We start from the raw sequence: 57671 nt of genomic DNA, 5'->3' as shown, positions 1-57671 counted from the left end.
ACGTTCATAAACCTACGGAACGGTTATCGTGACAACTTACTCGGCAGCCACCGCACGACGGCGGGACACATCGTACAGAGTAATGCCCACAGCCATCGCCGCATTCAGCGACTCCATCGCCGAATCAATCGGAATCGACACAATCTGATCGCAGTTCTCGGTCACCAGGCGGGACAGGCCCTTACCCTCAGAACCGACCACCACGCACAGCGGCTCATTCGCAAGCTCCAGAGCCGGTAGATCAATATCGCCACCGCCATCCAGACCAATCACAAAAATGCCCTGCTCCTTAGCCTGCTGAATCACACGAGTCAAGTTCGTAGCCATCGCAACGGGAATACGAGCAACCGCACCGGCACTCGTCTTCCACGCACCGGCGGTCACGGCAGCCGAACGACGCTCCGGAATAATCACGCCGTCACCGCTAAACGCCGACACGCTACGAATAATCGCACCCAGGTTACGGGGGTCGGTAATACCATCCAGCGCCACAAACAGCGGCGGAGTCGACAGCTTACCCGAGTGCCAACGCTCCATCGTATCCAGCACCAGATCGGTAGCATCCGGGTACTTGTACGGCGGAATCTGCATCGCAACGCCCTGATGCACCGCACCATCGGTCAGACGATCCAGCTCGCTACGCGGAATCTCCAGCATCGGAATATTGCGCTTATTCGCAATCGTCATGATCTCGCGGACGCGGTCATCCACCTCAATGCGGCTCATAATGTACAGATGCTTCGAAGGAATCTCGGTACGCAAAGCCTCCAACACCGCATTACGACCAGTCACCAGCTCATCGCTGGCACGCTTACCGCCCAAACGAGTCTGGAACTTACGGTTCGTACCGGTCGCCGCGCGACGCTCAGCCGCACGCTTCATCTTATACGCCTTGTGGTAAACGCGATCCTCAGCCTTCGGAGTCGGACCCCTACCCTCAAGGGCCTTACGGCCGTGACCGCCGGTGCCCTTAGTAGCACCCTTCTTCTTGCTGGTAGCGCCCGGGCGCGAACCTGCCTTAGCCATTCTTCTCTTCCTTCGTCAAAGTAATGAATACGAGTCTACGCGAGAAGACCCGCAACGCCTAAGCCCCCAACGCAGAACGCGGGGCACATCACTGCGGAAACTATGCGATGCTCCAGCTCGAACCCTCAGCGCCGTCACGCACCTTCACACCCGCAGAGAACAGCAGGTCGCGCATCGCATCGGCCTTAGCCCAATCCTTCTGGGCACGTGCATCCGCACGCTCCGTCAGAACCGCCTGAATCAGAGAATCCAGAGCCTCGTGCTCAGCATCCGAGGCGCCCTCAGCGTTAAAGCTCATCAGCTGCGCCAGCCCCAGAACCTCAGCCATAGCCATCACGGCGTTAGCCGCCTCCGAAGCATCCTCACCGGCGGCGAGCGCCGCATTACCCGCGCGAGTCTGCTCGTGCAAAACCGCCAGGGCGCGCGGAATGTTCATATCGTCATCCATCGCCTCGGCGAAAGCCTCCGGAACCTCGCGGCCGGGCTTCAGCAACTCCTGAGTTGCGGCCAGGAACGACTCAACGCGCTCAATAGCCGTTGCGGCCTCCTGCAGAGAGGACGGGCGGTAATCCAGCACCGAGCGGTAGTGGGCGCTACCCAGGTAGTAGCGAACCACCAGCGGACGAGCCATTTCCAGCATCTGCGCCGGCGAAATCGTATTACCGATAGACTTCGACATCTTCTCACCCTCATAGGTGACCATGCCGTTGTGCATCCAGAAGTTCGCGAAATCATCGCCGGCCGCGGTCGACTGAGCCAGCTCATTCTCGTGGTGCGGGAAGCGCAGGTCCAGGCCGCCACCGTGAATGTCGAAACGCGAACCCAGGTACTTACCAGCCATCGCCGAGCACTCCAGGTGCCAACCCGGGCGGCCACGGCCCCACGGGGACTCCCACGAAGCGGTCAGCGGCTCGCCCTCCTTATAACCCTTCCACAGCGCAAAATCGCGAGGGTCGCGCTTACCGCGCGGATCGGCATCCGCTGAATCCTGCATATCGTCAATGCTCTGGTTGGTCAGCGAGCCGTACTTCTCCCAGGAACGCACGTCAAAGTACACGTCCCCCGAATCGTCCAGCGCCGGGTACGCGTGGCCGCGGTCAATCAGGCGCTGAATCAGGGCAAACATCTCCGGAATATGGCCGGTTGCACGGGGCTCGTAGGTCGGCGGATCAATACCCAGCGCCGCATAGGCCCGAGCAAATACCTTCTCAAAACGGTACGCAAGCGCCCACCACTGCTCATTCGGGAACTCACCCTCAAAACCGGGCTGCATGGAATCAGAGGACTTCGCCAAAATCTTGTCGTCAATATCGGTGACGTTGCGGACCGTTGTCACCTTCAGGCCGTGGTAGCGCATCCAACGATTCAGCTGGTCAAACACCAGCGCAGAACGGATATGGCCCAGGTGCGGCTCACCCTGCACCGTGGCACCACAATAGTAGATACGCGCCTCACCGGGCACGACGGGCTCAAACTCGCGGATAGTCGCGGAAGCTGAATCATAAAAACGCATAGTCACACTCTCATTTTACGGGGTCGGTTCAGACACCGGGGCGGTAGGTTACGGAATGGGTCAAGCCAGGCAGAGGCCGAGCAGTCCTCTAAGGACGCTCATACACCAGCGCCGTCGCAATCGCGGCCACGCCCTCCCCGCGGCCCGTCAAACCCAAACCGTCAGTAGTCGTAGCAATCACCGTCACCGGAGCCCCCGCCGCCTCGCTCAGCACGCGGTTCGCCTCCTCGCGACGCGGCGAGAACTTCGGGCGGTTACCAATCAGCTGAACGCTCACATTACCAATCTCAAAGCCGGCCGCACGCACAATCGCCGCTGCCTCCGAAAGAATACGAACGCCCGAGGCTCCCTTCATATCCGGGCGATCCACACCAAAGTTCGAGCCCAAGTCCCCCGTGCCGGAGGCGGCGAAGAGCGCATCCGCGGCGGCATGGGCCACCACATCGCCATCGGAGTGGCCGCTCAGGCCCCGCTCCCCCGGCCAGTGCAGGCCGGCAATGTGCAGGGGCGTGCACTCCGGGCCAAAAGCGTGAACATCAACGCCGGTGCCAACGCGCGGAATAACAGTCATCATGAGTCCTTCGCTCGATAGATACTAGACAGAAGAAGAGGGGATGCTCAGGGGCGCGTTCCGCCAAAGAGCGCCCGCGCCACCTTCAGATCCATAGGGGTGGTCACTTTAAAGGCATCCTCGTGCCCGGCCACCGTCAGCACCGGCTCGCCGGCCGCCTCCATCGCCATTGCATCGTCGGTCAGCAATTCGGCTTCCTCGGGAGGCAGAGCTCGGCTCCGCTCGTGCGCCGCCAGTAGCGCCGACACTTCAAAACCCTGCGGGGTCTGCACGGCGCGCATGCTCGAACGGGCCGGGGTGCCCGTAACCACAGCGGAGGCGTCCACCGTCTTGATGGTGTCGACCACCGGCAAAACCGGGATAACCGCGCGCACCGTCCCCGCGGCGACGCGGGTGCCCAGGCCCTCCAGCACACGGTGGTACACCTCCGGCGGGGTGAAAGAGCGGGCACAATCGTGAATCAGCACATAATCTACAGCAATCTCGGCCTCACGGAGCGCGTCAAGAGCCGCCACCACCGATGCGGTGCGGGTGTCACCGCCGACCGTCACCACTGCCTCGGCGCGGCGCGCATCCTCAAGAAGCTCAGGGCAGAGGCTCTCGCACTCGGCGGGCACCGTCACCACCACGTGCTCGGCAACCCGCGATTCGCGGGCACCTTGCAGGGCGTGGTCGAGTAGCGTGCGGCCCTGCACGCGAACCGCGGCCTTCGGGATCGGCTCGCCCAGGCGTGTTCCCGAACCGGCACCCAGCACGATGACGGCCACGCGAGAGGGGTCCTTGCACTGCCGGTTCTGCGCGGGTTGGTTCTGCACAAATCGGTTCTGTGCGTTGGCCTCGGCGGTCACGGAATTAGCGGTAAAGCTCATGCGTACTCTCCTCGGCTCGCCGCTAATTCTCGAACTTATAGCCCAGGCCGCGAACCGTCACCACGTAGCGCGGTGCCGAGGAATCCGGCTCAATCTTGGAACGCAAGCGCTTAATGTGCACGTCCAGAGTCTTCGTGTCACCCACGTAGTCCGCGCCCCACACACGCTCAATCAGCTGGCCGCGCGTCATCACGCGACCAACGTTGCGTAGCAGAATCTCCAGCAGCTCGAATTCCTTCAGCGGCATGGGTACTTCCTCGCCGTTGACCGTCACCACGTGACGATCAATATCCATGCGCACGGGGCCGCCCGTAAGAACCGCATCCGTCGGCGTGTCGGGCTCAGCGGAACGGCGACGCAACACCGCACGGATGCGTGCAATCAGCTCACGCGCCGAGTACGGCTTCGTCACATAGTCGTCGGCGCCAAGCTCCAGGCCAAACACCTTATCCAGCTCGGAGTCCTTGGCGGTCAGCATGATAATCGGCACCGAGGACACCTCGCGGAGCTTACGGCACACCTCCGTGCCTGGCATGCCGGGAAGCATCACGTCCAACAGCACCAAATCGGCACCCTCGCGTTCGAATGTAGGCAGCGCATCCAGGCCGTTATCCACCACGACCGTCTGAAAACCCTCACGCCCCAGCAGGAAGGCCAGGGGATCTGACAGGGCCTCTTCGTCCTCAACAATCAAAATTTTCGACATACTTCATCCTTGATTCCCATAAAACCTATACCGCTAACACTACACTGCGAGCGGTGCCTCCGGCGCCTCGGTCAGCGGAAGGGCCAGCGTAAACGTCGAACCCTCCTGTGGCATCGAACGCACCGTCACGCTGCCGCCGTGCTGAGTCATCACGTGCTTCACGATGCTCAGCCCCAGGCCCGTGCCGCCGGTCTGACGCGAACGGGCCGGGTCCACCCGGTAAAAGCGCTCGAAGATGCGCTTCTGCTCATCCTCGGGAATACCCACGCCCTGATCCGACACCTCGATGAGTAGCTGATCGGCCACACGGTGCACCAGGATGTCCACCTTCGTGTGCTCGGGCGAGTAGCGAATCGCGTTCTCCACCAGGTTCTGCACGGCCATGCCCAGGAGCTCAGCGTCGCCGTACACCTCGGGGGCATCCTCAATGCGGCTGGAAACCTGGATGTCCTTCTCCTCGGCGGCCAGGTGGGAGCGGTCCATCGCATCCGCTACAAGGGTGGGTACGGACACCGGGCCGCCGCGGGCAATCACGTCGGTCGACTGCAAACGGGAGAGTTCAATGATGTCGCGCACCAGCGCGGAGAGGCGACGCGTCTCCTTGTGCAGACGACCCACAAAGTACTCAATCGCCTCCGGGTCATCGCTAGCCTGCTCAATCGCCTCCGCGAGCAGACTCACCGCGCCCACAGGTGTCTTCAACTCGTGCGACACGTTTGCCACAAAGTCGTTACGCATGCGCTGCACGCGAGAAATTTCGGTGCGGTCGTCGGCGAGCACCAGGATGTATTCGTCACCCAGGGAGGCCACGCGAACATCCAGGACTAGTGCCTCCCCCTCGCCGCGGTCAATCTCAAAGCTTTGCTCAGCAAAAATACCGCGGTGACGCACCGTGCGAACCATATCAGCCAACTCGGGCGAGGTAACCGTGTGCCCTCGCACCAGACCCATCGCGTAGGCGCCCGGCGAGGCCTGCACAACTCCCCCCACCTCGTCGATGACCAGGTAGGCGCGGCCAATCACCGCCAGCACCTGAGCGGCACCATCGCGCAGCGTCGGCGCGGACACGAGGCTACGCTCACGCTCACGCTCGCTACGGGCCACTGCATTCATGCTCAGGACGCCGACCAGCAGACCTATCATGCCCGCAATGAAGGCGATCAGACCGGCATCCATACGTTTTTCCTCCTGCGTGGGGTATCTTCCACAAGTATATTAAACAGCCACCTGTCCGAGAGGCCGGCCCACGCAATGAGCCGCCCACCGAAACGGTGAGCGGCTCATGATTACGCGGGCGCTCCGCGGAGCGAACCTCACGAGAGGTAATTACTTACCCTGGTTTGCCACAGCTGCGATGGCGTCCTTAGCGGCCTCGGGGTCGAGGTACTCGCCAGCCTTAACGGGCTTGAAGTTCTCGTCCAGCTCGTAGTACAGCGGAATACCGGTCGGGATGTTCAGGCCGGCAATGTCCTCGTCGGAGATACCCTCGAGGTGCTTCACCAGCGAGCGCAGGGAGTTACCGTGCGCTGCCACCAGAACGGTCTTGCCAGCTGCCAGGTCAGGCTTGATGTCCGACTCCCAGTAGGGGAGCATGCGACCCAGAACGTCCTTCAGGCACTCGGTGCGGGGAGCGTTCTCAACGTTGGCGTAACGGGGGTCGTGTGCCTGCGAGTAGGGGTCGTTGTCGTCCAGCGGGGGCGGCGGAACGTCGTAGGAACGACGCCAGGTCATGAACTTCTCGTCGCCGTATTCCTCGCGGATCTCGGACTTGTTCTTACCCTGCAGGGCGCCGTAGTGACGCTCGTTCAGGCGCCAGGTGCGCTTGACGGGAATCCACAGGCGGTCCGCTGCATCCAGGGCGATGTTCGCGGTGTTGATGGCGCGACGCTGCAGGGAGGTGTGCACAACATCGGGGAGGATGTTACGCTCTGCCAGCAACTCGCCGCCGCGCTTAGCCTCGGCGCGGCCCTTGTCGGTCAGATTGACGTCCACCCAGCCGGTGAACAGGTTCTTCTCGTTCCACTCGGACTGGCCGTGGCGCAGGAGTACTAGTTTGTAAGTCATGCTTCTATTTTTTCATTTACCCGCCGGTTTGTCATGCCTTCGAGGGCAGAAAATACGGGTTCTCCCAAAAACTTGCCGGATGCACCGCTCAGCCAGCAGAAAGCCCCGCACACCGCACCCGGGAGTCATTCCGAGGCGTGGTATGCGGGGCTCATCGCATGCGCTTGCAACAGCCAAAAAGCGAGTGCAGAGTTTCGTCAGAGGGCTCCTAGAAGCGGCGGCCACCCACGACGGGCCACACACCGGCCAGGAACACGCCGCTCACCACAGCGGCCATCAGCTGCAGCATCAGCATCGTGTTACCCGCGCCGGTGAAGGCCGAAAAGACGCCCAGCACCTGCACCGCGGCGGACACGCCGGTCAGCGCAAGCCAGGTGTTCTTGGGGCGCTTACCTGCGAACTCGTAGGCGTTGGCCGGCGCGGTCCACGCACGGTACAGCGCCAGAACGCCAATCATGGCCCCGACGGCCGACAGCAGCACGTTAATCAGAAAGGTCGCGTAGAGGACCAGGACAATAGGAGACATCGTATTCCTTCACTCGAGCGGCCGTGTAGCCGGGTACCCAGTACCCTAGCACACTACCGTAGCTAACGGTGCCTTATCGAACGGCTTTGAAGGCCTCGACCAGATCATTGTAGAGGTCATCGACGTTCTCAATACCCACGGACAGGCGCAACATCGACTCGGGAATCGACTCCGGCTCGCTACCGTGACGGCGGCGGCGCTCCACGAGAGACTCCACGCCGCCGAGGGAAGTGGCGGGGGTCCACACCTTCAGTGCCTCAACCACGTTGCGGGCCCCTTGCGCGTCGGTGTCCAGCGTGATGCACAGAATCGCGCCGAAGCCGGACATCTGCTTCTTCGCCACCTCGTGGCCGCGGTGGCTCTCAAGGCCCGGGTAGCGCACCTCCGCGACGAAGGGGTGCTCGCTCAGACGCTCAGCCAGCACCTGCGCGTTCTGCACCGCACGCTCCACGCGCAACGCCAGGGTGCGCAGGCCGCGCAGGCCCAGCCACGCCTCCATGGGGCCAGGGATTGCGCCGTTGGTGATGCGGTAGTGCAACATCGCCTTGTGCAGCTCCTCGTTTGAGGTGAGGGTCATGCCCAGCAGCACGTCCGAGTGGCCAGCCAGGAACTTCGTGGCCGAGTGCACCACAACGTCGGCGCCCAGGTCGAGCGGACGCTGCAGAATCGGGGTAGCGAAAGTGTTGTCCACAGCGGTCACGACGCCCAGACGGCGGGCGGCGGCAAGAATCTCGGGGAGGTCTCCCACCTCGAGCATGGGGTTGGTGGGGCTCTCGAGCCAGGCCAGGACCTTCGGGGAGGAGTAGTTCACGTTTTCCGGAGTCACACCGGCACGGGATGCGGCGTCGTCCATGGCGGCGATGACGCTGGCGGTGTCCTCAATGTCCACGCGCACCAGCTCGATGATACCGCGGCGCTCCAGGTCCTTGCACAGGGTCACGGACGCCATGTAGGCGTGCTTAGGAATCAGGACGATAGCGCCCACCGGCACCAGGTCAATCACGGAGGAAACGGCGGCCATGCCGGAGGGGAACAGCAGGCCGGGCTGGGAAGCGTTCTCCAGCTTAGCGACAACCTCTTCCATGCCCTCCCAGGTCGGGTTCGAGAAACGGGCGTACACACGGTCGTGCTCAAGGTCAACGGCGTCCACGCCGCGGTAGGTGGAAGTCAGAACAATCGGGGGGTTCACCGGCGCATCGTGCTCGTGGGCGGGACGGCCACCGGCGACTACATAGGTTTCAGCGGAATAGTTCATGTCATGGTTATCTGCACTCATGCCTTTAAGCCTGGCACACCGGGGCGTCGAACGCATACCTCATCCGGTACTTTCCACTCAGGATTAACACGCTTTTTACGCAGAGGCACCGCGCGAGCCCCATGCGAAGGCCGTTACGGGTCTCGCCGGCAGGCCGTCGAAAAGCCAGCGGACTGAGGCGGAGGGTTCCAAAGGATTGCGAAGGGCTACCGACGCGCACCACAGGCTAGCAATGAACCCGGTACCCTTAAGGGGTGATGGATACTCTCAGCTACACGCCTCTCCCCGCTCCCGAGACCCCCGATTCCGCGAATCCCGCCAACCGCCGCGGGCTCTTCATCGTGGTCGAAGGAGGCGACGGCGCCGGCAAAACCACCCAGCTCACCCTGCTGGATGAGACGCTCCGCGCCCGCGGCTACCGGGTCGTCACCACCCGAGAGCCGGGCGGCACCGAAATCGGTGAGAAGCTACGCGCCCTCGTGCTCGAGGCGGGCCAGGGTGCCATCGACGACCGCACCGAGGCGCTCATCTTCGCGGCCTCCCGCGCCGCGCACGCGGCCCAACTGATTCGCCCCGCGCTCGCCGAGGGAGCGATTGTGCTCTGCGACCGCTACATCGACTCTTCCGCCGCCTACCAGGGCGTGGGCCGCGGCCTCGGGGTGAACACGATTGTTGACCTGAGTCGCTGGGCCACCGCAGACCTGGTGCCGGACGCAACCCTGCTTCTGAGCGTGCCCCTGCGCTCCGAGCAGGAACGCATGACCGAGCGCGGCACTGTGGACCGCATCGAGGCCGAGGGCGCCGAATTTAAGGCGCGCATCCACTCCGCCTTCGAGCGGATTGCCCGCGAGGATTCCAACGGTTCGCACTGCATCGTCGACGGTGTAGGCACAATTGAAGAGGTGCACGCTCGCGTCCTTGAGGTAGTGAAGCCGTTGCTGAGCCAACGTATTCTTGACCGCTCCGCCGCGCCGCGAGTGACCGATCCGAAGGCCGAGGGGGATGCATGAGTCTGTGGGATTCGCTTCTGATTCCTGAGCGTGAGCGCGACCAGCTGCGCCGCGATGCCGCGTCCTCTCGCCCGACCCACGCCTGGCTGTTTACGGGCGCGGTCGGTGCGCCGCATCGCGAGGCGGCCAAGGTGTTTGCCGCGGCTCTGCTCTGCGAACAGCCCGAACCTCAGAACCGCGGATGCGGTGAGTGCAAGGGCTGCGTGACCGTGATGAGCGGTTCGCACGCGGACTTCACGCACTTTAGGACCGAAGCCACGAACATCAGCATTGAGGAGGCTCGCGAGCTGGTCATGAAGGCCCAGGACCGCCCGACAGTGGGCCGTTGGCGCGTGATTCTGCTCGAGGACACCGAGCGCATGCCCGAGCGCACCTCGAACGTGCTACTCAAGGCCATCGAGGAGCCGCCCCCGCACACCATCTGGCTGCTGACGGCCCCCTCCCCCACGGATGTGCTGGTCACGATTCGCTCGCGGTGCCGTCCGGTGCAGTTGCCGGTGCCCTCGGAGGAGCAGGTGCACGGGTATCTGCTCTCGCGCGGTGTGGCCGACCCCCTGGCTCACCGCGCGGCGCGCCTGGCCCTGGGCGACGCCGAGGAGGGATACCGTCTGGCCACCGATGAGCAGGCCATGGCTCGCCGAGAGATGACCACCTCCCTCATTCTGAACGTCCGTTCTATTTCTTCGGCCTTTAGCGCGGCAGAAAAGCTCACCGACCTGGCAGAACAGGACGCCCAAGCGGTCTCTGCCGTGAAGGATGAGCGGGAGTACGCCGAGCTGATGGCTCTGCTGGGCATCCGCGAGGGCGAGCGCGTGGCCCCAACCCTGCGTGCCCAGGTGCGCCGGCTTGAGGACCAGCAGAAGCGCCGGGCCAAGCGCGTGGCCTCCGATACGCTGCTGCGTTCGGTGGCTCAGGTGCAGACCGTACTTCGCGATGCGCTGACGCTCTCCCTTTCGGCACAGTTGCCGCTCATTAACGAGCACCTGCGCGAGCCGCTGACCGCGTGGTGCGAGCGCCGCTCCCCCGAGCAACTCCTGCAGGACGTGCAGGCGGTGGAGATTACCCTGCGTCGCCTGCGCACGAATGCGAACGCGCGCCTGGCTCTTGAGGCACTCATGAGCCGCTTCGTCGCGTAGAGCCGCAAAAAAGGCGGGGACCGCTATTCAAAGAACGTTTGTTCTCTAAATAGCGGCCCCCGCCTTTTATACAGCGATTTCTCCGCCCGGTACCGCACGCTCGTGTTAGCCCGGGCGAACTGGACCCGCCTAGTTACGGAAGCCGTGCACCGGCGAGGGAATGCGGCCGCAGCGGGCGATAAACGCCTCCGCACTCGGGGTGTGCGTGGGCATGACCGGTGCGCGGCCCAGCAGGCCGCCGAACTCGACCATGTCGCCCATGCCCAGGCCCACAGCCGGGATAACGCGCACGGCGGTGGTCTTGTGGTTCATCACGCCGATGGCTGCCTCGTCGGCAATCATGGCCGAGAGAGTTGCAGCAGTGGTATCGCCGGGAACAGCTACCATGTCCAGGCCGACGGAGCAGATGGCGGTCATGGCCTCGAGCTTGTCCAGGGTAATCTGGCCTGCGGCGGCGGATTCGATCATGCCGATGTCTTCAGAGATCGGGATGAAAGAACCGGAGAGACCACCGACGTTCGAGCAGGCCATGAGGCCGCCCTTCTTGACCGCATCGTTGAGCAGCGCGAGGGCCGCGACGGTGCCGTGGGTACCGACGGTTTCCAGGCCCATCTCCTCGAGGATGTGAGCCACGGAGTCACCAATCTCGGCGGTGGGTGCCAGCGAGAGGTCGATGATGTTGAACTGCACGCCCAGGCGCTCGGCGGCGAGGGTGCCGACCAGCTGGCCCACGCGAGTAATTTTGAAGGCCGCTTTCTTAATCTCTTCTGCGCAGGTGTCGAAGGATGCTCCGCGCACCTTCTGCAGGGCGCGGTGCACCACGCCGGGGCCGGAGACGCCCACCGAAATGGTGGTATCGGCCTCCTGCACGCCGTGGAATGCGCCGGCCATGAAGGGATTGTCGCTGACGGCGTTGGCGAAGACCACGAGCTTGGCACAGCCGAAGCCGTGCGCCTCCGCGGTCAGGTCGGCGGTGGCGCGGATGGTTTCACCCATGAGCTTGACGGCGCTCATGTTAATGCCGGCGCGGGAGGAGCCGATGTCCACAGAGGAGCAGACCACGTCGGTCTCTGCGAGCGCTCGCGGGATGGAGCGAATCAGCTTTTCGTCGGCGGGGGTCATGCCCTTATCGACGAGGGCGCTGAAGCCACCGACGAAGTTCACGCCCACGGCCTTGGCCGCTGCGTCGAGGGTGCGAGCGAACTCCACGTAGTCCTCGTCCTCGGATGCACCGGCCACCAGTGCAATGGGGGTGACGGCGATGCGCTTGTTGACAATCGGGATACCGAGCTCGGCTTCGATGCCTTCGCAGACGCTCACGAGGTGTGCCGCGCGGGAAGTAATCTTCTCGTAGATTTTGCGGCGGGCTACTTCGCCGTCGGAGTCGGCGCAGTCGAGCAGGGAGATGCCCATGGTGACAGTGCGGATATCGAGTTTTTCTTCCTCGATCATGCGGATGGTTTCGAGAATATTGCTGTTCATCATGATGGCCGCCTAGAGGGTGTGCATTGCCTTGAAGATGGACTCGGCCTGAATACGAATCTGCACCCTCTGCTCGTGTTCGACGCCGACCATGGCTTCCTGCAGGTCGATGAGGTTCTGCTCGTCCCTGTTAAAGGAGCAGTGCATAATCATGGTGAAGTATTCGCCCATGATGGTCTGGGAGACGTCCAGGACGTTGACCTTGCGCTCAGCCAGGGCGGTGGTGACCGCGGCGATGATGCCCTCGTGGTCGATGCCTGTAACAGTGATGATAATCTTCACGGTGTTCTCCTTGGGGATGGTGCAAATACTGATGGCGGATGCGCTCAGTTTCCGCGGCGGATGGGCTCACCCGGGTTTTATGCATAGAAGAACATGTCTATGCATACTTATACCAGCAATTATAGGTTACCCAAACCACAGATAACAGGAGGGCGCCCGCTATTTCATGAAGCCACACCCACACCTGCAAAACCTGAGAATAAAAATCCGCGGCTTCCCCGATAGATACAGGTATCGAGGAAACCGCGGATTCTTATAAGTTTGTATGTCTATAACCTCTAGCGAGACTTAGACATTAAACGTAGGAGGCGATATACAGTTCGCCGCTGCCGCTTAGCACGGCCTCGGAGGGCTCACCCACGTGCAGTACCGACTCGGTGGCGCCTAGCACGAACTCGTCCGTACCGTTGCCGTCCTTGGCCTGAATCGTCACCTGACCCGCGACGCTCAGGGCGGCGCTAATACCCTGGAAGGTGTAGTTCAGCGACTTACCCGCTTCAATGCGAACACGGGTCACGCTCATACGCTCATCCCACATGGCGTAGGTGCCCAGGGGGCCATCCTCGGGGTTGGGGCGCTGGATGACGGGAGCGTCCTGCTTCTCACCGAGCACCTTGATGAGCTCCTCGGTATCGATATGCTTGGCGGTCAGGCCGGCGCGCATCACGTTATCGGAGGGGTTCATCAGCTCAATGGCGGTACCCGAAACGTAGGCGTGCACCTGGCCGTCGGGGGTGAAGGCAGATTCACCGGGGGCAAGGTGCACCAGGTTCATGACGAAGGCCACGAGCAGGCCGCGGTCGCCGGGGTACTTGCCGTCCACAATCCGCACGAGCTCAGCAGCGTCGGCTACCACTTCGTTCGGTGCGCCCAGCAGGCCGGGGGCGGTGTTAACCAGGTGCTGTACTGCGGCGGAGGCGGTCTCCTGAGGCAGGCGGATAATCTCGGTCAGAAGCTGCTTGGGGCTGAGCTCTGCACGCTCCTCCAACCAAGTGGCGCCAAATGCGGCGGCGAGGGTCTTGAGCTGTTCGACGGGGCGCACACCGGTGAGCACACGCATCGGGCTCAGCGCGATAACGGTCTCGGGCTTGGAGTAGCGGTCCTTGTAGTTGCGGAAGGGCGCGTCAATCGCGATCCCGCGCGCCTGCTCGTCCTCGAAGCCAGCGATGGCCTGCTCGGGGGTTGGGTGCACCTGAATGGACAGGGGAGCGTCAATCGCAAGGATTTTAAAGAGGAAGGGGAACCAGTCGGAGGTTCGATCCGGGCGCAGGAATCGGGAGGGATTCTCCACAATCAGTTCGTTCAGCGGGGATTCGACGCCGTCCACCGTGGCGCGCGAGGGTGCGGCCGGATGCGCACCCACCCACACCTCTGCTTCGGGCTGTTCGGTGGGTACGGGCACGCCACGCATACGTCCTAGAATTTCGCGTGAACCCCACGCATAATTCTGAATCTGGTTTTTAAGGGAAAAAATCTCACCCATGGGGAAAAATACCTCTCGCTGGGGGCTGTTTGATGTAAGTGACGTGATAAAAAACCCATATATTCAGCGGAATTTATAAGGTTTTACCTGCCCATTATAGGGGCTTTACAGACTTCTTTACCGCTAAAATAAAAGGCGTGACTACTATTAATCTACATGACTCATTCAAGGCGTACGACGTGCGTGGCATCGTCGGCGAAACCATTACTGCAGAGACTGTTCGCGCTACCGGTGCGGCATTTGTCGATGTTCTGGGACTGCAGGGCCAGACCGTCTTGGTCGGTGGCGACATGCGTCCCTCCTCTCCCGAATTCATGGATGCATTTGCCCAGGGTGCAACCGCTCGCGGCGCAAACGTTGAAAAGATCGGTCTGATCTCTACCGACGTTCTCTACTTTGCGTGCGGTGTTGAAAATGCTGCCGGTGTTACCTTTACCGCTAGCCACAACCCTGCCGAATACAACGGCATGAAGATGGCTAAGGCTGGCGCCGTTCCGGTGTCTTCCGAAACCGGTCTGTTTGATATCCGCGACCAGGCACAGAAGTACCTGGATGCTGGCGAGATTCCTTCGGTTGAGAAGGTCGGCACCGTGACCGAGAAGGACATCCTCAAGCCTTACGCAGAGTACCTGCGCAAGCTCGTGGACCTCTCCTCCATCCGCCCGCTGAAGGTCGTGGTGGATGCCGGTAACGGTATGGGTGGTATGACCACCCCCGCCGTTCTGGGCGACACCATCCTGCCGGGCCTACCCCTGGAGATTGTTCCCCTGTACTTCGAGCTGGACGGTACCTTCCCGAACCACCCGGCCAACCCGCTGGAGCCGGCCAACCTGGTCGACCTGCAGAAGGCTGTTGTGAAGCACGGCGCCGACATCGGTCTCGCCTTCGACGGCGACGCCGACCGTTGCTTCGTGATTGACGAGAAGGGTAACGCAGTGACCCCCTCGGCTGTGACCGCCCTGGTGGCTGAGCGCGAGATTGCTCGCGCCAAGGCTGATGGTAACGCTGAGCCCGTCATCATCTACAACCTGATTACCTCGAAGGCTGTGCCCGAGCTCGTGGAGAAGCTGGGCGGCCGCGCCGTGAAGACCCGCGTTGGTCACTCTTTCATTAAGGCTGTTATGGCCAAGGAGAACGGCGTGTTCGGTGGCGAGCACTCCGCTCACTACTACTTCAAGGACTTCTTCAACGCTGACACCGGTATGCTGGCCGCTATGCACGTGCTGGCAGCTCTGGGTGGCGGCGACGAGCCCCTCTCCGAGATTAGCGCGAAGTACTCCCCGTACGTTGCCTCCGGCGAGATTAACTCCGAGATTGAGGACAAGGCTGCTGCTGTGGACCGCGTGCGTGCACACTACGCTAACGCTCCCGTGGTCATTGAGGACTCCGACGGCACCACCTTCACCAACACCGAAGAGGGTTGGTGGGTTAACCTGCGTCCGTCGAACACCGAGCCTTTCCTGCGCCTGAACCTTGAGGCACCGGATGTTGCGACTATGGAGCGCGTCCGCGACGAGGTTCTTGCTCTGGTTCGCCAGGGCTAAGCACCAGCTAACTACTAAAAATCCCGCCCCGCAGAATATTTCTGCGGGGCGGGATTTTTATTTTGGGTTCTAAAAACCCGGCTAGGTTCTTCTGTCTAAGAGCAGAACTTAGCCGGGTTTAAGAAACCTAGCGGACGAGCCGGCTTACGGGGTTTTTACGCCTCGCGTGCCTGGTCGTGGAGCATCCACTGGTCCGGGCCGAAGATCTCGTAGTTGATGTTCTTACCGGGGACGCCCGCATCCACCAGGGCGGAACGCACGCCCTGCATGAAGGGCAGCGGGCCGCAGAGGTACACGTTGGCGTTGGAGGGAACGTCCAGCTTGGAGACGTCGACGCGGCCGGTGTAGTCGCCGCCCTCGCCCTCGATGAAGGAGATGAGGCGCGCATTCGGCAGCTTGCCGACGAGCTCGACGAGCTCTTCACGCAGGGGCCAGGTATCCAGACGGCGGTCAGCGTGAACCACGGTCACGGGGCGGGTCGAGCCCTTCTCAACCAGCTCGGAGAGGAAGCTGAGCATGGGAGTGGTACCGATACCTGCGGAGAAGAGGTACAGGGGTGCCTCGGGGTCGCCGAAACCCTCCAGGGTCAGGTCGCCGTAGGGGTTGGAGAGCTCAACAACGTCACCGACCTTCAGCTCGTGCAGGATGGAGGTCATCTCGCCGTTGGGGTCGAGCTTCACGCCGATGCGGCGCTGGTTCTTCTTGCTGGGTAGCAGGGTGTACTGGCGTGCCTGGCGCAGACCGTCACGTGCGGGAACGGTGATGGAGATGTACTGGCCACCCTTGGACTCGGTCATGGGGGTGTCATCGGCGGGCTCGAAGGTCAGCACGACGACGTTCTCACCGGTCTCCTTGCGGTCCACGACCTTGAAGGGTGCGCGGGTTACGTCGTTGGCCTGAGAAGCGTACAGGCCCTTCTCCAGCTTGATGAGGGCGTTACCCATGAGCCAGTAGACCTCGGTCCAGGCGTCAACGATTTCGGGGGTTGCCAGGTCGCCGAGGTTAGCGGCAATAGCCTCGAAGAGGTACTTGTAGACGGTGGGGTACTCTTCTTCCTTCAGGCCCAGGGAGGCGTGCTTGTGGGCCACGCGGGAGAGGACCTCGTCGGGGTAGGAGTCGGGGTGCTCAACAATGTAGGAGGCGAACACGGCGATGGAGCCAGCCAGTGCACGGGGCTGGGTGCCTTCGAGCTGGGAGGAACGGGAGAACATGCCGTCCATCAGGTCGGGACGGGCGGCGAACATTCGACGGTAGAAGTCGGGAGTGATGTCGTTAATGCGCTCGGCGATGATGGGCAGCGTTGCCTCAATAATGGGACGGGACTTTTCGGAGAGCATCGGTGTGTGCCTTCTTCCTGTAACGGTCACCCATGGGAGCCGGAAGCGTCGCGAGCCGGCGTTGATGACGGCCACGAGGTGTACCGAGGGTCGCTCCGTTGGTGACAAAGTGTTTATAAAACACCCCCACACTAGCACCTCGACCCTTGTTTACGTTTTCTCAGGGCGTACCGTGTAGCGGGGACAACCCGTACCGCAGGCACTTAAGGTTTGTTACGACTCGAAGTATCGACTGTGTAAGACACTATATATTTGCGTCAAAGATGAGAATTTTGCGATTGACTAGCGACAGTACATGCATAAAAATTCCGTCATGAATATATATTTCCACGAGATAATTGACGCAATGGAAAAATAGTGACTCTACTTACATTTTTATATCGCGAGCTCAAACCTGCACATTTTCGAAAATAGTGCACGTTCACGGCCTCGGGGGATTCGTCCCACAACCAACCTGCAAGACTCCCCATTGAGCCCTCAAAAACCTACGAACGAGCAGGAATCGCGTCCTCCGGAGGGGTCATCCTAAGCTCCAGAAGAATCGGGCCCACCGGACTAGCACCGGCCGTCAATTCGGTAATCGTCACTGAATCCACAGCAGCATAGAAAGCTTCCCGAGCGCGCGCCAACACATTGCGCAAGCGGCAGAACTTATCTAGAGGGCAGTGGCCATTCTCATCCTCACACTCAATCATGGGGATATCGCCTTCAGTAGCGCGAAGAATAGTACCAACCGTCACCGAACGCCCAGATTCCGAGAGCATCACGCCCCCAGCCCGACCGCGCGTCGAGTCCAGGTACCCCTGATTCACCAAGAAAGCCACTGCCTTCGCCACATGGTTATAGGGGGTGTCCACACCCTCCGCAATCTTCTGGGTCGAAAGCTTTTGTCCCGGCTCCAGAGCAGACAGGAGCATCAACACGCGCAGCGAGACATCTGAGAAAGCTGTCAAACGCATGGATACTCCTTTCACCACTTGTCCTCAGCAGGAAACCCATAGGGCATCCGGCGGCATATACACCACGCCGGAGGGCCGAGGCACATTAAAAACATACACAGGCATTGTATCGACGTGCCCCAAGAGCCGAAAGTTAGAGACCTACCCCCACTCGACCGGAAGGCCTCCAAATATTTCTTAAGCCCGTTCGCATTATCTTTTGCGGTGTATAGCTTTACATTTCAAAATATACGCACCGACACACGGCATATAGGCAAGGGGTGGAACCTCAACCGAGATTCCACCCCTTCAGCCGCTCAACACGTTAGCGGTTCAGTCCTGTGGCTTAGTCCTCCAAGGACTTGGCCAGAGCATCACGCTGCTCGCGGACCTCAACCGGTAGCTTGTCGCCGAACTTAGCCAGCCACTCGTCAATACCGGGAAGCTCAGCAGCCCACTCATCCTTAGAGACAGCCAGGGCTGCACTCAGCTCCTCGTCGGAGATCTTCAGGCCGGTCAGGTCCAGGTCCTCCTTGGTGGGAACGGTGCCCAAGAAGGTCTCCTGGCCACCGGCCTTGCCATCCAGACGGTCGAAGATCCACTTCACAACACGCGAGTTCTCGCCGAAGCCGGGCCATGCGAAACCACCATCGGGAGTACGGCGGAACCAGTTGACGTAGTAAATCTTCGGCATGTTCTCTGCGCCGTGCTTCTTACCCAGGTCAATCCAGTGCTGGAAGTAGTCACCGGCGTTGTAACCGATGAAGGGCAGCATAGCCATCGGGTCGCGGCGAATCACACCGACAGCGCCCTTAGCAGCCGCGGTGGTCTCCGACGACAGAGTGACGGCACGGAACACGCCCTGCTCCCAGCTATCGGACTCAGACACCAGCGGAACGGTGGTCTTGCGGCGGCCGCCCAGAACGATGGCACTCAGCGGCACGCCCTCGGGATCGTAGTACTCGGGAGCGAGCATATCCACCTGGGACGCGGGAGTGCAGAAACGGGAGTTCGGGTGAGCTGCCGGGCGACCGGACTCGGGAGTCCAGTCCTTACCGGTCCAGTCAATCAGGTGTGCGGGAGCCTCGTCGGTCTTGCCCTCCCACCAGACCGAGCCGTCGTCGGTCAGAGCAACGTTGGTGAAGATAGTGTTGCCCTTGGCGATAGCCTTCATAGCGTTCGGGTTGGTGGAGTAACCGGTGCCCGGTGCCACGCCGAACAGGCCGGCCTCGGGGTTGACCACGCGTGCCTGGTGGTTCTCATCGAACTCAATCCAGGAGATGTCGTCACCGACCATCTCGGCCTTCCAGCCTTCAATGGTCGGGTCCATCATGGCGAAGTTGGTCTTGCCGCAAGCCGAGGGGAACGCCGCAGAAATGTAGCGGACCTTGCCCTCGGGGTTGGTGACCTTCAGGATGAGCATGTGCTCTGCCATCCAGCCCTCGTCGCGACCAATGACGGATGCAATACGCAGTGCATAGCACTTCTTGCCCAGCAGCGCGTTGCCGCCATAACCGGAACCGAAGGACCAAATTTCGCGAGTCTCGGGGAACTGGACGATGTACTTCTCGGGGTTGCAGGGCCAGGAAACGTCCTTCTGACCGGGCTCCAGGGGTGCGCCAACGGAGTGCAAGGCCTTGACGAAGAAGCCATTAGTTTCGTTCAGCTTAGCCAGAACGTCCTTGCCGATGGTTGCCATGATGCGCATCGAGCACACGACGTATGCGGAGTCGGTCAGCTCAACGGCAATCTTGGGCTTCTTCGCCTTCAGCGAGCCCATGACGAAGGGAATCACGTACATGGTGCGGCCACGCATCGAGCCCTCGAACAGGCCGGTCAGAGTCTTCTTCATTTCGACGGGGTCACGCCAATTGTTGGTCGGGCCAGCGCCCTCTTCGGTCTCAGAGCAGATGAAGGTGCGCTCCTCGACACGTGCTACGTCGTCGGGGTCGGAGAAAGCAGCGTAGGAATTCGGGAATTCGTGATCGCTCAGACGAACGAAGGTTCCGGCGTCCACCAGCTCCTGCGCAAGGCGATCATATTCTTCCTCGGAGCCGTCCACCCAGTAGATGTGGTCGGGCTGCGTCAGCGCGGCAACCTCGCGAACCCATTCCAGAAGACCCTGGTGGGTAGTGGGTGCGCCCTGCAGCTCCTTTTCGAGTTCGGCAGAGAGAGTACGAGTTGAGGTGTCAGCCATTGACGTTTTCCCCTTCAATCGGTAAATACCGCGGATACTACGTCGATCCGCGATAGGTCTGCGGTAGCGAAGAAGCAGTTAAAAACTACAAGCGTGCAAATGACGGTAGATATGCACGCTTGGACAGAAGCCACTTCCTCGTGATGCTTACAGAATATCGCATTAATGACTCAAACACCCTTCTACGATGTTATTTCTCACGTTCTGCCCGTCACACCGATTGGATAGGGATTCGGTGAGGCGTCGACCAGGGCGAATAGGTCAGGGATGCACCCGCCCCCTACATGAGAACAGCATGGGGATTTGATTCGGAAATTCTACGGGTCCGGGAAGAGGGGCGCATGAGGCGTTTAGGGCGCCATCGAGGTTCTACGCTCCCCCATTTTGGGGTACCGCAAAAATATTTTAAAAAATTTTTCTCAGGTCAAAAACCCCGGAATCTCGCGGGAAAATAGGGCATAACCAGGTTTTAACACTCACAAATCGGAGCCTTCTGGAGTTTTTCGACTTGCAGGCTCTTCGAAACCCTCGTATAGTATTACCTGTTGCCGCGGCGGGTTGAAGAAATCCGAAGCGAGGAACATGCGCCTGTAGCTCAACGGATAGAGCATCTGACTACGGATCAGAAGGTTGGGGGTTCGAATCCCTTCGGGCGCACCACCGATCCCCGGTTCTTCGGAACCGGGGATTTTTTGTATCCCTAACAAAACCGCCCTACCTCCGCCCCGGTTACGGACGCACCAACCGCATCCACACCAAAAATTCGCATTTCATCCGCATAATATGACGTGCTCCGGCGCACACCGATGAAAAAACGCATAGGATGGAAGAAAGACCCTCGACGCCCAAGTTGGGGATACACCTCATGCAAAGGAGCATCATGGCTCAGTTATCCATCCCGCAATCCCTCATAGGTGCGCTTATCGATATTGCAGATCTAGGAACACTCGACTACTTCGCCCCCAGCGAGCGCTGCGCCCACTGGGCCCTCTACAACGATCAGCGCCACGAGCTACTCTGCCCCTGTTCCCCCGCCGAAGTGCCGGGCGTTGAGAAGCTCTTCGAAAGCGCCGCAAAAATTCTTTACGAAAACTTCCCGCGCTACATCGATACACCTGAGCAAATTATTCCGTACACCTCGCGCCAGGAGCTCATAGCTGCCCTCCTGCGCGGAAACCATGCCGAAGAAGGCCCTGAGGACACCGGCGCAGAGGCCCCCACCGCAGAAACCGTGACCGAAGCTGGGGAGACCGCCGTACACAACGACGAAGAGACGAGCGCGCCGGCCGAAGCAACCGCACCGGTCGCAGAGCAACCTAAACCCGTCCCCTCTCCCGCGCTGATAGCTCGCCGCGCCCGCGCGGGAGCCGAGCAGGGGACTTCCGGAGAACAAGTACCCGAGGAGAAGACCGTCACTCCCTCGGAGGCCCCCAAACCCAGCGCACCCAAACCCAGCGCACCCAAGCCTTCCGTTGCCCAATTCACGGCGCCCAAGCCTACTCCGCCGAAGCCCAGCGCGCCCACACCGGTTGCCTCCGCGCCCCTCGAGACTCCCTCCGAAACGCGCCCGGCCGCCCCGAAGCCCTCGGCACCCGCTGTCCCCGCGGCCCCCTCACCCGGCATGTTCCGCAAAGCCACGCTCACCTACCGCCCGCCGCAGATCGAGGAGTACCTGCAGGGCCTGCGCGCCCGGCAACAGGCCGCAGAACAGGAAGCAGAGCAGGAAGCCACCCCGGGAAACATCACTCCGGATGTCCCGAATACCCCGGCACCGATGCCCGTGCCTTCCGCCGGAACCGCGCCGGCCACATCTGAGGTGGCCGCATCCGCGGCTCCCGCCCGCCCCGCAGAGGTCACCGCGGAGGATCGCGAGCGCACCTACCGCATCCGTCCCGGGCTGCGTCAGCGTATGGAGCGCGAGGGACTCAGCGAGGATCTCGTGCGTACCATCCTGGGCGAGGGTATGGCAGAACGCGTCAACGACTGGACGATTCGCTTCAGGTATGACGACTATCGCGTGGACGTCAACACCGCCTCCGCCGAGCTAATCACCGTCGTCGACGAGTACGAAGCCGAATGCAACGACGGGGACAACGCGCCCCTGGCCCACAGTGAGTACACCCCGCTCAGCGCCCTCGAAATGGCCTTCAGCGAGCGCGCCCGAGTCTTCCTCTCAAAGAACCCCGAGTTCGTCTTCGACCTTATGGTCCGCACGCTCGAAAACCCCGAGAGCGTGCGCATGGGTGAGGGCTGGACCCGCATCTACGCCGCGGAGGGGCTGGAGCTGACTATCTCCCCGGATCAGCGGACCGTGCTCTCCCTGACCAAGACCCCCGATTTCCAGGCCCTGCACGCCGAAGTCATGCGGCGCGCGCAGATTAAGGATCTCAGCGACGCCATTAACCGGCAGGCCGAGGCCGCCACGTCCGAACAGTACAAGCACCAGAACACTCAGGAGGAGAAGTAATGTCAGCCAAGCAGATTACCGTTCCCCTCGAGGTGTACGTGCGCCTGCAGGAACTGGCCTCCCTGGCCGGCTACAGCTACCGCGAGGCGGAGGATGGCGAAGCGGCAGAGCGCATCTGGGACCTGACCAATGACGAGGGCACCTCCCTGCTCGATGAGCACGGCGCAATCCGTCCCGAGGCCGCAGAGCTCTACTTCACTCTGATGCCTCTCATCGCCCACGAATTCGTGCAGCAGCAGCAGGCTCTCGTGGAGGCCTACCGCAAGACTCCCAAGCCCGCCGCGGCACGCGCCAAGATTCGCCCCTCCAATCAGCGGCTCATTCCGCTGACGGAGGTGCCGCTCGAGAATCAGCGTATCGCCGCGCGTATCGAGCAGGAGTTCTACGGCGAAGTGCCGGAAAGCCGCCGCATCTACGGGGTACTGCCCGGAGTCATGGATTACATGATGCGCCACGACCTCGGCTACCCCCTGCTACTGGAGATTATTGAATCACCCGAAAGCGTAGTGCGCGAAGAGACCGCCGAGGAAAACCGATACGGCCGCGAAGTCACCCTCTACACCCACGAGGATTTAGGCTACCAGGTTGTACTCAACCCCCTCACCGTGGAGGTTCTGGCTCTGCGCCCGCTCAAGGCCTCAGCCGGCGGCTACCAGCTCTCTCCCGATGCTCAGAGCCAGCTCAAGGCCCTGGGCCTGACGAGCGAATACATTACACGTATCCTGGATGAGGCCGATAACCGCCAGCCTATTCCGGGTACGAGCCGCACCGTGTATTCTCTCAACGGGTACCAGGTGGAGTTCTCGCACTCCGAGCAGCAGGTCATCCGCATTGCACGCGGTGTCGCCGCGAACCGTAACCCCTTTGAGTCTCAGCCGCGCATGAGCGGACGCAAGCGTCAGCGCGGCCGCAAGATTCCGCATGACGTGGACGAGTTCGTCCAGCTGCTACAGGAGCACGGATTTACGGTGACGATGGGCGGTAAGCACTACGACATCCGTCACGAGGCGCTGGCTCCGGGGCAGAAGGCTGTCACGTCGGTGACTCCCTCCGACTCGCAGCGTTGGCACTTGAATTCTGCGCGCCAGATTCGTAATACTTTCGGCATTGACCTGCGCTACGCTGATCCGCGCGATAGTGTGCGTGGCATTGTGCAGGGCACCAACCCTGCCAACAACTCCGCAAAGGATGCGCTCCCGGCGGAGGACTCCGTATCGGAGAGTAGCGCGGGGACCGAATAGACCACACGTATAGATCGGGCCTGTAGGCCCGGTTCGGTACACGGTGCATGTTAGGCTGTGCGTCCGTCGTAGGAGCGGGGTTCGGGACTGTACTCCCGATGCCCCGCCCCTGCGTCTTTATGCCTTCCACGGTATTTATTTGCACGCCGGGGCAGGAGTAAATGACGGGTCTTTCCCCGCATGTCAAAGGCTCAACGGGTAGACTGGAAACGAGCCATCCGTGCTCTTCAGCATAAAAATTAATATGCGTTCCCGCAGGATGCGTGACGCTAGAGTTCGGGTTATCACACCGGTGGGGTTAATACCGGCCCCTACCTCTACAATAGAAACGCATCACTACAGAAGAAGGAGAACGTATGGGCGTAACGATTAAGGTCACTGACGAAGCAGGCGAACACTACGATATTCAGTGGGAAGACCACCACACCCTCCTGGAAACCCTCCAGGCTAACGGTGTGCCGGTCCTCGCCACCTGCGGCGGTAACGCATCTTGCGCAACCTGCCATGCCTTCATTGACCCCGAGCACTACCCGGCTTCCGGTGAGCGCACCGAGGCCGAGCAGGATTTGCTCGACATGGTTGATGATGTCGCAAACGAATATTCCCGCCTGTGCTGCCAGGTTGAGTACGCCCCCGGTATGGACGGAGCAGAAATCCAAATGCAGGCGGCGATGTAACAATGTTTAAATCGGCTCAGGTACTCGCATCAACCACCCTCCTCTGCGGCGTGCTCGCGCTCAGTGGATGCGGCGCGCACCAGGCCGGTCAGGATGCAGAGGGCACCTCGGCACACCCGAGTGCCTCCGCATCGGTGAAGCCCGGCACGATTCGTGTGGCCTCCGAGAGCCCTAGCGCTTCGGTGGCCCCGGGCTCCATCACAGTTGTCAACAGTGCTTCCCCGGAGCATGGGGAGTCTTCCTCCGCTCATTCTGAGGACTCTAGCTCGGAGAATCACGAGCATTCGTCGTCTTCAGGTGAGGCAAAGCACGAGGATTTTCCTCCGGAGAAGGGCGAGAGCAATAACGGCGAAGACCGTAGCGGTTCCGATTCCGGGAACCATCAGGATTCTTCGTCGGATTCCGGTTCTTCTTCCTCAGATTCGGGTTCGAATTCCTCGGGCGGCAGTAACGGTGGTAGTAATAGCGGCGACTCGAACCGATCCGATAACTCCGGCAAGAAGAATGCTGAGGGGCCCGCGCAGTGCACCATGGACGATTTGAATGTTTCGGTTGCCGTGACGGATAACTCTCCCGGTGCGCGCACTCTCACGCTGTACTTCCAGAACTTCACCGATTCGCCGTGTTCCCTGCGCGGTTACCCGCGCGTGATTTACGCTGATTCTTCGGGTAATTGGGTGGGACGCGAGGCTTCTAACTCTTCCGAGTTTATGAACCCTGCCGGTGTGACCGTCGCCCCGGGTGATAGCACCACGGTGGTGATGCGTTCGGTCAATCCGGATCGTTTCGGCAATAATTGTGGCGCGCGGCAGGTGGAGGGCTTCCTGGTGGGTCTCACTGGCGACCGGAACGGCGTCACGGTCCCCTTTGATACGACGGCTTGTTCCTCTTCGGTTCCGCAGCTGTCCGTGGGCCAGTTTGGTGCACGCTAACGTAGCGTTTCAGGGCTAGAACCGGTTGCGCGTATATACATATAGTTCAAGGGCGGTTCCCATCTTTGTGGGGAATCGCCCTTGAACTATATCTCAACCTAAAGCTTATTCTAGAACTGAAGGTTATGCTGTGTTTTCGCTCGTTTTAGACGGAGCGGGTGACGTCCTCGTGACCAAAGCGCACGGGGCGATCGTAGCCGGCGGGGAGGCCGTGGCCAATGTTGACCACCAGGAAGGGCTGCTCGTTAGTACCGGCCAGGAATTCCTTCTTCAGGCCTTCAAAGTCTGCGCCGGTCATGGGGCCGGCGTCTAGGCCGAGGGCGCGAATCGCGGTGATGAAGTAGCCTGCCTGAACGTGTGCATTGAGGTCGGCGGTGGGCTTGGCCAGGTTTTCGTCAGCGTAGTAGCCCTTAATGAACTCCGCGGAGCGGGGGTTGAAGGTGTCGGCCTTCTCGACCCAACCGTGGTCTGCCGAGAGCAATGCAATCATGGGTGCGGATTCGGCTTTGGGCTTGTTGCTGTCCACCAGGTAGGAGATGAGGTGCTCGCGGGCTTCGGGGCTCTTGATCCAGGTGATGCGTAGGGGCTGGCTGTTGAAGGCGCTGGGGCCGTAGAAGGTGAGCTCCTGGATGCGGTGCAACTGTTCGTCGGTGACGGGCTCGTCGGTGAAGGAGTAGGCGGTGCGAGGCTCGTGGAAGAGTGCGACGAGCTGTTCTTCATTTAGGCGGGTCATGTTGGTTCCTTTACTGAGTTCCCAAATTATTTTACGGGTAAAATATTATGGGGCCTGCATGTTACCTGTCAAGCCATCATCACCCCCGCACCACCCGTAAATCAAGTGACCCGTAACACGCGTCATAATTGAAACATGACCGATGCACTCTCCCCCTTCTCCGTCCCCGTCCGCGAGTGGTTTCGCCGCACCTTCAGCACACCCACCGCTGCACAGGAAGGCGCATGGGAGAGCATCCGCAAAGGCCGCAACACCCTCATTATCGCCCCCACCGGCTCGGGCAAAACCCTTGCCGCCTTCCTCTGGTCCATCGACGCCCTCTACCGCGAACACCGCGAGCAGGTCCCCGGCACCGCGCTGCCTCCGCGCGGCACGCGGATTCTCTACATCTCACCCCTCAAGGCCCTCGGAGCCGACGTCGAACGCAACCTGCGGGCCCCACTGGCCGGCATCACGCGCCTGAGCACCGCGGACACCGGAAGCGTGCCGGAGGAACCCCTCATCACCGTGGGCGTGCGCAGCGGCGACACCCCCGCCCGCGAGCGCCGCCGGCTCATCAGCAACCCGCCCGACATCCTCATCACCACCCCCGAGTCCCTCTACCTCATGCTCACCAGCGCCGCCCGCGACACCCTCGCCGGCGTTACCACGGTTATCGTGGATGAGATTCACAACCTCGCCGCCACCAAGCGCGGGGCACACCTGGCCGTCTCCCTCGAACGCCTGGACGCACTCCTGCCCGAACCCGCCCAGCGCATCGGGCTCTCCGCGACCATCGAGAATCCCGACGCCGTGGCTCGTTTTCTAGGCGGTGTGCAACCCGTAAACATCGTCAGCAAGCCGGTGCCCAAGCGCTGGGACCTGAGCCTGAGCGTTCCCGTTCCCGACATGGCAGCCCTCGGTGGGGCAAACGAGTACGGGCAGGGTCTCTACGGGCCCGGCGAGGCGACAGGAAACGCCTCGAAGCCGGTTCTTTCCGCCGCCGCGCCCACTACCCCACCCTCCGCCGCGCCTTCTACCGAGCCTTCCGCAGAGAGCCTCTCTGCCCCCGGCTACACCCTTGAGGACGCCATCGGGGTCTTTCCCGCCGCACCCTCGGTCGGTTCCGAGGCTTCCCTTGAACTCAACGCCGTTCTTAACCCCGCCGAAGCCTACGCGGAGGCCGCAGGCGGGACGGAGGGACGCGCCGAGACCTCCATCTGGCCCCGCGTGCAGGAACGCATCGTCGACCATATCGAGAACAACCGTTCTACAATCGTCTTCGTGAACTCCCGCGGACTCGCCGAAAAGCTCACCGCCGCGCTCAACGACATTCACCTACGCCGCGCCCTCGCAAAGCAGGGCATCAGCCCCGAAGACTATGCGGCAGGTATTTCCGGCATCACCGAGATACCACCGCTCGCCCGCGCACACCACGGCTCCGTCTCCAAGGAACAGCGCACCCTCATCGAGGAGGCGCTCAAGGGCGGAACCCTGCGCTGCGTGGTGGCCACCAGCTCCCTCGAGCTGGGCATCGACATGGGCCACGTGGACCTCGTTATTCAGGTGGCCGCGCCTCCCTCCGTCGCCTCCGCCCTGCAGCGCGTAGGCCGCGCCGGCCACCGCGTGGGCGATATCTCCCGCGGCGTCTTCTACCCCAAGCACCGCGGCGACCTCCTCGGGGCGACCGTGACCCTCGCGGGCATGCGCAGCGGCACCCTCGAACCGCTCGCAATCCCCACCAACCCCCTGGACGTGCTCGCCCAGCAGACCGTGGCCGCCTGCGCCCTTGGGCCCATCAGCGTTGACTCCTGGTACGAGGCCCTGCGCCGCAGCGCCCCCTACACCGAGCTGCCCCGCGCCCTCTTCGACGCCACGCTCGAAATGCTCGCCGGCCGCTACCCCTCCGACGAGTTCGCCGAGCTGCGCCCGCGCATCCTCTGGGATCGAACCCCCACCGAGCAGGCGCCCTCCGGCAGTATCGAGGGCCGCCCCGGGGCTCAGCGCCTCGCCGTCACGAGCGGCGGAACCATCCCCGACCGCGGCCTCTTTCCCGTCTACCTCGTTGGCGGGGACGAGGAACGCGGCCCCAAGCGCGTCGGCGAGCTCGACGAGGAAATGGTCTACGAATCCCGGGCCGGCGAGGTTATCACCCTCGGTGCCAGCAGCTGGCGCATCGAGGAAATCACCCACGACGCGGTGCGCGTTACCCCCGCCCCCGGCCTACCCGCGCGCCTGCCCTTCTGGCACGGCGACCGCGCAGGACGCCCCTACGCCCTGGGCCTGCAAACGGGCGCCTTCACCCGAGCCCTCTCCAGCTTGGAGGCCGCGGATGCACCCGCCGCCCGCGGACAGCTCGAGCAGCTCGGCCTGGACCGCTGGGCCGTGGACAACCTGCTGGCCTACCTGCGCGAGCAGCGCGAATCCACGGGTGCCGTTCCCTCCGACCGGCGCCTCATCGTGGAACGTCACCGCGACGAGCTGGGCGATTGGCGGCTGATTCTCCACTCGCCCCTGGGCTACTCGGTGCACGCCCCCTGGGCCCTCGCGGTGCGCGCCCGCATTATCGAGCGCTACGGCGTGGACGCCTCGGTCATGGCGGCTGACGACGGCATCATCCTGCGTCTGCCCGCGATGGAGGACGTTCCGCCAGGGGCCGACCTCTTCCTCTTCGATCCCGAAGAGCTGGAGGGCATCGTCACCGATAGCGTGGCCGACTCGGCCCTCTTCGGCTCGCGCTTCCGCGAGAACGCAGCCCGCGCCCTTCTGCTACCCCGGCGTAATCCGGGCAAGCGCACGCCGCTCTGGCAGCAGCGCCAGCGCGCCGCGCAGCTTCTGGACGTGGCCCGCAAGTACCCCGAATTCCCCATCCTGCTGGAAACCGCCCGAGAGTGCCTGCAGGACGTGTACAATCTGCCGGCCCTACTACAGGTGCACCGCGCCCTGCAGTCGCGCGGCATCGCCCTAATGGAGGTGGAGACCGAGGCTCCCTCGCCCTTCGCCCGCACCCTGCTCTTCGAGTACGTGGCCGAGCACCTCTACGATGCGGATGCGCCCGCCGCCGAGCGCCGCGCCGCCGCCCTGGCCCTGGACCCGGCCATGCTCGCGGAGCTTTTGGGCACAACCGGGCTGCGCGAGCTGCTGGACCCTGCGGTGCTGACGCAGACCCTGGCCCGCCTGCAGCGCACGGGCGAACGCTACCGCGCCTCCGGGGTGGAGGGCGCGGCGGACCTGCTGCGACAGCTGGGCCCGCTGAGCGCCCGCGAGCTGGCCGAGCGACTCCACCCGGAGTCCGTCGAGCCCGAGCCGGCAACTCCGGATCGATCCGCCGAGCACCGCCCCGCGGAACCCCCGGTGAGCGAGGAGTACGCCCACAAGCTGGCCGAGCAACTCGTGCACGCGCGACGCGCCTACACCTTCGAGGGGCCGGGTACCCCGGAAAGCGGCCCGCAGCTCTACTACGCCGCGGTTGAGGACGCGGCCCGCCTGCGCGACGGCCTGGGCATTATGCCCGCCGCGGCGCTACCCCTCGCCTTCCTGGAGCCGGTGGCCGAACCCCTCGAGGACCTGGTCTCCCGTTTTGCCCGCACCCACATTCCCTTCGGCGTGCACGAGGCGGCGGCCCACTTCTCTCGCCTGACCCCGGTGGGCACCGGCGTGCTTCTCCCCGTGCTGCTGCGCCTGCAGCGCCAGCGGCGCGTGACCTCCGGCGAGTTCCTGCCCGAGGTGATGCGGGGCGCCTCCGAGCGGGCCGAGGGTCCGGGCGGCTCCCCCGAGTGGGTGGATGTGCAGGTTCTACGCACGATTCGCGCCCGCTCGCTTGCAGCACTGCGGCAGGAGATTGAGCCGGTCCCCGCGCGGGCCTACGGATTCTTCCTGCCCGCATGGCAGAACGTTCGTTCTTTATCGGTGCGCGTGGCCCGGCCCCTGGCCGAGGCGAGCGCCTACGGCGCGTACATCGAGCCGCAACGCACGGCCCGAATCATCGACGAGGCGCCCGCGCCCCTCACCTCTGCCGCACCCGAGAACGTCCGGGAGGAGCACGCCGACGCCCCCAACGGCGCACAACGCCTCGACGAACCCACCCTGCAGGAGGAGCTGCTAACCGCCATCGACCAGCTGGCCGGTGTGCGCATGCCAGCCTCCGCCCTGGAAACGCTGATCCTGCCGGCCCGCATCAAGGGCTACCGCCCGCACCTACTCGACGAGCTCATGATGACCGGCCGCGTCTTCTTCACCGGGGCTGGTCGGCTCGGTGGCGCCTCCCAGCGCTCCGACGGCTGGATTCGCCTGCACCTGAGCGAGAGCGCGCCGCTCACCCTGGGCCCCGGCTATCCCGCGGATTTTCTGCGGGAGGAGGAGCCCGAGCTCCTCGAGCACATGCAGACCCCCGGCACCCTCGAGCACGCAATCCACGAGGCGCTCGCCCACGGCGGCCTCTTCGTGCCGGCCCTGCGCGAACGGGTCGTCCAGATTCTCAGCGAGGCGGCGGCCCCCGGTCAGACGGTCTCCTTCCCGGATACTACCGAGCTCTCGAGCGCCCTGTGGCGCCTCGTGTGGGCCGGCGTGCTGACGAACGATTCCTTCAGCCCGGTCCGCGCGATGCTTGCGGGGGCCAGGAGCGCGCATCCGACCCCCGCGTCCGCCCCTCGCCTCTCGCGAGTGAGCCGCCGCGGAGCCGGTCGCATCGCGGCGGCGCGAGCCTCGATGGGCCGTTCCCCGCGCGGCGGGTATGCCGGAGGTGGCCCCTTACCGGTGGCCCCGCAGGATAGCGGACGCTTCTCTCGCGTGGACTCCCTGCTGGGCGAGCCCCTGGACCCCACGGTGGCCGCCCTGGCACGCGCCGATCTGCTCCTGGACCGCTACGGAGTGCTCACTCGCGGCTGCCTGCAGAGCGAGGGCTCCCCCGGTGGCTTCAGCCAGCTCTACCGCATCTACTCCGAGGCCGAGGACCGCGCGCTCGTGCGCCGCGGCTACTTCATCGAGGGCCTGGGGGCCGCACAATTCGCGGCCCCCGCCACGGTGGATGCGCTGCGCTCGGCAGCCGACCACCTCGGCTCGCGCGATGAGCAGCCCCACCGCACCGCAACCGAGGAGGTGTTCGGCACGTTCACGGTGACGCTTCTGGCCGCCACGGATCCGGCTAATCCCTACGGCGCCGCACTCGCCTGGCCCAAGTTACCGAAGCTCGCGGAGGGATCTGCGCCCCTGCGGCACCGCCCGGCCCGCAAGGCCGGTGCCTGCGTGGCGCTCGTGGATGGCGCACCCGTGCTCTATTTGGAGCGCGGCGCCAAAACCCTGCTCATCTTTACGACCGACCCGGTTCTGTTGGAGGCGGCCGCCCCGGCCATCGCGCGCATGATGGACTCGGGCGGCATGGATAAAATCTCGATCGAGAAGGTCAACGACGTGGAGCTTCTCGACGGCTCCCCCACCTTCGACCGGAACGGTGAGGATCCGGTGCAGACTCTGCGTCGCGCCCTGCAGCATCAGGGGTTCTATACGACGGTGCGCGGGCTCTCGATGCGCCGGCCTCTTTAGCGTCTGTGCATCCGCAAGGTGCCTTCCGTGCACGACAGAGCGCCCCACGCCTCCTCATGGGGGAGGCGTGGGGCGCTCTGCGTTCCCTACTCACATAACCGGATGGTATTCCCGGAATCCGCCACACTCTCGAGTTTTCGAGATGGTGGACCATGGCGCGATCTCTCGGGCCACCGGCTCGAACCCGGGGCCAAGCGGAGGAATATCCGTCCGGGGATTCGAAGCCCAATTATCATCGAATCCTGCTACCAAACATCGGAGAGGGACGTTTGCGGACCGTGAGGCTAGTAGCCTCCGGTGAGTGTATCGACGGCACCCAAGCACAGGTCGATGGCCTCTTCCAGCCCCAGCCCGCGGGTGCGCACGGTGCGCTGGTCGCGGGGGTTGAGCTGCACCACGTGCAGGGCAAAGTAGTCCACGAGCTGCAACCAGCCGCCCAGGATAACTCGGGTGCGGTCGTTGACCGGCATGCCGGTACGTTGCAGCATCCATTCGAGATAATCCGTGGGATTATTCGGGAAGTCCTCACCGCCGGGGATGGGAACTCCGGCCACCACGAGGAAGTACGTGCGCAGTGCGTTGCGCAGGGCCTCTTCGGGGTTTTGCTGATGCTCGCCTAGGGCCTCGAGGACCGCCTTTGCTTCACGGCGGGTGACCGCCGCGGCGAGCGAGTCCTTACCGGGGAAGTAGTGGTAGAGTAGCGCGCGGGTGATGCCGGCATCGCGGGCGATAGCACTCATGGATGCGCCGAGCACGCCCTTACGCGCGAAGTGTTCCGAAGCTACCTGAAGAATCTGCTCTTCACGTTCATGCGGTTCCATGCGCAACGCACCCGTAGTGCGGTGTTCTGCGCCCTGTTCGGTGGACGGCGCAGAAACTTTAGCCTCGGCGACTGTGCCCTGAGGCGCGCGTGAAGTGTCAGATTGCGCCGGCACAACCGGGGAACTTCCCTTAATCTCAACTTCCTTACGCTGTTTCTGTCCCATTTCGAACCCTTCGTTCGATTTTCCGAACTCCTGTGTCTTAATCGTAACGCTTTAATGTGCTTCTCAGTATTTTTAAAGCATTTATGACGTAGAGTATTCAGGCTATCAGGTCTCTATATGATTTACATCTTTTAGTCCGCGATGTTCTATATACTCTAAACGGAGTATTTATTATGGATGGTTTGACAGGCTTTTCGAAAATAACGCACGCATTAAGTTGTTTTTATAAAATTAGCTTTATTTTTTTAAATTAAATACCGTATATTTTTAAAAATATGTGAATATTTCGTTTTTTACCCGTCTTATTCCCACAATCGCAGATGAGTGTCAGATAAATCTCTGAGCCCCCCCGACACCACCCCACCAACCGGTACAGTAGAGCCATGCCCACCCACAAATCCCACCACGCCCCGGCGCGGAACACCTCCGCACAGAGCACCTCCACACAGCACACGAAGCCCGCCCGCCGCACGCATCGCCGCCTACTGACCCCTCCGCTGGCGCAGAAGAACGGTATCGACCCCATCCAGCTCGTGCTCCCCCAGCCCGAAGAACTACCGGAGGCGCTCGCCCCCGGCGGACGCGCCCCCGCCACGATTGCCGACTACCTCATCGCGCGCTTCTACCCAAACGACCCGCAAATCATTCACGCCCGCTTCAAAACCAGTGAGGTGCGCCTGGACGGCGGCACAGTGCTGACCGCCTCCAGCCCCTACGTACCCGGCGAGCGCATCTGGTACTTCCGCGAACTCGCCGATGAGCCGGAACTACCCTCCGACCTGCCGGTGCTCTTCGAGGACGAGCACGTGCTGGCCATCGACAAGCCCCACTTTCTGCCGACCACCCCGCGCGGAGCGTACATCGCGCAGACCGCACTGACCAAGCTACGCGTGCGCGAGGGCAACCCGCTGCTGATTCCGATTCACCGACTTGACCGGCCCACCGCAGGGGTGCTGCTTTTTGCTAAGACTGTGGAGGCACGCCGCCCCTTCCAGATGATGTTTCAGCACCGCCAGGTCTCAAAGACCTATCGCGCTGTGGCGCCGGTACCCGCCGATGCTGCCGCCGCCGAACAGGCGTTGAGCACGGAGGGGCTGCTGGTGCGTTCGCACATCCAGAAGGTTCACGACGTGCTGCAGGTGCAGCAGCTTTCTGAGGCAGAGTGCGCGGCACAGGGCGTGGAGCCGAATACCCTCACCACCGCACGCATCCTGGAAACCTTCACTCCTAGCCCAGCCGAGGCCGAAGCTTGGGGCGCCGAGCCAGGCCGCCCGTGGGGCCTCTACGAGCTTGCCCCGCACACCGGTAAGACCCATCAGCTGCGCGCGCACCTGAACCTGCTCGGCACACCAATTCTTGGGGACGTCCTCTACCCACGTGTACTCCCCGACGGACCCGACCGCCCCGATTACCCGCTACAGCTACTAGCGCACACTTTGAGTTTCAAACATCCCATCACCGGTGAGCCCATCAGCCTGCACAGCGGCCGCACATTAAGTGCATGGGAGAGCAAGAACAACGCGGTGCGGGAGGCAAGCTGAACCCCCCGGAGGGACCGGAAATGACCCGGTACCAAAAAATGCGATAATGCAAAAGTAAGACTTCACCGCACACATATAGAGGGCACCGTGAATTCCCAGCCGTCTTCCCACACCGCGCACTCCCCGGCATCCGTGAGTGAGTACGCGGAACGCACCTCCTCCCACGCCGAGGCCGCAGCCGCCAGTGTCACCGACACTTTTGTGCACCGCATCCTTGGCGTACCCGGAGCACTCATCGGATCCGTTCAGGTGCCCGACCCGCGCCCGCTGAGCCAGCGCCTCAACACGTGGCATTACTGGTGGCAGGCCCACCTGCTCGAGTGCATCATCGATGCCGGCCAGCGCCACCTGCGCGAGGGCCGCATCACCGAGGCTCAGGAACAGCTACACCGCGCCCGCTCGCTGTTGCGCGGCATCAACGTGCGCAACCTCGGCCGCTACGCCAACGACTACTTTGACGACATGGCCTGGCTGACCCTGGCGGTGGGCCGCATGAACTCCTTCTCGATTGAGCTGACCGGCGCGAACGACGTGGCAGCGCAGGACGCCGGGGCTGCCCTCTTCGAGCAACTCGCCAAGGGCTTCGCGCCCGGCGGAGGCATGAGCTGGCGCAAGTCCAAGCGCGACTTCGTGAATGCTGCAGCCACCGCACCGGCAGCTATCGCATATGCCCGTGCGGGTGACCCGCATACCGCCGCCGCCCTCATGGACTGGATGAACGCAACCCTCTGGGATGCGGAACGTTCGCTCTATATTGATGGTGTGAACGTTCGCGGTGAGGAAGGCGAAGAGCACGAGTACGAACGTGGCGAGTACACCTACAACCAGGGCACCGCACTGGGTGCTCTGCTGACCCTGGCCGCATCCGGCGTACCCTGCGAGGTGAATCCCATCGAGCAGGCCGAACGCCTGATCGTGGGCATCGTGAAGCACATGACCGAGGAAGTCGAATTCGTCTCCGGGGCGCGCCGCCGCATCCTCATCTCACACGGCGACGGTGACGGCGGCCTCTTCACCGGCATCCTGGTACGCTACCTGGGCATGGCGGCTTCCTCGCCCCTGCTGAGCGACGAGGCCCGCGCCCTGGCCTCCAGCCTCATCTACTCGACCGCCCGCGCCCTGTGGGAGGGCCGCCGCGAATTCGACCCAAATCTGCCGATGAACGAGTTGGGTATCGACCCCAACGAGATTCGCGGTAAGGCACTCGTGCAGTTCTCCCCGCGCTTCACGCAGGCCACGAGCGAGGCACTCAAGCCCGGCGCACCCGTGGAGCTTTCCACGCAGCTACAGGCCTGGACCATTCTTGAAGCCGCAGCACGCCTGGCGCACACTCGTGATATTGCCTCGCATCACGGCTACTAGAAGCCGGGCGGCATGTTAGGGGTGGGTTCATTGCAGGCCCACCCCTCACGCTGTAGGGTGAGGGTATGTTAGCACCAGAATCACAACAGGTAACCGCCAGCCCGAACTCCAACACCATCTTCATGGTGTGGAAGTTCAAGGAAGAGGCTTCCCACGACACTGTCGTCGAGGCTTTCCAGAATGTCTGCGCACTCGTCGTCAACCTCAACCACACCGCCGCCAACCGTTACTCGCCCGAGAACGCTAACGTTGTTCTGGGCATCAGCCACAGCGCATGGCTGACCCTGGACCTGCCTAAGCCCCTGCCGCAGGAGCTCGTAGAGTTCCAGGAGATTAAGGGTTCCAAGCACACCGCGGTCTCCACCCCCGGCGATTTGCACTTCCATATCCGCGCGACCCAGCCGTCTGTCGCCTACGATATGGCCTCCGCTATTACCGCGGCGCTGCGCGATGTAGCCGAGGTACTCGAAGAGGTGCACGGCTTCCGCTACTGGGATGGCCGCGCCATCATCGGCTTCGTGGATGGCACCGAGAACCCCCAGACCCCCGCGGCCCGCGAGTACTTCGGCCTCATCGGTAACGATGACCCCGCGTACAAGGGCGGCAGCTACCAGTTCGTGCAGAAGTACATTCACGACATGACCGCGTGGAATAACCTGCCCGTCTCTGAGCAGGAGAAGGTCATCGGCCGCTCCAAGCAGGACGATATCGAGATGGACGAAGACGAGAAGCCCGCCAACTCACACTCCGCCATCGCCAATATCGGTGACGACTTCAAGGTTATTCGCGACAACATGCCCTTCGGTACCGTGGGTAACAACGAGCTGGGCACCTACTTCATCTGCTACGCCAGCACCTTCTCGACCGTTCAGAAGATGCTCATGAACATGTTCACCGGAGTGGACGGCGCCAACTACGACCGCCTGCTGGACTTCAGCACCCCGGTGACCGGCACCCTCTTCTTCGTGCCGACCATGGATATGCTCGGCGACTTCGCCGGCTAATCCGGCTCCACGCCCCCGCAACCCCGCCTCCCGCGTTGGAGGCGGGGTTTTCCGGTACCCTAAGTATGAACTCAGACGGACAGCGCACTCAGATCGAGAGAAGAATGAGCGTTCTAGATAACTCTTTCCCCACCGAAGACTTCGGCTTCACCATCACCAGCCGCCTGGCGGACACCGCCTCCCCCAGCGCTGAACGTGTAGAAGCCAACGGCGGGCAGTTCCGAGGACGCACCGGCGTCATCAACACCCCGCACGGTCAGATTCAGACCCCCGCCTTCACCCCCGTGGGCACCAAGGCAACCGTCAAGGCGGTCCTGCCCGAATCCATGAAGGAGCTCGGCGCTCAGGCTCTGCTCTCCAACGCCTACCACCTGTACCTGCAGCCCGGCCCCGAAATCCTGGATGCAGCAGGCGGCCTGGGTGCCTTCATGAACTGGGACGGCCCCACCTTCACCGACTCCGGCGGCTTCCAGGTCATGAGCCTGGGTTCCGGCTTTAAGAAGGTTATCGACATGGGTACCGTCGCGGACGCTAAGGGTGCCGACGGCCGCCCCCTCGGCGACGACGACGTAGCGAAGGGTAAGGAACGCCTCGCCCACATTGACGACGACGGTGTGAACTTCAAATCCCATATTGACGGTTCGATTCACCGCTTCACCCCCGAGGTGTCCATGCAGGTGCAACACCAAATCGGTGCCGACGTCATGTTCGCCTTCGACGAGCTGACCACCCTGTACAACTCCCGCGGCTACCAGGAGGAGGCGCTCGAACGCACCCGCCTGTGGGCGCTGCGTTGCATTGCTGAGCACCAGCGCCTCACCGCAGAGCGTATGGGTAAGCCCTACCAGGCACTCTTCGGCGTGATTCAAGGCGCCCAGTACGAGGACCTGCGCCGCAAGGCGTGCCAGGATCTCGGCGCCATGCCCTTCGACGGCTTCGGCATCGGTGGTGCGCTTGAGAAGGAAAACCTCGGCACCATCGTGCGCTGGTGCGCCGAGGAGCTGCCCGAGTCCAAGCCCCGCCACCTGCTCGGCATCTCCGAACCCGATGACATCTTCGTCGGCATCGAAAACGGTGTGGACACCTTCGACTGCGTCTCCCCCACCCGCGTGGCACGCAACGCGGCCGTCTACTCCCCCACCGGCCGTTTCAACGTCACCAATGCGCGCTTCAAAGCGGACTTCTCCCCCATCTACGAGGGCTGCGACTGCTACACCTGCACCCACTACACCCGCGCCTACCTGCGTCATCTCTTCAAGGCCGACGAGCGCCTGGCGGCGACCCTTGCCTCCATCCACAACGAGCGCTTCATCGTGCGCATGGTGGACGACGCCCGCGAGGCCATCAAGGACGGCACCTACTTCGAGTACCGCGACAAGTTCCTCAGCAACTACTACTCCGGCAAGAAACCCTAAACCCGTCGAAACCCGCCGACCGCACAGCCCACGACCCCATTAGGAGAACCCCATGAGCATCACCCACGTCCCCGACGAGGAGCTCCTCGTTTTCGACCACGAGATTGCCGCACCCGTCGAAGACGTCTTCGGCGCCTACATGGACCCCGAACTGCTGGCCCGCTGGTACGGCCCGGCCGGCTGGCACGTCCGCCCTACCGATGTGGTGCTTGAACCCATGGTGGGCGGCATGCAGCGCCTGTCCATGATCAACGAGGTGGACCCCTCCGTGTCTTGCATCCTGCAGAGTCGTTTCCTGGCCATCGAGCCCTTCAAGGAGATTGAGTACGCCGAACAGCTGCCCGACCACCTGGGCAACCCCGGCAGCGTGCTGGTCTACCAGCGTCACCGTTTCTTCCCCGAGACGGTGATTACCGCCGATGGCGTGGGGTCCGGAACCCGTATCGTCGTGGAAATCGGCCCCATGCCCGCCTCGGTCCACGAGGAGGTGCGCACCACCTGGCGTTCAACCTTCACCCGCCTGGATGACGTACTGGCCGCCCGCGCCCGCGGCGAGAGCTAAGCTCCACCGCACGGACTTCTTGAAGCAGCATCGATACAGCAAAGCGCTACGCTGACGATTGAATCGTCAGCGCAGCGCTCGCGGTATAGGGCTACTTCTCGGACCGCAGGGGCCTTGAGAGATTAGCTAATTGGCCAACTTCGCGGTGATAACGGTGCTACCGCCATCCATAGATACGCACTCGGGGGTCGCGCGGTCCACGCCGTCGCCAGGCTTCCAGTAGCAGCGCGCCGACATGACATCGCGCTCACCATTGGCTTTGTTGGTTACCTCGGCGGGATTCTGCACCACGAACTGGCGGATTAGCTCCTTGGCGAAGAGGCAATCCACCGCGCCCGAAGCCACCTGAATCGTGGCGTCGTGCTTCAGGTATCCGGTGGCCTCCAGGGTACCGCAGGTACCTCCCGCGGACTTCACATTGGAGGATGAAAGCGAGGCGGTGCTCGAGGGAGCTGAGGAGGCCCGAGCTGTCGAAGCCTGAGCCTGCCCGCCGGTCTGCGCGCTCGCGGTAGCCGTAGCACTTGCGGTCGTGATAGTGCCGGGGGTGACGGTTGCCTCCGCGGTAGCAGCCTGCACCGTTCCGGGGGTCGGGGTGGCTTCCGTGACGGTCACGGTGCGGGTGGGGCTGGGGGTGGGGGTTGCCTTCGCGCTCGTTGCGCTGTGGCTGGGGGTCGCGGTGGCGCTCGGCGAGGCCGAGGTTCCGCCTCCGCCGGAGCAGCCCGCGAGGGCGAGCAACAGCGTCGCGCCAAGGGCCGCGGGAGTGTAGCGTTTCATCCGGCGGTGCGGGTGAAGAATCTGTGCCGGTTGCATGGTGACCTTTCTGCGTCTTTGGTTCCGGGTTCCTTAACCATTCTAAAACGCCGCCTATGCGGGGGCTATGCCTCACTTCAACAAGCTATGTACGAGCGGTGGGAGGGGATCCCCGCCATTCGCGAGGAGCCCCTCCTGAGCTTATCCACAGGCAACCCCTGCGGTTGTGAGTACGGCTAGTCCTCTCTTCCGCCATCAGTCGGAATGCGCCGGGCTGTTCCTTACTTCTTCGGCAGGAAGGAGCTTAGCAGCTCTCGTTGCTCGGGGCTGAGTCGAGTCAGGCGTCCAGCGATGGAGTCCCAGAAGGCCAGCACGGTGAAGGCGCGCACGCACTCGCGGCTGTCCACCGGGGAGAGAATCGAATAGCCGATACGCACGGACGCGGCGCTCACCTTTTCCACGCGCGCACGCACGGGCACGGGCTCACCGGTATAAGGCAGCTGCGCGAGGTAGCGGATGCCGTGCTCAGCAATGAGGGCCTGAACGCCCTCGGGCACCAGGTCGAAGAGCGGGATGGGCGGGTTGGGTGCCACGGTCGGCTTCTCGCCGGAAGACGGCGGCGGGCCGAAGAGGGCCACACGGGCCTCCTCCATGATTGAGAGCATTGCAACGTTGTTGACGTGTCCGTAGGCGTCCATGTCGCCCCAGCGGGCGGGGACGTGCACGGTCAGCTCGTCGGTTGCGGCCTCGGTCGTCGTGTTGGAGGCGATAGTCGCGGAGGTGGTTTTCTGGGGGTTTTCGTGGCTTTGCATGACTTTAACTCTACTCCTTTCAGAAATACCCCGGAAAATTCACACACAAACACATATTTGCACTAAAATTTATGCTCTTCCGGAGTGTACCCATCACAAATATTGGGCCGAATTAAAATGATGAGGCCCGAAAGCTACGATGCTTTCAGGCCTCATCCAACACACAGACATTTGAACGCATACAAGATCATACGGTTCGCTACTTATCATAGACCTCTTTCGAGGGCCTGCGTTATTTTTACGGTTATATTACGGCCGAAGCCTTAATCTTCCGTATTTTTCGTTTATTGACGTTCGCGCCACAAGAGCGTCACGGAAGGGTTAGCGCCCCAGCTTTGCCGCGGTCTCGAGGGCGTGGTCGGCATCGTGCTGCGCCGCATCGTAGCCCTCTGTCGCCCGTTGTGCCTCCGCAAACGTCTGATCGTCAATCGTGTGGCTATGACGGATACGAGCGAAGTACAGCACGCTCAGCACCACAAAGTAACCCACGCCCACCACGGAGGGAATCGCGGAGCCGCGCACCCTAAAGAGCGCCACCCACACCGCGAAAAGCAACACGATACCCACGCCGGCGGTGAAGCGTCCACCCCACAGGCGGAACCCGTGCGCGGCGGGCTCAACGCGCTTGTACACAATGTAGGCGAAAAGAATCAGAACCCACACGGTCAGCGCGCACACCATAATCACAAAAATCATGGAGAGGAACGCCTCCTTGGGGCTGTACAGCGCCAGCAGAATAGCAATCACCATGCCACTGGTTGACAGCCACACGGCACGCGCAGGCACACCCGCACGGTTCACCCCCGCCAGCGGTCGAGGAGCCATACCGTCAACCGCCAGGGAATGCAACAGACGCGCACCGGCATACAGGTTCGCGTTCGCACTCGACAGGGCCGCAATCAGCACCACAAAGTTCACGAAGTGAGCCACACCGTGCACGCCCAGCTGCTCAAAAACCAGCACGAAAGGAGAGGCCTCAACCGCATCGCCCAGGCTCGAGGCCGAACGCCACGGAATCACGGCCACCACAATCAACACGGCCAGCACGTAGAAGGTCGCCAGGCGGATCATCATCGCCTTCGCGGAAGAACGCACCGAGCGGGAGGGGTCCTTCGCCTCCGCAGCCGAAATGGAAATCATCTCGATACCGCCGAAGGAGAACATCACCACGGCCAGCGACAGCCACACCGACTCCGGGCCGTTTGGCATGAAACCGCCGTCATTGAAGAGGTTTGCGGTACCCACCGCGGCGTGGCCGGGCAGACCAAAGAAAATCAGGCACAGGCCCACCAGCAGGAAGGCCACAATCGAAATCACCTTAATCGACGAGAGGAAAAACTCCAGCATGCCGAAGGACTTCACGCTCGTCAGGTTCAGCACAATCAGCGCCGCACCAAACACCGCGATACCCACCCACAGAGGCAGCTGCGGCCACCAATAACTCAGGTAGGTCGCCACCGACACGAGCTCCACACCGGCAATCAGAACCGTCGCCGTCCAGTATGCGATGCGCGTCAAGAATCCCGCGAAGGGCCCCAGGTAACGGGTTGCAATCGTGCCGAAGCCGCCGCGCACCGGGTAGCGAATCGCCATCTCACCGGTCGCCGCACCAATCACCGAAGCGAGCGCCGAACCGATAGCGTAGGTCAGAATAACCGCGGGGCCGGCCATGGCAATCGCGGTGCCCGACCCTAGAAAAAGGCCGGTGCCGAGAGCCGAACCCATCACAATCATGGTCATCTGTCCGTGGGACAGGGAACGCTTCAGGGTTCGAGACTCGGTGGTTCCCGCGGCGACGGGGCCGCGGGTGCTGTCATTGTGGGACACGGCTGTGCCTTCCTTCAATACGCCCGAAGGCGTGATGTGTGCTGTGTGCTCGCGCTACAGAAACCGCGAAGTCAAAACCACGGGTCAAAACCACGGGTCAAAACCACGGGTCAAAACCGCGGGTCGCGGGCGCGAATAATTCCATTGTACGGGTGCCAATTGGTGCATCCTGCGGCAGAAGTGGGAGCTACCGGATGCGACGGGGCGCCGCGGCTCTTACCTGCGACGCCCCACCCTATAACTTCAAACTGAGGCTAAGACTCGGCGGATCGAGCCTGCAGCTCCTCAGCCTCGTGCATAGCATCCAGGTCGGGACGCTTGAATCCACCCAGGCGACGCGAAGCGACCACGTAACCGGCAGAAATCAGCACGAAGAAGACCACGCCCACCATGATGGACTCCTGAACACCCGAGCCGTCCAGCATGAACAGGGCCACCAGGGTGCCCAGCACGCCCACCAGAGCCAAACCCGCCGTCAGGCGGCCACCCAGCACCGTGAAGGAGGAGGCATTCCCCTGGTCCTTCTTGTAGGCCTGGTAGGTCAGCAGAATCATGATCCACACAATCAGTATGCATAGGGTCACCAGAGCCATCAGCAGGGCAAAGATGTTACCAATCTTGGCCACAGCCATCACGGTTGCCACGACAACACCGGTGAAGGAAATCAGCAGGGCCGTCATCGGCACGCCCCGGGAGGTCGTGCGGGCCGCAACCGAGGGGGCCATCTTATCGGCACCCAGAGCGTGCATCAGGCGGGTTGCCGCATACAGCGAGGCGTTTGCGCCCGAAAGCGCCGCCACCAGCACCACGAAGTTCATGATGTCGGCGGCGAAGGGAATACCCATCTCGGAGAAGACCAGCACGAAAGGGGACTCGGTCAGGTCAGAGTTCTGCGCCGCCGTCTGCCACGGCACCAAGCACAGAATAATCGCCATGGACACCACGTAGAAGGTGGACAGACGCCAAATCATCGCCTTCACGCTGGAGGCCACCGAGCGGGCGGGGTCTTTCGCCTCCGCAGCGGAAAGTGAAATCATCTCGACACCGCCGAAGGAGAACATGACCACGGCCATCGAAATCCAAATCGACATGGGGCCGTTCGGCAGGAAACCGCCCTCACTAACGAGGTTCTGCACGCCCGCGGCGCCGTGATTCGGCAGACCCACAAACACCAGCAGCAGACCAATCACCATGAACACAATGACCGCGGACACCTTAATCGAGGAGAGCAAGAACTCCAACGCGCCGAAGGACTTCACGCTCACCAGGTTCAGCACCAGGATCAGCACGCCGAAGAACGTCACCGAAACCCACAGAGGAACCTGCGGGAACCAGAACGCCACGTAATGGCCCACGGCCACCAGCTCGGCACCAGCCAGAGGCACGGTGCACGCCCAATAAGCCCAACGGGTGATGTAGCCGCTAAACGGGTTCAGGTAGCGGCTCGCAATCGTTCCGAAACCGCCCTGAATCGGGTGACGCACGGACATCTCACCCGCGCAGGCGGCAATAATCGCCGCAATCATCGAACCGATTGCATAGGAAATAATCGCGCCCGGGCCCGCAATCTTAATCGCCGAGGACGAGCCCAGGAACAGGCCCGTACCCAGCGCCAGGCCCATCGCAATCATGGTCAGCTGACCGTGGGATAGGGAACGACTCAGAGAATCGCCCGACTGCTCAGAGGTATTCTCCCGCAGTGTAGACATAACATGTCGCTTTCGTTTGGAATGCTGTGTATTGAAAATGAAGTGTGAATAGGGGAAGGCCGCCCGAATAAACAATCGAGCGGCCCCGCGCATCGGCGTCCAGTGTTGGGCTAGGCCACGTGCTCCAGCTCGTGACGCTTAAACCAACCAATCACCGGGTAGCTAATAGGCATGAGGATTACCTCAACCAGGCACTTGTAGACGTAGCCGACCAGCACGTAGTTCAGGAAAGCCTCAATGGTATCGATGCCAAGCACCGGAGCCGCAATCGAACAGAAGATGACGGTGTCAACCAACTCACCAGCCAGGGTGGAAAGAATCATGCGCAGCCACAGGAAGCGGCCTTTGGTGGCCTTCTTCATGGACACCATAATCCAGGCGTTCAGGGTCTGGCCGCACAGATAACCAAGCAAAGAACCGGCGTAAATCTGCCACACAGGGCCCAGAACAGACTCAAATGCCTTCTGGTTCTCATAGAACTCCGCGGCCGGCAGATACATGATGACCAGGAAGCACACGGCAGCAAAGGCGGCAGCCACAAAGGAAGCCACGATAGCGCGGCGAGCACGCTTAAAGCCGTACACCTCGGAGAGCAGGTCACCAATCACGTAGGCCAGAGGGAAGAGGAAGAAACCACCGTCAGTCACGATAGTGTTACCAATGACGGGCAGCTCGAAGGGTAGCGGGCCAAACGCCACGCCCTTAGTCGCGCCAATATTCGAAATAATCAGGATGACGCAGGATGTAGCCAACAACAGATCAAAATAGCCGCGACGACCGGCCCACGGCACCTTCACGGTGCTCGTCTGAGCCTTCGACTCGCTAACGGGTTTAGCCATAACTCTCCCCAGGTTCTTTCTCATGCATTGTGTTTCTAGTGGTGGTTGTGTGGTGGGCGGACCACCATAAACTTCAAATGCGGCACGTGGACCGCATTCGTTGGGCTCGTCTGCCACCCAAGCCTCTCTAATAGTACCCACATACCGTGCGGCGGGCAGGTTGGGAGCCGCCAGCTCTAGAGTTCGGACGCCCGGCCGCATCGGCATCGTGCTGTCTCGAGGCGTTTCGGCGGGCGGTGAGAACTGGCATCCGACACCGCGGCTCTGCCTACAATGGAACCATGAAGAGGCTGAGCCACCGTCTGCGTCGTCCGTTGATTCACCGCAACCAGCGGCGGCTTAGCGCACACATTCCACGGTTGCATCCGCTGCTCCCCCGCGCGGCGCGGCTGGTTCGGGCGGTTGCCACGGTATTCGAGCCGCTCGTACTCGCCTCCTCGGAGGTTGTGGGTTATCGTCCTTTCTCTTACCGCGGGCGCACCATCTATTACCGCGTGGATAATCTCAACCTGCTCAGCGATTCCTCCGCCGACCGGGCCCCCGGGCTGCTCCTCTATTTCGACGGTGACCACATCTCACGCGCCGGAAGCCGTCTGCTCCGCCGTCATTCTCCCCTGCGGGCCGAGTTAGCGCGCGTAGCTGAAGATTTCAATATGCTCAGCGTGCCTATTCTGGCCCCCGGAAGCCTCAGTGACGGAACCGGCCTTTTCTCTTCTTTACTCACCATTAATTGGTGGGTGCGCGCGCGTTCGCACGGTCGGACGGTTCGGGCCCTCATCAAGGAGCTTTCGCTGGCCTACGGTCTGGACATGAGCCGCGTCTGGTTTGCCGGTTATTCCGGCGGCGCCGAGTTCCTCAGCTACGAGTTGCTCACCCGCGAACTCGGGGAGGTAACCGGTGCGGGTGCGTCCCTCATTGCTGGAGGCGGGGCTGACGGCATCCCAGCCAAGGTGCGGCAGCGTGCCCTGGAGAACCCCACCTCGCATCGCGGCTTCCTGATGAGCTGGCATGTGGGGCTACGGGATGGGCGTTCGCCCTCCGGCATGCGGTTGCGTGCGCGGAGGCTCGCCCGGTGGAAGGCTCCGCGCGGCGGGTCCGTCTGGTCCGCGCAGGTTGCGGCGCAGGAGGGTATCGCTTTCTATGAGGCGCTCGGCGCGCGCACGGCTCTGCAGGTCATTCCGGGGCGCGGGCACACGGGCTATCCTATTCCCGCGCTGGTGGCCGCGGACCTCTCCGCGGCGAAGCGTTTGGGGTATCTCTGAGCGAGATCTCTACCTGCCCTTGGCCCGCGTAGTGCGGGGTATCCGGGCTGTTCGAGGGGTTTTGCTGCATCCCCTGCGTAAAATTCGCATGGATTACGCAAATTTCTTGGTGACACATTCGACATATTCGTCATTTGATGACATTCTGCGGTAAGGTGTCACTATGCCACGTATTTCTGCAGCCACCAACGCCGCCCAGCGCGAGAACACCAAGCGCGCCATCCTCAACTCTTTCGGCGAGATTCTCTACACCCGAGGCCTGTCCGGCCTGACCATGACCGACGTCGCTAAGAACGCGGGCATCGGCCGCACCGCCGTGTACAACTACTTCGCCGACATGGGTGAGCTGCTGGTTGCCTACGCCCTGGACGAGACCGAACGCTTCCTCAAGGAGCTACGCGAAGGCCTGGAGGGTATTGAGAACCCCATCGACCAGCTGGCCGTGTACATTCGCCTGCAGATTAACGACCTGGCGCGCCGCCACCTGCCCCCGGGCCCGGCCATGCGCTCCATGCTTTCCCCCGAGTCGTATGCGAAGCTCGGCAAGCACGTGCAGGAGCTGCAGATGGTTCTGGCAAACATTCTTTCGGCAGCCATCGCCGAGAAGTACATTCCGCAGAACGATATCCGCGAACTGGCAATGCTGGTGCACGGCTCGCTGTCTTCGAGCGCGGGACGCACCGAGGATGCACCGGACGAACAGGCCCGAGAGCGCCAGATTCTTAACACGATTCGCTTCATTCAGATGGGCCTGGGTGCCCGCTTCAACGCCGAGGGCAACCCGGTGCGTCTGGATTCTGAGGAGCTCGTGCCTCAGCTGGCCCCCGTACAGAACGAATCCGACCGGATGGGTGCCGCGTAGGCTTCCTGCCACCGTGGTGGCGTGTTCGGCGGCGCTCCGCCGGGCAGATATACGTTAAAACTTTAAAATGCAGGTGCCGAGCCGTTCTAAGAGCGGCTCGGCACCTGCATTTTTACGATTTTGTGCGCAATCGCGCGGACTGGGCGCGGAAAGCCGCCCGGTGTCGCCTAGTTGCGAGCCTCGGGTAGCAGGGCCGGGGAGATGGAGTCCAGGTCGAGCACCCGCGCGTACATGACGGCGCGGCGGTGCAGGGCGTTGCGGAGCGCGCGGTGCACGCCGTCCTCCAGGTAGAGTTCGCCGCCCCACTTGACCACGTGCGGGAAGAGGTCACCGTAGAAGGTGGAGTCCTCGGCCAGGAGCGTTTCAAGGTTGAGGGTCTTCTGAGTGGTGATGAGGGTGTCGAGGCGCACCTGCTGCGGCGCGATACTGCCCCAGTCGGCGTGGGTCATGCCGTGCTGGGGGTAGGGGCGGCTGTCGCCTACTTTTTTGAAGATCATGGTGGTGCTTTCTGCAGGTATGTGAACGCCCGGCGGCGCGGACCTGTTAGGATTCTGAGGAAATAGTAGCAAGGGCGCAAAAAATCCCCGGCCTTAGAATCTAAGACCGGGGATCGGTGGCGGAGGATGGGGGATTTGAACCCCCGAGGGCTGTTAACCCAACACGCGTTCCAGGCGTGCGCCATAGGCCGCTAGGCGAATCCTCCAGCTACGTTCCCTGCGCATTGCGTAGGTAACGAATAAAACTTTACTACAGATTGATGATGCCACGCAAGCCTAGCGGGGAAAAAGTAATAGAAAGCACACTATAGTTGGGTTTGGCGGGTGCACGCTCGCAGGAGAAAGACCTATTTTGAGGTATAGAAAAACCTCCTACGCAACCGCTGAGGATCCGGATTCTGAGCGAGCGAACTGAGGCGCAGGATTCCGAGCGCGCGAGGCAATAAATCATGCGCCGAAGCCGCCGAGCCCTAACGAGGCGGAATCCTGGGTTGAAGCCGTCGAACGACAGTGAGACGGGCATGACGGGTGCAAGCTACCCAGGTACCTGTTTTTGGGTAAAAAAGACCTCCTACGCACCCGTCATAGCTCGAATACCCTTGCTACCTTCCGGTCCTGGGGGAGTTTTCCAAGATAACGCCACGTAAGAGGCAAGAACCAGTGTACCGGATTTTTGACGCATTGGGAACTTGGGGTGAGCGTGCGGGGGTTGCGGACCGGCGCATGCTCGCGGCACACCGTCGCGCGCCCTTGAGCAGGACCTGGGCAAACACTACGCCCACGCCTCCGGAGAGGTTCGCCAAACGGTGACGGCGGGCCGCTCGGGCGCGGGGTAAAGCGTCTAAAATGGTAGCGATTGTCCTATCCGCATCCCCGAGCTTAAGAGGTTGCCGTGAGCACTGCCCTTTATCGTCGTTACCGTCCCGAGACCTTCGCCGAGGTCATCGGGCAGGAGCAGGTTACTGTGCCCCTCATGACGGCTCTGGAGAAGAACCGCGTCAACCACGCCTACCTTTTCTCCGGACCGCGCGGCTGCGGTAAGACCACCTCGGCCCGTATTCTGGCGCGATGCCTGAACTGCGCGCAGGGCCCGACCCCCACCCCGTGTGGCGTATGCGATTCGTGCCGTGAGCTTTCGCGTGACGGCGGCGGCTCCCTCGACGTGATTGAGATGGATGCGGCGAGCCACGGCGGCGTGGATCACGCCCGTGACCTGCGCGAGCGCGCGACCCTGGCGCCGGTGCGTGACCGCTACAAGATTTTCATTATTGACGAGGCCCACATGGTCACCCGCGAGGGCTTTAACGCCCTGCTGAAGATTGTGGAGGAGCCGCCGGAGCACGTGAAGTTCATCTTCGCGACGACCGAGCCGAATAAGGTGCTGGGCACGATTCGTTCGCGTACCCACCACTACCCGTTCCGTCTGGTGCCGCCGGAGGTTCTTTTGCCGTACCTGCAGAGCCTGTGCGATCAGGAGCAGGTGGCGGTGGAGCCGGGCGTGTTGCAGCTGGTGATTCGTGCCGGCGGCGGGTCGGTGCGTGATTCGCTCTCGATTCTTGATCAGCTGATGGCTGGCGCGTCCTCCGAGAAGGGCATTGAGTACAACCTCGCGGTAGCCCTGCTGGGTTATACCCATGCGCAGCTTCTGGATGAGGTTGTGGAGGCGCTGGGCGCCAAGGAGGCGTCCACGCTGTTTGGCGCGGTGTCTCGCGTGGTGGCGACCGGTCAGGATCCTCGCCGTTTTGTGGAGGATCTGCTGGAGCGTCTGCGCGATTTGATTGTGGTGAAGGCTGTCCCACAATCGGCCGCGCAGATTCTGCAGGGTGTTCCGCAGGATCAGCTGGACCGCCTGGCCGTTCAGGCTCAGGCGCTGAGCGAGCGCGAGCTGACCCTGGCGGCGGGAACCGTGAACGATGCACTGAACGGCATGACGGGCGCGTCGAACCCGCAGCTTCAGCTGGAGCTGTTGTGCGCCCGCCTGCTTCTGCCGGCGGCTGAGGGCTCGGCGAACGGCGCGGAGATTGCGGCGCTGGCTTCGCGCCTTCAGGTGTTGGAGCGTCGTGTGGCTTCTGGTGCTGCTGGTTCTGCCCCGGCGAGCGTGCAGGTCGGTTCTCAGGCCCCGGCAAGCATGTCGGCTGCGCGTGCGGCGGGCATGGCGGCGGCGGGCATGGCTCCTAAGACCCAGGCACCTAATACCCAGGTTCTTGCTTCTAGCGCGCCTGTTCAGGAGGCGGCTACCCCGCAGGCAGGTTCGCAGCAGGGCGGTACCCAGCAGGCTGGCGCGGGTGCGCCCCCGCTGGCTGGTGCGCCGCTTAGCTCTGCGCCCCTGGCACCGGCGGCGCAGGCACCTGTAGCTCAGGAGACCGCATCTCAAGCTCCGGCCACTCAGACTCCCGCGCCCCTGGCCTCTCCTGCTCAGGCTGGTGCTCCCCTGGCGGACACCGCCCCGGCGGCGGCACCGAACGCCTCGGCTCCTGCTGCATCCGCCCCGGTTGCTGCGACCCCTCCCGCCCCTTTGAAGCTTAATCCAAATGATCCGCTGGCGGCGGTTCAGGGCAATTGGCGTGCCATCCTTAACCGAATGAGCGTTCCAGGTTCCGCGGAGCAGCTGGCGCAGGTTTACCCCGCCCGCTTGGAGGGCACAGTGCTCTACGTGCGTGCCGATATTGCAACCCTGCGCGCGGTCAAGGGCTACGTCCCCGAGCTGACCGCTCGCGTAGGCGAGTTCCTGCGCGGCCCCGTGACGATTCACGCCGAGGTCGTCAAGCCCGGCGAGCCCCTCAAGCCGGGCGCCCCGACACCCCAGCAGGCGGCTCAGCCCGTCGCACCGGCTCCCCAGCAGCCCGCCGCACCCCTGGCGGAAGGCCCCCGCGGCGGTGAGGATGCGTGGCGTCGCCACGGTCAGCCGGTGAACGATGCCGCGGCTCCGGCGTCCACCAGCGTGGATGCCCCCCTGGGTGCGTGGGAGGTTGCCCCAATCCCGCAGAGCGCCCCCGAGGATGCACCTCAGCAGCCTGCACCGCAGGCACCGGCTGGTCCGCTTGCCCCTGAGCCCCCGGTTGCTCCGCAGGTTCCGGCGGGCGGCTTTGGCGAGCGCGATTCCTTCGCGGCCTCCGGCAGCGGGGTTCCGCAGCAGGAGAGCGCCCCAGATCCCCAGTATGCCCCGGAGCCCCAGTTCGCGCAGGAGCCTCCTCACGCAGAGGAACCTCCGTATGGACAGGAGCCCCCTTTTGAGGATGAGCCTGCCTACGCTGAACCAGTTGAGGTACCCGCTGCGCCTGCAACGCCTGCTGAGCCTGTAGCTCCGGCTGGTCCGCTTGCTGCTCCGGTTGAGCCTGCTGGCCCCCTCGCGCCGGCTGGTCCGTTGGCAGAGGTACCGCAGACCGCTCCGGCTGCTAATGCTCCGGTGGCTGAGGAAAAGCCCGCAGCGCAGGCTTCTAACGCAACTGCAGCGCCGACTCCTAGCGCACCAGCGGCACCGGCTCGCCCGGCACGCGCCGCATCCGATGAGGACTACATCTCCGAGGACGACGAGAAGGTCGAAAACAGCACCTTCATCGGCCTGCGAGCCATCGAGAAGATTATCGGCGGCACCGTCATTGACGAGCGCCCCCTCCACCAGGGTTAAATCCCTCGAGGCATGTGGCTCCGTCCCGCCGTGCCGATGAGCCGCCCTATGCGCCCAACGTACCCGCCGGCGCCGAGAATGACAGGAATTTTCGGCGTCGGCGGGCATTTTTCTGCCCGAATCCCCGTTAAGCTATCAGGGGGTTGGGCCACGCTGGTTCCGAACCGGCCCCAACGCGGAGTATCCTGGACACTCACCGCGGACCACGGCAGATTGGAGAAGCATGTACGAGGGTGCAGTACAAAACCTCATTGACGAGCTCGGACGCCTCCCCGGCGTGGGCCCCAAGTCGGCTCAGCGCATCGCTTTTCACATTCTGAACGCTGACGCCGCCGATATGGCGCGCCTGGCCAACGCGATTTCCACGGTGAAGACCAGCGTGAGCTTCTGCGAGGAGTGCGGCAACGTCTCCGAGACGAAGCTGTGCTCGATTTGCCGTGACGAGCGCCGCGACCCGTCGGTGCTGTGCGTGGTCGAGGAGTCCAAGGACGTCGTGGCGATTGAACGCACCCGTTCCTTCACCGGCCGCTACCACGTGCTTGGCGGGGCCATTAACCCACTGGCAGGCGTGGGCCCGGAGCAGTTGCGCATCCGCGAGCTGGTCTCGCGCCTGGCCGACGAGCGCATCCAGGAGATTATTCTGGCCATGGACCCGAACCTTGAGGGTGAGGCGACCGCAACCTACCTTTCGCGCATGCTCGTGCCGCTGGGTGTGCGCCTGTCACGCCTGGCGTCGGGTCTACCGGTGGGCGGCGACCTGGAGTATGCCGACGAAATTACCCTGGGTCGCGCACTGGAGGGCCGCCGCGTGATTAGCGAGGGCACCGCCGCGGTTCACACCGCCGCCGAGGACTTTAAGCGGGCTAACCGCGAGGAGGAGCGGGAGCGCGAGCAGGCCGCAGTAGTGCGCGCCGAGGAGGCGAAGCAGAGCCGCCGCCGCTGGAGCTCCAGCATGTTCGACGACCTGGATGCCCCGGCCGCCCCCGCAGGTGAGGCCCCCGCGACCGCCGGCGTGCAGGCCACGGTGGATGAGCAGCTCATCGAGCGGGTCTTGCAGGAGGGTGGGGAGGCCCCGGCCGCCGAAAACGGCGAGGCTGAGGCACCCGAGACCGAACCAGTCGCCAAGGAACCCACCGCGAAGAACGCCGAAACGGCCGAAACCCCTGAGACATCCGAAAGCCCCGAAGCTCTCAGGGATTCTGCCGCTTCCGAGGGCTCCGCTGCCTCCGAGAGCCCCGAAGAGTCCGAGGAGGCGCACGAGGTGTTCCGTAGCGCCGACTACGAGGAGCGCATCCGCTCGATTCAGAACGCCCCGTTGCGCACCCCGAAGCCGGATGTTCCGCCGCTGCCGGGCGTGACCTATGTGAACCCGTGGACTTAGCTTTCCGGTCCCGCCGCGCCCCACGTAACATTCGGTAATATTCCACGAGTCAATACATACGGCTGGCAAGTTAGCCGCCCGGCCTGAACGCCGTCTACTATAAATGAGGAGCCGGCGTCTGCCGGTAGCACACAAAGTAACTGACCTGGAGATATCTATGAGCCTGATCGTCCAAAAGTTCGGCGGTTCCTCCGTAGCGGATGCGGAGGGCGTCAAGCGCGTTGCCCGCCGCGTCGTGGACACTCAGAAGGCAGGTAACGATGTGGTCGTCGTGGTGTCCGCTATGGGTGACACCACCGATGAGCTGCTCGACCTTGCCGCAGAGGTCACCAGCAATGTCACTCCTTCCCGTGAGCTGGACATGCTGCTGACTGCCGGTGAACGCATTTCGACTGCCATCCTGTCGATGGCTATTAACGACCTGGGCGCTAAGGCCCAGTCTTTCACTGGTTCTCAGGCTGGCATGATTACCGATGGCGTGCACGGTTCTGCACGTCTGGTTGAGGTCAAGCCGGAGCGTATCCGTGAGTCGATTGAGGCTGGCAATATTGCGATTGTGGCCGGTTTCCAGGGTGTTCACCGTCAGAGCGGCGATATTACTACTCTGGGCCGCGGCGGTTCTGATACGACCGCTGTTGCACTGGCTGCCGCTCTGAACGCTGATGTGTGCGAGATTTACTCGGATGTGGACGGCGTGTTCACTGCCGACCCGCGCATCGTACCGACCGCGCATAAACTGGACACTGTCACCAGTGAGGAGATGCTGGAGATGGCGGCTAATGGTGCGAAGATTCTGCACCTGCGCAGTGTCGAGTATGCTCGCCGTTTTAATTTGAAGCTTCACGTGCGTTCGTCCTTCTCGAACCTTGAAGGCACTATTGTGGTTCCGGAGGACTCCGCGGAACTGACCCCCATCCATTTGAAGGAGATTCCCTTGGAACAGCCCTTGATTTCTGGTGTTGCACATGACCGTAGCCAGGCAAAGATTACTGTTGTTGGTGTTCCGGATGTTCCCGGTTCGGCAGCGAAGGTATTTGGCTTGCTGAACGAGGCGAAGGTGAATCTGGACATGATTGTTCAGAATGTGCCGACTGACCGCCCCGGCGTGACTGATATTTCCTTCACTTTGGACCAGGCTCAGGGCGATGCTGCTTTGAAGGCGTTGCAGGATGCGAAGGCTGAGCTGGGTTTCCAGGAGGTTATTTACAACGAGTCGGTCGGTAAGCTCTCACTGGTTGGTGCGGGTATGAAGACCAACCCGGGTGTTTCGTTCACTTTCTTTGAGGCCCTGTCGAACGCTGGCGTGAATATTGACATGATTTCGACGTCTGAGATTCGTATTTCGGTGATTACTGATTTGAACAAGCTGGATGAGGCTGTTCGCGCGGTACACACTGCGTTCGGTCTGGATGCCGAGGGTGAGGCTACTGTTTACGGTGGTACTGGCCGCTAGGGTTTAGCTCGTTTGTGAGCTGCACGCTTCAGTAAGGGGCGGCGCTGGTTTGGTCCGGCGCCGCCCCTCCCCTTTTCTGTTTACAGGTGAAATAACTAAAACACTTTACAGTTATTTCAGATAAGGGTAGGGTTGTATCAACCGTGAATGAGCCTCTCACCGAATGATATACCCCCATCGACGTGGCATCTTCGGACGTTGGCTCTGCCGGCAACAGCACCAAGGAGAAGATAATGACCGCCACCCTAACCAGCCCTCTGAAGGAAGATACCCTCAATCAGGCTCGCGCAGAGGCACGGGAGATCCTCAAAAACTCTGAAAAAACCACCCTTGAGGTGACCGTTTCGGATCGAGAAAGCCAGCAGCTTGGCGATGCCCTCAACCAGGTCATGCAGCACGTCCTGCATGCCCTGGCTAACGGGCAAAGTATCGATGTTCAGGTTGTCCCTCACGATTTGACGACGACGGTTGCAGCGCAGCGTATCGGTATTTCACGCCCGACACTCATGAAGGCTATTCGCTCTGGTGACCTCCCGGCGCATAAGGTGGGTAGCCACTTCCGTATCCGTACCGATGATGCTGATGCTTTCCGTAAGGGACTTCTCAAGAAGACCATTGCTCAGAAGGAGCAAGCTCTCAAAAAGCTCTGGGAACTCGAGGATGAACACGGTCTTGCTGACACCCTCGGAGGGCCCGCATTGTAGCGTCCAAATACTCTGTTCTGCTGGATACAAATATTCTGATGTCTAAAACTCTTCGGGATTGGATTTTATTGTTGGCGGTGAAGAGTGAATACAAGTTCTTTACGCCTCACGTCTCCAGTGGAGTTATGGATGAATTTGGCTACCACGTTCGTCGAGCCAATCCAGCAATAAGCGACGCCGTCCTTGAAAACTGGAAGCAACAAATCATCAGGTCCTGCGTCTCATGCATCTCCGGGTTTCCTGTTGAAGCTCCTGTTTCCTTCCCCGATACGGACGATCTTCACGTGCATGCCGCCGCCCAACACGGCGGCATGCACGCATTAGTCACTGATGACCGTAAGCTGCTCGATTATGCTTCCACGGAAGAAGCTCAGAATATTCAAAATTATGAGACGCTCAGCGCGGATGATTTTCTGATGCAGCTCACCGAATACGCTCATCCCTCCTTATTTGCGGAGGTCTACCTTTTCCAGGAATCTTATGCTCGCTCTAAGGGATTCACGGAGATTGATATTCCGCGGTCACTTGAACGAGCAGGAACGGGTCAATTTGCCCGTTATCTTAGGACTGTAGTGATCAATAGCCCACAGTTTGCCGATTTTGAACGTGAGTTTTACGCGCCATCTTCCGGTGAGTAGAATCCACTCCCTACCTTGTCACAGCATCGTTTAGGCTAGAAGAATGACTACTCTTCAGACGACGCTTCGAGTGATGGATGCCCATAAATGGCGTGCCGCCGCGGCCGCCCACGAGGTGCGTGCCGGCCGCTACGCCGACCCGTTTGCGCAGCGTCGCGCCCGCCACGAAGTGCACCCTGTGGAGGATTTCCTCTTCACCTACTACACGCTCAAGCCCGGCCAGTTCAAGCGCTGGCACCCCGGCGCCGGCGTCATTCTGCTGGATGCGCCCGAGCGCACCTCCTGGCGTTTCTACCGGCACGCAACCGAGCAGGAGCTCCTTGAGGCTGGTTGCACTCCCGAGGTTGCGCGCGCCCAGGCGGATGCGGCCTCCGCCGTCACCGTAGACGTCACCGATTTTGTGGAGCGCCGCGCAACCGCCCTCGCCTTCACCCACGAGATCCTGCGCAATACGGCCGCGAAGAAGGGTCAATTCGGCTGCTTCGGCATGCACGAGTGGGCGATGGCGTACAAGTCCGTGGAGAACAACATCCGCCACGACTACCTGGAGTTGCGCCTGGGTGCGGAGGGCACGGACCGCGTGGTGGAGGAGCACCGCATCCGCTGCTCGCATTTTGATGCATTCCGTTTCTTCATGCCGCAGGCTGCACCGATGAATGAGCTGCAGCCGACCCGTGAGACGCAGCGCATCCTGGAGCAGCCGGCGTGCCTGCACGCGAACATGGACGTGTACAAGTGGGCGTATAAGCTGCTGCCGCTGGTTGATTCTGCGCTGGTCATGGATTGCTTCGATCTGGCCTGGGAAGCGCGTGAGCTGGATATGCGCGCGGCCCCCTACGAGATTCGTGCGTGGGGCTACGAGCCGATTCCCGTGGAGACGGCCGAGGGCAAGGCGGAGTATGTGCGTATTCAGCGTGAGCTGTCGGAGCGTTCGATTGGTCTGCGCGAGCGTCTGCTGGAGGTGTGCGCACGCTATCTTCCGCCCCTCGAGGCGTAAAAGACGTGATTCGAGCCTCTTAGGGTATCCACCAACCGGGCGTATACCCCCGTTACGGTCGTTAGTACGGTAAGATGAGATACGGCTCATATAGAACCCACGCACCCAAGGAGTGCCCACACATGGCCCGTATTGTTGTTGATGTTATGCTCAAGCCCGAAATTCTTGACCCGCAGGGTAAGGCTATTTCTCACGAGCTGCCCCGTATCGGTGTTGATTCCTTCGTGGACGTCCGCCAGGGCAAGCGCTTCGAGCTGACCGTCGAGGGTGAGGCTACTGAGGAGCACCTCGCAGCTGCTCGTAAGGCTGCTGAGGAGTTGCTGTCCAACCCCGTGATTGAAGACGTCGTGAACGTTTCGGTTCTGGAGGACTAATACACATGGCAGAATCTCTCGCACCGACTGAAGTCCCCCTGGTTGGTGACTTCTCCACTTCCGCCCCGAACCCCGCTTTCGCTGATGCACGCGTTGGCGTGGTGACTTTCCCCGGCACCCTGGACGACCGTGACGCCGCCCGCGCTATCCGCCTGGCTGGCGGTACCGTGGTCGAGCTGTGGCACGACGACTCCGACCTGAAGAACGTTGACGCCGTGGTGATTCCCGGCGGTTTCTCCTACGGTGACTACCTGCGTGCCGGCGCTATTGCTGCGAAGGCTCCCGTAATGCATTCGGTGATTGATGCCGCTAACGCTTCGGGCACCTCCGGTTCTGCCCCTCTGCCCGTGCTGGGTATCTGCAATGGTTTCCAGATTCTGACTGAGTCTCACCTGCTACCCGGTTCGATGATTAAGAACGATCACCGCAAGTTCATTTGCCGCGACCAGACTCTGCGTATTGAGAACAACACCACCTCCTGGACCAGCAACTATGCTGCCGGCCAGGAGATTGTTGTTCCTCTGAAGAACCAGGACGGCCAGTACGTTGCTGATGCGAAGACCCTGGAGGCGCTGGAGGCTGAGGGCCGCGTGGTGTTCCGCTACGTTGGGTTCAACCCGAACGGTTCCCGTAACGATATTGCCGGTATCACCAACGAGCGCGGTAACGTGGTCGGCCTGATGCCGCACCCGGAGCACGCTACGGAGCCGGGCTTCGGTCCTTCGTCCTCCGGTTTCGGTTCGGTGTCCCTGCGCGGTGGCGCCGATGGTATTGGCGTGTTCACCTCGGTTCTTTCTAACCTGATTAACGCCCGCTAACGCACGACAAGGATTCTAAGAAGTTATGAGCGAAAAGCAGTTTAACCTCGACACCGTCGAGCATGCGGCAGCTACCCCGGACACCGAACTCCCCTGGGCCGAGCTGGGCCTAAAGGAGAACGAGTTCGAGGAGATTAAGGAGATTCTGGGTCGCCGCCCCACCGCGGCTGAGCTGGCAATGTACTCGGTCATGTGGTCCGAGCACTGCTCCTACAAGTCTTCTAAGGTTCATCTGAAGCAGTTCGGTGCGAAGGTCACCGAAGAGATGAAGAAGGACCTGATGGTCGGTATCGGTGAGAACGCCGGCGTGACCGACATTGGTGACGGCTGGGCTGTTACCTTCAAGATTGAGTCCCACAACCACCCCTCGTATGTGGAGCCCTACCAGGGTGCCGCTACCGGCGTGGGCGGTATTGTGCGTGACATTATTTCGATGGGTGCCCGCCCGATTGCGGTGATGGATCCGTTGCGTTTCGGCGCGATTGATCACCCCGACACCGCTCGCGTGGTTGGCGGCGTGGTTGCCGGTATCGGTGGCTACGGTAACTCCCTGGGCCTGCCGAACATCGGTGGCGAGGTCGAGTTCGATTCCTGCTACCAGGCAAACCCGCTGGTCAACGCGCTGGCTGTGGGCATCATGCGTCACGAGGACATCCGCCTGGCAAACGCATCGGGCGTGGGCAACAAGGTTGTCCTCTTCGGTGCGCGCACCGGTGGCGACGGCATCGGCGGTGCGTCGGT

47 protein-coding genes, 2 tRNA genes and 1 other RNA gene (1 of these 50 cut by a window edge) are annotated in these 57671 nt (G+C 62.1%); 25 read left to right on the top strand and 25 right to left on the bottom strand.

Features of this window, described 5'->3' with window-relative positions; genetic code table 11:
- Nucleotides 1–36: 36 nt before the first annotated feature.
- The 9 genes from rlmB to JX292_RS06580 all read right to left on the bottom strand — a co-directional run bounded on the left by rlmB (nt 37) and on the right by JX292_RS06580 (nt 8551).
- Entirely contained in the window at nt 37–1026 is a 990-nt protein-coding gene (gene rlmB / locus JX292_RS06620) for a 23S rRNA (guanosine(2251)-2'-O)-methyltransferase RlmB (protein ID WP_204862790.1), read from the bottom strand.
- A gap of 100 nt (nt 1027–1126) precedes the next feature.
- Entirely contained in the window at nt 1127–2545 is a 1419-nt protein-coding gene (gene cysS / locus JX292_RS06615) for a cysteine--tRNA ligase (RefSeq protein WP_204862788.1), read from the bottom strand.
- A gap of 82 nt (nt 2546–2627) precedes the next feature.
- A complete protein-coding gene (gene ispF, locus JX292_RS06610) occupies nt 2628–3110 on the bottom strand; it encodes a 2-C-methyl-D-erythritol 2,4-cyclodiphosphate synthase (protein WP_204862808.1) in 483 nt (160 codons plus the stop codon).
- 47 nt (nt 3111–3157) lie between these two features.
- Complete coding sequence (ispD, locus tag JX292_RS06605; RefSeq protein ID WP_204862787.1) at nt 3158–3979, bottom strand: 2-C-methyl-D-erythritol 4-phosphate cytidylyltransferase; 822 nt, start codon at nt 3977–3979, stop codon at nt 3158–3160.
- Nucleotides 3980–4001: 22 nt separating this feature from the next.
- Entirely contained in the window at nt 4002–4685 is a 684-nt protein-coding gene (locus JX292_RS06600) for a response regulator transcription factor (protein ID WP_204862785.1), read from the bottom strand.
- Between the two features lie 39 nt (nt 4686–4724).
- Nucleotides 4725–5861 carry a sensor histidine kinase gene (locus JX292_RS06595; protein WP_204862783.1) on the bottom strand — a complete coding sequence of 379 codons (1137 nt, stop codon included), beginning with the start codon at nt 5859–5861 and terminating at the stop codon, nt 4725–4727.
- A 150-nt stretch (nt 5862–6011) separates the two neighbouring features.
- Nucleotides 6012–6749 carry a phosphoglyceromutase gene (locus tag JX292_RS06590; RefSeq protein WP_070648280.1) on the bottom strand — a complete coding sequence of 246 codons (738 nt, stop codon included), beginning with the start codon at nt 6747–6749 and terminating at the stop codon, nt 6012–6014.
- Between the two features lie 208 nt (nt 6750–6957).
- Entirely contained in the window at nt 6958–7275 is a 318-nt protein-coding gene (locus JX292_RS06585) for a DUF2516 family protein (protein ID WP_204862781.1), read from the bottom strand.
- A gap of 73 nt (nt 7276–7348) precedes the next feature.
- Nucleotides 7349–8551 carry a trans-sulfuration enzyme family protein gene (locus JX292_RS06580; RefSeq protein ID WP_204862779.1) on the bottom strand — a complete coding sequence of 401 codons (1203 nt, stop codon included), beginning with the start codon at nt 8549–8551 and terminating at the stop codon, nt 7349–7351.
- Between the two features lie 236 nt (nt 8552–8787).
- Between JX292_RS06580 and tmk the strand changes: the two genes are divergently transcribed.
- Both tmk and JX292_RS06570 read left to right on the top strand, forming a co-directional pair.
- The gene (gene tmk / locus JX292_RS06575) at nt 8788–9540 is read left to right on the top strand and encodes a dTMP kinase (RefSeq protein WP_204862777.1); all 753 of its coding nucleotides are present in this window, start codon (nt 8788–8790) and stop codon (nt 9538–9540) included.
- Nucleotides 9537–10676, top strand: coding sequence for a DNA polymerase III subunit delta' (locus tag JX292_RS06570; RefSeq protein ID WP_204862775.1), 1140 nt, complete (start codon nt 9537–9539; stop codon nt 10674–10676). The genes tmk and JX292_RS06570 overlap by 4 nt, the downstream gene beginning before the upstream one ends.
- Before the next feature lie 129 nt (nt 10677–10805).
- Here the strand turns inward: JX292_RS06570 and JX292_RS06565 are convergent, their stop codons facing one another.
- The 3 genes from JX292_RS06565 to manA all read right to left on the bottom strand — a co-directional run bounded on the left by JX292_RS06565 (nt 10806) and on the right by manA (nt 13923).
- The gene (locus tag JX292_RS06565; RefSeq protein WP_204862773.1) at nt 10806–12161 is read right to left on the bottom strand and encodes a PFL family protein; all 1356 of its coding nucleotides are present in this window, start codon (nt 12159–12161) and stop codon (nt 10806–10808) included.
- Nucleotides 12162–12170: 9 nt separating this feature from the next.
- Nucleotides 12171–12440: an ACT domain-containing protein gene (locus tag JX292_RS06560; RefSeq protein WP_204862771.1), complete on the bottom strand. Its 270-nt coding sequence runs from the start codon at nt 12438–12440 to the stop codon at nt 12171–12173.
- Nucleotides 12441–12735: 295 nt separating this feature from the next.
- Complete coding sequence (gene manA, locus JX292_RS06555) at nt 12736–13923, bottom strand: mannose-6-phosphate isomerase, class I (protein ID WP_204862769.1); 1188 nt, start codon at nt 13921–13923, stop codon at nt 12736–12738.
- Between the two features lie 137 nt (nt 13924–14060).
- Between manA and JX292_RS06550 the strand changes: the two genes are divergently transcribed.
- Nucleotides 14061–15467, top strand: a complete 1407-nt coding sequence (locus JX292_RS06550; RefSeq protein ID WP_204862768.1) for a phosphomannomutase/phosphoglucomutase — start codon at nt 14061–14063, stop codon at nt 15465–15467.
- 155 nt (nt 15468–15622) lie between these two features.
- Here JX292_RS06550 and JX292_RS06545 read toward each other — a convergent pair whose 3' ends face one another.
- The 3 genes from JX292_RS06545 to JX292_RS06535 all read right to left on the bottom strand — a co-directional run bounded on the left by JX292_RS06545 (nt 15623) and on the right by JX292_RS06535 (nt 19939).
- Nucleotides 15623–16804 carry an FAD-binding oxidoreductase gene (locus tag JX292_RS06545; RefSeq protein WP_204862766.1) on the bottom strand — a complete coding sequence of 394 codons (1182 nt, stop codon included), beginning with the start codon at nt 16802–16804 and terminating at the stop codon, nt 15623–15625.
- A gap of 485 nt (nt 16805–17289) precedes the next feature.
- Entirely contained in the window at nt 17290–17763 is a 474-nt protein-coding gene (locus tag JX292_RS06540; RefSeq protein WP_204862764.1) for an RrF2 family transcriptional regulator, read from the bottom strand.
- A 325-nt stretch (nt 17764–18088) separates the two neighbouring features.
- Nucleotides 18089–19939: a phosphoenolpyruvate carboxykinase (GTP) gene (locus JX292_RS06535; protein ID WP_204862762.1), complete on the bottom strand. Its 1851-nt coding sequence runs from the start codon at nt 19937–19939 to the stop codon at nt 18089–18091.
- Nucleotides 19940–20523: 584 nt separating this feature from the next.
- On the opposite strand from JX292_RS06535, the gene JX292_RS06530 reads away from it, so the two are divergent.
- From JX292_RS06530 to JX292_RS06510, 5 genes are all read left to right on the top strand, one after another.
- Nucleotides 20524–20599, top strand: a tRNA-Arg gene (locus JX292_RS06530).
- A gap of 220 nt (nt 20600–20819) precedes the next feature.
- The gene (locus tag JX292_RS06525; RefSeq protein ID WP_204862760.1) at nt 20820–22406 is read left to right on the top strand and encodes a DNA repair protein; all 1587 of its coding nucleotides are present in this window, start codon (nt 20820–20822) and stop codon (nt 22404–22406) included.
- Complete coding sequence (locus JX292_RS06520; RefSeq protein WP_204862758.1) at nt 22406–23647, top strand: cell wall biosynthesis glycosyltransferase; 1242 nt, start codon at nt 22406–22408, stop codon at nt 23645–23647. The genes JX292_RS06525 and JX292_RS06520 overlap by 1 nt, the downstream gene beginning before the upstream one ends.
- Nucleotides 23648–24003: 356 nt before the next feature.
- Nucleotides 24004–24324 (top strand): 2Fe-2S iron-sulfur cluster-binding protein, encoded by a 321-nt coding sequence (locus tag JX292_RS06515; RefSeq protein ID WP_204862756.1) that lies wholly within the window; start codon nt 24004–24006, stop codon nt 24322–24324.
- Between the two features lie 2 nt (nt 24325–24326).
- Nucleotides 24327–25256 carry a DUF4232 domain-containing protein gene (locus JX292_RS06510; protein WP_204862754.1) on the top strand — a complete coding sequence of 310 codons (930 nt, stop codon included), beginning with the start codon at nt 24327–24329 and terminating at the stop codon, nt 25254–25256.
- Between the two features lie 145 nt (nt 25257–25401).
- On the opposite strand, the gene JX292_RS06505 is transcribed toward JX292_RS06510, so the two are convergent.
- Nucleotides 25402–25989, bottom strand: coding sequence for a malonic semialdehyde reductase (locus JX292_RS06505; RefSeq protein WP_204862752.1), 588 nt, complete (start codon nt 25987–25989; stop codon nt 25402–25404).
- A gap of 135 nt (nt 25990–26124) precedes the next feature.
- On the opposite strand from JX292_RS06505, the gene JX292_RS06500 reads away from it, so the two are divergent.
- Nucleotides 26125–31509, top strand: coding sequence for an Lhr family helicase (locus tag JX292_RS06500; protein WP_204862750.1), 5385 nt, complete (start codon nt 26125–26127; stop codon nt 31507–31509).
- Between the two features lie 284 nt (nt 31510–31793).
- Here JX292_RS06500 and JX292_RS06495 read toward each other — a convergent pair whose 3' ends face one another.
- Nucleotides 31794–32495, bottom strand: a complete 702-nt coding sequence (locus tag JX292_RS06495) for a TetR/AcrR family transcriptional regulator (protein WP_239653677.1) — start codon at nt 32493–32495, stop codon at nt 31794–31796.
- Nucleotides 32496–32878: 383 nt separating this feature from the next.
- Between JX292_RS06495 and JX292_RS06490 the strand changes: the two genes are divergently transcribed.
- The 5 genes from JX292_RS06490 to JX292_RS06470 all read left to right on the top strand — a co-directional run bounded on the left by JX292_RS06490 (nt 32879) and on the right by JX292_RS06470 (nt 38379).
- Nucleotides 32879–34036, top strand: coding sequence for a pseudouridine synthase (locus JX292_RS06490; protein ID WP_204862742.1), 1158 nt, complete (start codon nt 32879–32881; stop codon nt 34034–34036).
- Between the two features lie 87 nt (nt 34037–34123).
- Nucleotides 34124–35398 carry a glycoside hydrolase family 76 protein gene (locus tag JX292_RS06485; protein ID WP_204862740.1) on the top strand — a complete coding sequence of 425 codons (1275 nt, stop codon included), beginning with the start codon at nt 34124–34126 and terminating at the stop codon, nt 35396–35398.
- A 65-nt stretch (nt 35399–35463) separates the two neighbouring features.
- Complete coding sequence (locus JX292_RS06480; RefSeq protein WP_204862738.1) at nt 35464–36402, top strand: Dyp-type peroxidase; 939 nt, start codon at nt 35464–35466, stop codon at nt 36400–36402.
- A gap of 104 nt (nt 36403–36506) precedes the next feature.
- Entirely contained in the window at nt 36507–37817 is a 1311-nt protein-coding gene (gene tgt / locus JX292_RS06475) for a tRNA guanosine(34) transglycosylase Tgt (protein ID WP_204862736.1), read from the top strand.
- Between the two features lie 52 nt (nt 37818–37869).
- Nucleotides 37870–38379, top strand: coding sequence for an SRPBCC family protein (locus tag JX292_RS06470; RefSeq protein ID WP_204862730.1), 510 nt, complete (start codon nt 37870–37872; stop codon nt 38377–38379).
- Between the two features lie 126 nt (nt 38380–38505).
- Here JX292_RS06470 and JX292_RS06465 read toward each other — a convergent pair whose 3' ends face one another.
- The 5 genes from JX292_RS06465 to JX292_RS06445 all read right to left on the bottom strand — a co-directional run bounded on the left by JX292_RS06465 (nt 38506) and on the right by JX292_RS06445 (nt 44316).
- A complete protein-coding gene (locus tag JX292_RS06465; protein ID WP_239653676.1) occupies nt 38506–39189 on the bottom strand; it encodes a hypothetical protein in 684 nt (227 codons plus the stop codon).
- A gap of 221 nt (nt 39190–39410) precedes the next feature.
- Complete coding sequence (locus tag JX292_RS06460) at nt 39411–39941, bottom strand: acyl-CoA thioesterase (protein ID WP_204862729.1); 531 nt, start codon at nt 39939–39941, stop codon at nt 39411–39413.
- Nucleotides 39942–40262: 321 nt separating this feature from the next.
- Nucleotides 40263–41768 (bottom strand): amino acid permease, encoded by a 1506-nt coding sequence (locus JX292_RS06455; protein WP_204862728.1) that lies wholly within the window; start codon nt 41766–41768, stop codon nt 40263–40265.
- Nucleotides 41769–42022: 254 nt separating this feature from the next.
- Nucleotides 42023–43477, bottom strand: a complete 1455-nt coding sequence (locus tag JX292_RS06450; RefSeq protein WP_204862726.1) for an amino acid permease — start codon at nt 43475–43477, stop codon at nt 42023–42025.
- A gap of 110 nt (nt 43478–43587) precedes the next feature.
- Complete coding sequence (locus JX292_RS06445; RefSeq protein ID WP_204862724.1) at nt 43588–44316, bottom strand: queuosine precursor transporter; 729 nt, start codon at nt 44314–44316, stop codon at nt 43588–43590.
- A 281-nt stretch (nt 44317–44597) separates the two neighbouring features.
- On the opposite strand from JX292_RS06445, the gene JX292_RS06440 reads away from it, so the two are divergent.
- Together JX292_RS06440 and JX292_RS06435 are read left to right on the top strand one after the other, a co-directional pair.
- Nucleotides 44598–45578: a hypothetical protein gene (locus tag JX292_RS06440; protein WP_204862717.1), complete on the top strand. Its 981-nt coding sequence runs from the start codon at nt 44598–44600 to the stop codon at nt 45576–45578.
- Between the two features lie 163 nt (nt 45579–45741).
- Complete coding sequence (locus tag JX292_RS06435) at nt 45742–46440, top strand: TetR/AcrR family transcriptional regulator (RefSeq protein ID WP_204862715.1); 699 nt, start codon at nt 45742–45744, stop codon at nt 46438–46440.
- 167 nt (nt 46441–46607) lie between these two features.
- Here the strand turns inward: JX292_RS06435 and JX292_RS06430 are convergent, their stop codons facing one another.
- The 3 genes from JX292_RS06430 to ffs all read right to left on the bottom strand — a co-directional run bounded on the left by JX292_RS06430 (nt 46608) and on the right by ffs (nt 47593).
- The gene (locus JX292_RS06430; protein WP_204862713.1) at nt 46608–46937 is read right to left on the bottom strand and encodes a type II toxin-antitoxin system VapB family antitoxin; all 330 of its coding nucleotides are present in this window, start codon (nt 46935–46937) and stop codon (nt 46608–46610) included.
- Nucleotides 46938–47054: 117 nt separating this feature from the next.
- Nucleotides 47055–47143: transfer RNA gene (locus tag JX292_RS06425), tRNA-Ser, on the bottom strand.
- Between the two features lie 353 nt (nt 47144–47496).
- An RNA gene (gene ffs, locus JX292_RS06420) (signal recognition particle sRNA small type) lies at nt 47497–47593 on the bottom strand.
- Nucleotides 47594–47829: 236 nt separating this feature from the next.
- Between ffs and JX292_RS06415 the strand changes: the two genes are divergently transcribed.
- The 9 genes from JX292_RS06415 to purL all read left to right on the top strand — a co-directional run.
- A complete protein-coding gene (locus JX292_RS06415) occupies nt 47830–50565 on the top strand; it encodes a DNA polymerase III subunit gamma and tau (protein WP_204862711.1) in 2736 nt (911 codons plus the stop codon).
- Between the two features lie 223 nt (nt 50566–50788).
- A complete protein-coding gene (recR, locus tag JX292_RS06410; RefSeq protein ID WP_204862709.1) occupies nt 50789–51946 on the top strand; it encodes a recombination mediator RecR in 1158 nt (385 codons plus the stop codon).
- A 157-nt stretch (nt 51947–52103) separates the two neighbouring features.
- On the top strand, nt 52104–53399 hold the full coding sequence (locus JX292_RS06405) for an aspartate kinase (RefSeq protein WP_204862707.1): 1296 nt from the start codon (nt 52104–52106) through the stop codon (nt 53397–53399).
- Nucleotides 53400–53632: 233 nt separating this feature from the next.
- Nucleotides 53633–54103, top strand: coding sequence for an excisionase family DNA-binding protein (locus JX292_RS06400; protein WP_204862705.1), 471 nt, complete (start codon nt 53633–53635; stop codon nt 54101–54103).
- Nucleotides 54097–54741, top strand: a complete 645-nt coding sequence (locus JX292_RS06395) for a PIN domain-containing protein (RefSeq protein ID WP_204862806.1) — start codon at nt 54097–54099, stop codon at nt 54739–54741. The genes JX292_RS06400 and JX292_RS06395 overlap by 7 nt, the downstream gene beginning before the upstream one ends.
- Nucleotides 54742–54784: 43 nt before the next feature.
- Nucleotides 54785–55738, top strand: coding sequence for a 3-methyladenine DNA glycosylase (locus JX292_RS06390; protein ID WP_204862703.1), 954 nt, complete (start codon nt 54785–54787; stop codon nt 55736–55738).
- Nucleotides 55739–55860: 122 nt separating this feature from the next.
- Nucleotides 55861–56112: a phosphoribosylformylglycinamidine synthase subunit PurS gene (gene purS, locus JX292_RS06385; protein WP_005507194.1), complete on the top strand. Its 252-nt coding sequence runs from the start codon at nt 55861–55863 to the stop codon at nt 56110–56112.
- Nucleotides 56113–56117: 5 nt separating this feature from the next.
- Entirely contained in the window at nt 56118–56930 is an 813-nt protein-coding gene (purQ, locus tag JX292_RS06380; protein WP_204862700.1) for a phosphoribosylformylglycinamidine synthase subunit PurQ, read from the top strand.
- Between the two features lie 25 nt (nt 56931–56955).
- Nucleotides 56956–57671, top strand: partial view of a phosphoribosylformylglycinamidine synthase subunit PurL gene (purL, locus tag JX292_RS06375; protein WP_204862698.1) — the 5' end (the start) only. The gene runs 1603 nt beyond the window's last position; only the first 716 of its 2319 coding nucleotides appear in the window; the start codon lies at nt 56956–56958; the stop codon falls past the right edge of the window.

It is taken from the genome of Rothia mucilaginosa (assembly GCF_901875305.1).
In the GTDB taxonomy this organism is placed as follows: Bacteria; Actinomycetota; Actinomycetes; order Actinomycetales; family Micrococcaceae; genus Rothia.
Note: the sequence above shows the minus strand (reverse complement) of the source record. Positions and strands in the feature narration are given on the sequence as shown.

Coding starts and splice junctions, on each gene's coding strand:
- rlmB (WP_204862790.1), bottom strand. CDS start 1,026: ATGGCTAAGGCAGGTTCGCGCCCGGGCGCTACCAGCAAGAAGAAGGGT.
- ispF (WP_204862808.1), bottom strand. CDS start 3,110: ATGACTGTTATTCCGCGCGTTGGCACCGGCGTTGATGTTCACGCTTTT.
- ispD (WP_204862787.1), bottom strand. CDS start 3,979: ATGAGCTTTACCGCTAATTCCGTGACCGCCGAGGCCAACGCACAGAAC.
- JX292_RS06600 (WP_204862785.1), bottom strand. CDS start 4,685: ATGTCGAAAATTTTGATTGTTGAGGACGAAGAGGCCCTGTCAGATCCC.
- JX292_RS06595 (WP_204862783.1), bottom strand. CDS start 5,861: ATGGATGCCGGTCTGATCGCCTTCATTGCGGGCATGATAGGTCTGCTG.
- JX292_RS06590 (WP_070648280.1), bottom strand. CDS start 6,749: ATGACTTACAAACTAGTACTCCTGCGCCACGGCCAGTCCGAGTGGAAC.
- JX292_RS06585 (WP_204862781.1), bottom strand. CDS start 7,275: ATGTCTCCTATTGTCCTGGTCCTCTACGCGACCTTTCTGATTAACGTG.
- JX292_RS06580 (WP_204862779.1), bottom strand. CDS start 8,551: ATGAGTGCAGATAACCATGACATGAACTATTCCGCTGAAACCTATGTA.
- tmk (WP_204862777.1), top strand. CDS start 8,788: ATGGATACTCTCAGCTACACGCCTCTCCCCGCTCCCGAGACCCCCGAT.
- JX292_RS06570 (WP_204862775.1), top strand. CDS start 9,537: ATGAGTCTGTGGGATTCGCTTCTGATTCCTGAGCGTGAGCGCGACCAG.
- JX292_RS06565 (WP_204862773.1), bottom strand. CDS start 12,161: ATGATGAACAGCAATATTCTCGAAACCATCCGCATGATCGAGGAAGAA.
- manA (WP_204862769.1), bottom strand. CDS start 13,923: ATGGGTGAGATTTTTTCCCTTAAAAACCAGATTCAGAATTATGCGTGG.
- JX292_RS06545 (WP_204862766.1), bottom strand. CDS start 16,804: ATGCTCTCCGAAAAGTCCCGTCCCATTATTGAGGCAACGCTGCCCATC.
- JX292_RS06540 (WP_204862764.1), bottom strand. CDS start 17,763: ATGCGTTTGACAGCTTTCTCAGATGTCTCGCTGCGCGTGTTGATGCTC.
- JX292_RS06535 (WP_204862762.1), bottom strand. CDS start 19,939: ATGGCTGACACCTCAACTCGTACTCTCTCTGCCGAACTCGAAAAGGAG.
- JX292_RS06525 (WP_204862760.1), top strand. CDS start 20,820: ATGGCTCAGTTATCCATCCCGCAATCCCTCATAGGTGCGCTTATCGAT.
- JX292_RS06520 (WP_204862758.1), top strand. CDS start 22,406: ATGTCAGCCAAGCAGATTACCGTTCCCCTCGAGGTGTACGTGCGCCTG.
- JX292_RS06515 (WP_204862756.1), top strand. CDS start 24,004: ATGGGCGTAACGATTAAGGTCACTGACGAAGCAGGCGAACACTACGAT.
- JX292_RS06510 (WP_204862754.1), top strand. CDS start 24,327: ATGTTTAAATCGGCTCAGGTACTCGCATCAACCACCCTCCTCTGCGGC.
- JX292_RS06505 (WP_204862752.1), bottom strand. CDS start 25,989: ATGACCCGCCTAAATGAAGAACAGCTCGTCGCACTCTTCCACGAGCCT.
- JX292_RS06500 (WP_204862750.1), top strand. CDS start 26,125: ATGACCGATGCACTCTCCCCCTTCTCCGTCCCCGTCCGCGAGTGGTTT.
- JX292_RS06495 (WP_239653677.1), bottom strand. CDS start 32,495: ATGGGACAGAAACAGCGTAAGGAAGTTGAGATTAAGGGAAGTTCCCCG.
- JX292_RS06490 (WP_204862742.1), top strand. CDS start 32,879: ATGCCCACCCACAAATCCCACCACGCCCCGGCGCGGAACACCTCCGCA.
- JX292_RS06480 (WP_204862738.1), top strand. CDS start 35,464: ATGTTAGCACCAGAATCACAACAGGTAACCGCCAGCCCGAACTCCAAC.
- tgt (WP_204862736.1), top strand. CDS start 36,507: ATGAGCGTTCTAGATAACTCTTTCCCCACCGAAGACTTCGGCTTCACC.
- JX292_RS06470 (WP_204862730.1), top strand. CDS start 37,870: ATGAGCATCACCCACGTCCCCGACGAGGAGCTCCTCGTTTTCGACCAC.
- JX292_RS06465 (WP_239653676.1), bottom strand. CDS start 39,189: ATGCAACCGGCACAGATTCTTCACCCGCACCGCCGGATGAAACGCTAC.
- JX292_RS06460 (WP_204862729.1), bottom strand. CDS start 39,941: ATGCAAAGCCACGAAAACCCCCAGAAAACCACCTCCGCGACTATCGCC.
- JX292_RS06450 (WP_204862726.1), bottom strand. CDS start 43,477: ATGTCTACACTGCGGGAGAATACCTCTGAGCAGTCGGGCGATTCTCTG.
- JX292_RS06445 (WP_204862724.1), bottom strand. CDS start 44,316: ATGGCTAAACCCGTTAGCGAGTCGAAGGCTCAGACGAGCACCGTGAAG.
- JX292_RS06440 (WP_204862717.1), top strand. CDS start 44,598: ATGAAGAGGCTGAGCCACCGTCTGCGTCGTCCGTTGATTCACCGCAAC.
- JX292_RS06435 (WP_204862715.1), top strand. CDS start 45,742: ATGCCACGTATTTCTGCAGCCACCAACGCCGCCCAGCGCGAGAACACC.
- JX292_RS06430 (WP_204862713.1), bottom strand. CDS start 46,937: ATGATCTTCAAAAAAGTAGGCGACAGCCGCCCCTACCCCCAGCACGGC.
- recR (WP_204862709.1), top strand. CDS start 50,789: ATGTACGAGGGTGCAGTACAAAACCTCATTGACGAGCTCGGACGCCTC.
- JX292_RS06405 (WP_204862707.1), top strand. CDS start 52,104: ATGAGCCTGATCGTCCAAAAGTTCGGCGGTTCCTCCGTAGCGGATGCG.
- JX292_RS06400 (WP_204862705.1), top strand. CDS start 53,633: ATGACCGCCACCCTAACCAGCCCTCTGAAGGAAGATACCCTCAATCAG.
- JX292_RS06390 (WP_204862703.1), top strand. CDS start 54,785: ATGACTACTCTTCAGACGACGCTTCGAGTGATGGATGCCCATAAATGG.
- purS (WP_005507194.1), top strand. CDS start 55,861: ATGGCCCGTATTGTTGTTGATGTTATGCTCAAGCCCGAAATTCTTGAC.
- purQ (WP_204862700.1), top strand. CDS start 56,118: ATGGCAGAATCTCTCGCACCGACTGAAGTCCCCCTGGTTGGTGACTTC.